The organism is Streptomyces sp. RK62 (genome assembly GCF_018070255.1).
Taxonomy (GTDB): Bacteria; Actinomycetota; Actinomycetes; order Streptomycetales; family Streptomycetaceae; genus Streptomyces; species Streptomyces nigra.
This window is the reverse complement of record NZ_JAGPYD010000007.1, coordinates 112,307-169,658: the sequence shown is the minus strand read 5'-3', so window position 1 is coordinate 169,658 and position 57,352 is coordinate 112,307. Positions and strand designations below refer to the sequence as shown.

50 protein-coding genes and 2 tRNA genes (1 of these 52 only partly in view) are annotated in these 57,352 nt (G+C 71.9%); 24 read left to right on the top strand and 28 right to left on the bottom strand.

What is annotated here, in order from left to right; genetic code table 11:
- The 3 genes from KBY32_RS15350 to KBY32_RS15340 form a co-directional block, all read left to right on the top strand.
- Nucleotides 1-569: the 3' portion of a hypothetical protein gene (locus KBY32_RS15350; protein ID WP_210980441.1), read on the top strand. The gene continues 52 nt to the left of window position 1, outside the view; 569 of the gene's 621 nt are visible here — the last part of the coding sequence; its start codon lies beyond the left edge, outside the window; it ends in the stop codon at nt 567-569.
- Nucleotides 570-772: 203 nt separating this feature from the next.
- Nucleotides 773-1,045, top strand: a complete 273-nt coding sequence (locus tag KBY32_RS15345) for a hypothetical protein (RefSeq protein ID WP_308293738.1) — start codon at nt 773-775, stop codon at nt 1,043-1,045.
- 151 nt (nt 1,046-1,196) lie between these two features.
- Nucleotides 1,197-2,270 carry a hypothetical protein gene (locus tag KBY32_RS15340; RefSeq protein WP_308293737.1) on the top strand — a complete coding sequence of 358 codons (1,074 nt, stop codon included), beginning with the start codon at nt 1,197-1,199 and terminating at the stop codon, nt 2,268-2,270.
- A gap of 8 nt (nt 2,271-2,278) precedes the next feature.
- On the opposite strand, the gene KBY32_RS15335 is transcribed toward KBY32_RS15340, so the two are convergent.
- The 3 genes from KBY32_RS15335 to KBY32_RS15325 all read right to left on the bottom strand — a co-directional run bounded on the left by KBY32_RS15335 (nt 2,279) and on the right by KBY32_RS15325 (nt 5,851).
- Nucleotides 2,279-3,145 (bottom strand): hypothetical protein, encoded by an 867-nt coding sequence (locus KBY32_RS15335; RefSeq protein ID WP_210980439.1) that lies wholly within the window; start codon nt 3,143-3,145, stop codon nt 2,279-2,281.
- 192 nt (nt 3,146-3,337) lie between these two features.
- Entirely contained in the window at nt 3,338-4,423 is a 1,086-nt protein-coding gene (locus KBY32_RS15330; RefSeq protein ID WP_055621013.1) for a metallophosphoesterase, read from the bottom strand.
- A gap of 315 nt (nt 4,424-4,738) precedes the next feature.
- Complete coding sequence (locus KBY32_RS15325; RefSeq protein WP_079033560.1) at nt 4,739-5,851, bottom strand: LacI family DNA-binding transcriptional regulator; 1,113 nt, start codon at nt 5,849-5,851, stop codon at nt 4,739-4,741.
- Between the two features lie 427 nt (nt 5,852-6,278).
- Here KBY32_RS15325 and hisC point away from each other — a divergent pair, with 427 nt between their 5' ends.
- From hisC to KBY32_RS15300, 5 genes are all read left to right on the top strand, one after another.
- Nucleotides 6,279-7,358, top strand: a complete 1,080-nt coding sequence (hisC, locus tag KBY32_RS15320; RefSeq protein ID WP_055621011.1) for a histidinol-phosphate transaminase — start codon at nt 6,279-6,281, stop codon at nt 7,356-7,358.
- A gap of 150 nt (nt 7,359-7,508) precedes the next feature.
- On the top strand, nt 7,509-9,017 hold the full coding sequence (locus tag KBY32_RS15315; RefSeq protein WP_055621010.1) for a cytochrome ubiquinol oxidase subunit I: 1,509 nt from the start codon (nt 7,509-7,511) through the stop codon (nt 9,015-9,017).
- Between the two features lie 20 nt (nt 9,018-9,037).
- Nucleotides 9,038-10,042 carry a cytochrome d ubiquinol oxidase subunit II gene (gene cydB / locus KBY32_RS15310; RefSeq protein ID WP_108707747.1) on the top strand — a complete coding sequence of 335 codons (1,005 nt, stop codon included), beginning with the start codon at nt 9,038-9,040 and terminating at the stop codon, nt 10,040-10,042.
- A 12-nt stretch (nt 10,043-10,054) separates the two neighbouring features.
- Entirely contained in the window at nt 10,055-13,549 is a 3,495-nt protein-coding gene (gene cydD / locus KBY32_RS15305; protein ID WP_210980438.1) for a thiol reductant ABC exporter subunit CydD, read from the top strand.
- 101 nt (nt 13,550-13,650) lie between these two features.
- Complete coding sequence (locus KBY32_RS15300) at nt 13,651-14,718, top strand: M23 family metallopeptidase (protein WP_210980437.1); 1,068 nt, start codon at nt 13,651-13,653, stop codon at nt 14,716-14,718.
- Between the two features lie 22 nt (nt 14,719-14,740).
- On the opposite strand, the gene KBY32_RS15295 is transcribed toward KBY32_RS15300, so the two are convergent.
- From KBY32_RS15295 to KBY32_RS15275, 5 genes are all read right to left on the bottom strand, one after another.
- On the bottom strand, nt 14,741-15,649 hold the full coding sequence (locus tag KBY32_RS15295; RefSeq protein WP_374224945.1) for an HAD family hydrolase: 909 nt from the start codon (nt 15,647-15,649) through the stop codon (nt 14,741-14,743).
- A gap of 100 nt (nt 15,650-15,749) precedes the next feature.
- On the bottom strand, nt 15,750-16,652 hold the full coding sequence (locus KBY32_RS15290) for an LLM class flavin-dependent oxidoreductase (protein WP_055621005.1): 903 nt from the start codon (nt 16,650-16,652) through the stop codon (nt 15,750-15,752).
- A gap of 41 nt (nt 16,653-16,693) precedes the next feature.
- A complete protein-coding gene (locus KBY32_RS15285; protein WP_210980435.1) occupies nt 16,694-17,140 on the bottom strand; it encodes a hypothetical protein in 447 nt (148 codons plus the stop codon).
- A 116-nt stretch (nt 17,141-17,256) separates the two neighbouring features.
- On the bottom strand, nt 17,257-17,805 hold the full coding sequence (locus KBY32_RS15280) for an RNA 2'-phosphotransferase (protein ID WP_210980434.1): 549 nt from the start codon (nt 17,803-17,805) through the stop codon (nt 17,257-17,259).
- Between the two features lie 180 nt (nt 17,806-17,985).
- Entirely contained in the window at nt 17,986-19,743 is a 1,758-nt protein-coding gene (locus tag KBY32_RS15275; RefSeq protein ID WP_210980433.1) for an SDR family oxidoreductase, read from the bottom strand.
- A gap of 267 nt (nt 19,744-20,010) precedes the next feature.
- Here KBY32_RS15275 and KBY32_RS15270 point away from each other — a divergent pair, with 267 nt between their 5' ends.
- The 5 genes from KBY32_RS15270 (at nt 20,011) to KBY32_RS15250 (ending at nt 23,898) form a co-directional block, all read left to right on the top strand.
- Complete coding sequence (locus tag KBY32_RS15270) at nt 20,011-20,988, top strand: ABC transporter ATP-binding protein (protein ID WP_055621001.1); 978 nt, start codon at nt 20,011-20,013, stop codon at nt 20,986-20,988.
- Nucleotides 20,978-21,913, top strand: a complete 936-nt coding sequence (locus tag KBY32_RS15265) for an ABC transporter permease subunit (protein WP_108707738.1) — start codon at nt 20,978-20,980, stop codon at nt 21,911-21,913. The genes KBY32_RS15270 and KBY32_RS15265 overlap by 11 nt, the downstream gene beginning before the upstream one ends.
- On the top strand, nt 21,910-22,821 hold the full coding sequence (locus KBY32_RS15260; protein WP_210980432.1) for an ABC transporter ATP-binding protein: 912 nt from the start codon (nt 21,910-21,912) through the stop codon (nt 22,819-22,821). Before KBY32_RS15265 ends, KBY32_RS15260 begins: the two co-directional genes overlap by 4 nt.
- A 9-nt stretch (nt 22,822-22,830) precedes the next feature.
- Nucleotides 22,831-23,550: an ABC transporter permease subunit gene (locus KBY32_RS15255; RefSeq protein ID WP_115504375.1), complete on the top strand. Its 720-nt coding sequence runs from the start codon at nt 22,831-22,833 to the stop codon at nt 23,548-23,550.
- A gap of 263 nt (nt 23,551-23,813) precedes the next feature.
- Nucleotides 23,814-23,898: transfer RNA gene (locus tag KBY32_RS15250), tRNA-Ser, on the top strand.
- A 243-nt stretch (nt 23,899-24,141) separates the two neighbouring features.
- On the opposite strand, the gene KBY32_RS15245 is transcribed toward KBY32_RS15250, so the two are convergent.
- The 9 genes from KBY32_RS15245 to KBY32_RS15205 form a co-directional block, all read right to left on the bottom strand.
- Nucleotides 24,142-24,933: an HAD family hydrolase gene (locus tag KBY32_RS15245; RefSeq protein WP_210980574.1), complete on the bottom strand. Its 792-nt coding sequence runs from the start codon at nt 24,931-24,933 to the stop codon at nt 24,142-24,144.
- Nucleotides 24,934-24,998: 65 nt separating this feature from the next.
- The gene (gene serS / locus KBY32_RS15240) at nt 24,999-26,276 is read right to left on the bottom strand and encodes a serine--tRNA ligase (RefSeq protein WP_210980431.1); all 1,278 of its coding nucleotides are present in this window, start codon (nt 26,274-26,276) and stop codon (nt 24,999-25,001) included.
- A 610-nt stretch (nt 26,277-26,886) separates the two neighbouring features.
- Nucleotides 26,887-27,819: a prephenate dehydratase gene (pheA, locus tag KBY32_RS15235; protein WP_055620996.1), complete on the bottom strand. Its 933-nt coding sequence runs from the start codon at nt 27,817-27,819 to the stop codon at nt 26,887-26,889.
- A 96-nt stretch (nt 27,820-27,915) separates the two neighbouring features.
- Nucleotides 27,916-29,238, bottom strand: coding sequence for an iron uptake transporter deferrochelatase/peroxidase subunit (gene efeB, locus KBY32_RS15230; RefSeq protein WP_210980430.1), 1,323 nt, complete (start codon nt 29,236-29,238; stop codon nt 27,916-27,918).
- Nucleotides 29,239-29,246: 8 nt separating this feature from the next.
- Entirely contained in the window at nt 29,247-31,205 is a 1,959-nt protein-coding gene (locus KBY32_RS15225) for a copper resistance CopC/CopD family protein (protein WP_210980429.1), read from the bottom strand.
- 13 nt (nt 31,206-31,218) lie between these two features.
- A complete protein-coding gene (locus KBY32_RS15220) occupies nt 31,219-31,668 on the bottom strand; it encodes a copper chaperone PCu(A)C (RefSeq protein ID WP_210980428.1) in 450 nt (149 codons plus the stop codon).
- The gene (locus KBY32_RS15215) at nt 31,665-32,321 is read right to left on the bottom strand and encodes an SCO family protein (protein WP_055620992.1); all 657 of its coding nucleotides are present in this window, start codon (nt 32,319-32,321) and stop codon (nt 31,665-31,667) included. Before KBY32_RS15215 ends, KBY32_RS15220 begins: the two co-directional genes overlap by 4 nt.
- A gap of 90 nt (nt 32,322-32,411) precedes the next feature.
- Complete coding sequence (locus KBY32_RS15210) at nt 32,412-33,146, bottom strand: YcnI family protein (protein WP_055620991.1); 735 nt, start codon at nt 33,144-33,146, stop codon at nt 32,412-32,414.
- Between the two features lie 212 nt (nt 33,147-33,358).
- Nucleotides 33,359-34,189, bottom strand: coding sequence for a hypothetical protein (locus tag KBY32_RS15205; RefSeq protein ID WP_210980427.1), 831 nt, complete (start codon nt 34,187-34,189; stop codon nt 33,359-33,361).
- Nucleotides 34,190-34,411: 222 nt separating this feature from the next.
- On the opposite strand from KBY32_RS15205, the gene KBY32_RS15200 reads away from it, so the two are divergent.
- The gene (locus KBY32_RS15200) at nt 34,412-34,861 is read left to right on the top strand and encodes an ATP-binding protein (RefSeq protein ID WP_108707729.1); all 450 of its coding nucleotides are present in this window, start codon (nt 34,412-34,414) and stop codon (nt 34,859-34,861) included.
- Between the two features lie 139 nt (nt 34,862-35,000).
- Here KBY32_RS15200 and KBY32_RS15195 read toward each other — a convergent pair whose 3' ends face one another.
- From KBY32_RS15195 to KBY32_RS15180, 4 genes are all read right to left on the bottom strand, one after another.
- A complete protein-coding gene (locus KBY32_RS15195; protein WP_210980426.1) occupies nt 35,001-36,233 on the bottom strand; it encodes an MFS transporter in 1,233 nt (410 codons plus the stop codon).
- A gap of 54 nt (nt 36,234-36,287) precedes the next feature.
- A complete protein-coding gene (locus KBY32_RS15190; RefSeq protein WP_210980425.1) occupies nt 36,288-37,634 on the bottom strand; it encodes a PLP-dependent aminotransferase family protein in 1,347 nt (448 codons plus the stop codon).
- 80 nt (nt 37,635-37,714) lie between these two features.
- Nucleotides 37,715-39,175, bottom strand: a complete 1,461-nt coding sequence (locus KBY32_RS15185) for an aminopeptidase P family protein (RefSeq protein WP_055620986.1) — start codon at nt 39,173-39,175, stop codon at nt 37,715-37,717.
- A 140-nt stretch (nt 39,176-39,315) separates the two neighbouring features.
- A complete protein-coding gene (locus tag KBY32_RS15180; RefSeq protein ID WP_210980424.1) occupies nt 39,316-40,827 on the bottom strand; it encodes a PP2C family protein-serine/threonine phosphatase in 1,512 nt (503 codons plus the stop codon).
- 502 nt (nt 40,828-41,329) lie between these two features.
- Here KBY32_RS15180 and KBY32_RS15175 point away from each other — a divergent pair.
- Nucleotides 41,330-41,989, top strand: coding sequence for a bifunctional DNA primase/polymerase (locus KBY32_RS15175; RefSeq protein ID WP_108707723.1), 660 nt, complete (start codon nt 41,330-41,332; stop codon nt 41,987-41,989).
- A 55-nt stretch (nt 41,990-42,044) separates the two neighbouring features.
- Complete coding sequence (locus tag KBY32_RS15170; protein WP_247689493.1) at nt 42,045-42,701, top strand: hypothetical protein; 657 nt, start codon at nt 42,045-42,047, stop codon at nt 42,699-42,701.
- Between the two features lie 243 nt (nt 42,702-42,944).
- Here KBY32_RS15170 and KBY32_RS15165 read toward each other — a convergent pair whose 3' ends face one another.
- The 3 genes from KBY32_RS15165 to KBY32_RS15155 all read right to left on the bottom strand — a co-directional run bounded on the left by KBY32_RS15165 (nt 42,945) and on the right by KBY32_RS15155 (nt 45,734).
- On the bottom strand, nt 42,945-43,910 hold the full coding sequence (locus KBY32_RS15165; protein WP_055620983.1) for a DUF5926 family protein: 966 nt from the start codon (nt 43,908-43,910) through the stop codon (nt 42,945-42,947).
- Nucleotides 43,911-44,115: 205 nt separating this feature from the next.
- Complete coding sequence (locus KBY32_RS15160; RefSeq protein ID WP_055620982.1) at nt 44,116-44,754, bottom strand: ATP-binding protein; 639 nt, start codon at nt 44,752-44,754, stop codon at nt 44,116-44,118.
- A 152-nt stretch (nt 44,755-44,906) separates the two neighbouring features.
- A complete protein-coding gene (locus tag KBY32_RS15155) occupies nt 44,907-45,734 on the bottom strand; it encodes a glycerophosphodiester phosphodiesterase (RefSeq protein ID WP_210980423.1) in 828 nt (275 codons plus the stop codon).
- A 270-nt stretch (nt 45,735-46,004) separates the two neighbouring features.
- Between KBY32_RS15155 and KBY32_RS15150 the strand changes: the two genes are divergently transcribed.
- From KBY32_RS15150 to KBY32_RS15140, 3 genes are all read left to right on the top strand, one after another.
- On the top strand, nt 46,005-47,447 hold the full coding sequence (locus KBY32_RS15150; protein ID WP_210980422.1) for a S1C family serine protease: 1,443 nt from the start codon (nt 46,005-46,007) through the stop codon (nt 47,445-47,447).
- An 81-nt stretch (nt 47,448-47,528) separates the two neighbouring features.
- A tRNA-Ser gene (locus KBY32_RS15145) sits at nt 47,529-47,615 on the top strand.
- A 73-nt stretch (nt 47,616-47,688) separates the two neighbouring features.
- The gene (locus tag KBY32_RS15140) at nt 47,689-48,297 is read left to right on the top strand and encodes a YdeI family protein (protein ID WP_210980572.1); all 609 of its coding nucleotides are present in this window, start codon (nt 47,689-47,691) and stop codon (nt 48,295-48,297) included.
- A 181-nt stretch (nt 48,298-48,478) separates the two neighbouring features.
- Here the strand turns inward: KBY32_RS15140 and KBY32_RS15135 are convergent, their stop codons facing one another.
- The 4 genes from KBY32_RS15135 to KBY32_RS15120 all read right to left on the bottom strand — a co-directional run bounded on the left by KBY32_RS15135 (nt 48,479) and on the right by KBY32_RS15120 (nt 51,205).
- Complete coding sequence (locus KBY32_RS15135; RefSeq protein ID WP_210980421.1) at nt 48,479-48,826, bottom strand: MerR family transcriptional regulator; 348 nt, start codon at nt 48,824-48,826, stop codon at nt 48,479-48,481.
- Between the two features lie 19 nt (nt 48,827-48,845).
- Nucleotides 48,846-49,784, bottom strand: coding sequence for an aldo/keto reductase (locus KBY32_RS15130; RefSeq protein WP_374224944.1), 939 nt, complete (start codon nt 49,782-49,784; stop codon nt 48,846-48,848).
- 67 nt (nt 49,785-49,851) lie between these two features.
- Entirely contained in the window at nt 49,852-50,283 is a 432-nt protein-coding gene (locus tag KBY32_RS15125; protein ID WP_210980419.1) for a hypothetical protein, read from the bottom strand.
- Nucleotides 50,284-50,338: 55 nt separating this feature from the next.
- Nucleotides 50,339-51,205 (bottom strand): bifunctional DNA primase/polymerase, encoded by an 867-nt coding sequence (locus KBY32_RS15120; RefSeq protein ID WP_115504358.1) that lies wholly within the window; start codon nt 51,203-51,205, stop codon nt 50,339-50,341.
- 376 nt (nt 51,206-51,581) lie between these two features.
- Here KBY32_RS15120 and KBY32_RS15115 point away from each other — a divergent pair, with 376 nt between their 5' ends.
- From KBY32_RS15115 to KBY32_RS15095, 5 genes are all read left to right on the top strand, one after another.
- Nucleotides 51,582-51,908 (top strand): hypothetical protein, encoded by a 327-nt coding sequence (locus tag KBY32_RS15115; RefSeq protein ID WP_055620976.1) that lies wholly within the window; start codon nt 51,582-51,584, stop codon nt 51,906-51,908.
- A gap of 326 nt (nt 51,909-52,234) precedes the next feature.
- Nucleotides 52,235-53,500, top strand: a complete 1,266-nt coding sequence (locus tag KBY32_RS15110; protein ID WP_210980571.1) for an OB-fold domain-containing protein — start codon at nt 52,235-52,237, stop codon at nt 53,498-53,500.
- Nucleotides 53,497-54,663, top strand: a complete 1,167-nt coding sequence (locus KBY32_RS15105; protein WP_210980418.1) for a lipid-transfer protein — start codon at nt 53,497-53,499, stop codon at nt 54,661-54,663. Before KBY32_RS15110 ends, KBY32_RS15105 begins: the two co-directional genes overlap by 4 nt.
- A 267-nt stretch (nt 54,664-54,930) precedes the next feature.
- Nucleotides 54,931-55,491, top strand: coding sequence for a SigE family RNA polymerase sigma factor (locus KBY32_RS15100; protein ID WP_115504356.1), 561 nt, complete (start codon nt 54,931-54,933; stop codon nt 55,489-55,491).
- A gap of 188 nt (nt 55,492-55,679) precedes the next feature.
- On the top strand, nt 55,680-57,323 hold the full coding sequence (locus tag KBY32_RS15095) for a long-chain fatty acid--CoA ligase (RefSeq protein ID WP_210980570.1): 1,644 nt from the start codon (nt 55,680-55,682) through the stop codon (nt 57,321-57,323).
- Nucleotides 57,324-57,352: the final 29 nt, after the last annotated feature.

Genomic DNA, 57,352 nt, shown 5'->3' with positions numbered 1-57,352 from the left:
ACACAGCAGAAGACACTGTCATCAACACCGCCCCTCCGCGGGAGCCGGAGGAGCAGGTCACCGAAATTCCTGCAGAAGCGGTCGACGACGAGCCCACGTACACGGGCAAGCCGACACCTGGCGATGCGCCTAACGGCCCCGACTGCGGTGCACCACAGTCCGTCTACAGGGCGAAGACCCGCGACGGGGAGTACCACAAGGGCGTGGGGCCCACGAATGCGAACCACAACGGCACGTCCAGAACGGCCAGGTCGACCTTCACCTCGGAAGTCACAGGCGAGGTGGGGGTCGCTATCCAAGGCGAGCTCGAAACGTCAGTCAACAGGCTGCTTGCCACGATCAAGGCCAAGTTCAATGTCACCGTAACGGCGAAACTCACGGCCAAGCTCGGGAACTCCATCGCGGTGGACACTCCGCCGCACAGGACCACGCACGCCAAGTACGGCGTCTACCGGCTCAAGCACACCGGGGTCAGCTACGTGATTCACTCGAATTGCACGACCACCCCAGAGAAGAAGGTTGTCAGTTACTCCCCCTATCGCGTGGGCTGGAATCTGTGGGAAAGCTGACGAAGTGCCTCGCCATCGGCGGAATCGGAGCGGTTGTCGCATTGGCGGGCTGTACCAGTGAGCCAGAGCGAGCCGTGCCCTCTCCTCACAGCTCGCCGCCCCGGGCCACGGCCTCCCCGACCAGTTCGTCGGCATCAGACCGTGCTGAACACATTCCGGGGGAGACCGTGACCGAGGCTCCGGTCCTTCCGGACGGAGAGGTCGTGGCTCAGGCCGTGAACGTCACCGGCAACCGCGAGATGGAGATCCGCGGCGGAATCACGGCAGGGCCCCTGTCGATCCTCGTGAACTGCCAGGGCCGGGGCACGCTGACCGTCTCCGTGGAACCCGTCGGGTTGAGCTTTCCCCTTGAGTGCGTCGAGGGAGAAGTCAGCAGCACCTTCAACCAGTTGTCACTGAAGCGCGCTCGCGATCACGGCACCGTGAGCGTGTCTGCTCCCTCCGGGGTTCGCTGGGCACTCACTGCCGGACGGTGACGAAGGGGGCCGGCGACCATGCGTTGTCGGCCCTCACTTCGGGGCACGAGGGCTCGGTGCTCAGTAACGACCAGGACACGGCGCCGCCCGAGTCGATCAAGATCCGTAGGGTGATGGGTCTATGGCCGGGATCGATGTTGCCAACGGGGTAGTGGGCGCTGTCATAGGCATGCTGTTCGCGGTGCTGTTCCAGCAGCCGTTGCAGGACGCCTGGTACCGGTTGCGGAAGCGTTCGACACGGGCCCTCCGCAGCCTCGGACGGCGGGAGGAGACGGGGCCCGCCTGGCGTACCTTCTCGCTCGGGCCGCTGCAGACGTCCGCTCTGATCGTCGAGGGGGACGGGGAGTCTCCGATCCCTCCCGAGACCGTCTACGTGCATGTGCGTGACGATGAGATCGAGCTGCCTCCGGACATGCGGCCCTGGCGGAGCGAGATCGCCGCGGAGAGCGAGCAGTTGCGGGCCGAGGGGCGGACTCCGCTGTGGAACGGGCCTCGGTACGCGGTCGAGGCCTTCGACATCTCACGCACCGCTCTCGACGAGCGACCCGAGGTCCATCTGCGGCTGCGGCCGACCGACTACTACACCTTCCTGGCCGCTCAGCAGCTCGACCGCCGGCTTCCGGACGGTACGACGCCTCGGTCCCGCTATCTGGATCCGGACCGGCCCCTGGAGGCGCCGGCCTTCCTCCAGTGCAGCTTCGCCGTCAACATAGCCGTGGTCACCGCCGACGACATGCTCGTGGTCAGCCAGCGCAGTGACCGGGTCCGGATGGCCCCGGGCGTCTGGAACTCCTCCGTCAACGAGGGCCTGTCCCGGCACATCGACTCGTCGGGACGGAGCGCGCCGGACCTGCATGCCGTGGCCCGCCGGGGGATGCGCGAGGAGCTGTCCCTGGAGCCCCACGAATACTCCCTCGACCTGCTGGCCTTCGTCCTGGACATCGGCAAGCGCCACTGGAGCGGTCACTTCTACGCCAAGCTGAAGGACCTGAGCAGCGCGGACCTGCAGGCACGCATGAGCCGGGGCGTGGCGGACCGCTGGGAGCACCAGACCATCGACTACGTGCCCTTCCGGCCCGCGGCGGTCGTCAAGTACATGCTGCGGGACGACCGCGTCCACCGCTGGGCGCCGCTGGCGCCGGCACTCTTCCACCTCTCGCTGGTCCATGCCTACAGCCGCACGCTCGTCGAACGAGTCGAGGCGCAGCTCACCCGGCGCCTGTAGGCCGCGGGTCACTCCGGCTGGTGCTCCGGGCCTCCGAAGTCCGGGCTGGTGTAGTCCGGGCTCGAGAAGCGCGGGCGGTGGCCCCCGGCGGGGCCCTCGTCCGGGCTGCTGAATCCGGGGCGGCCGTAGCCGAGGTTCGGCATCCGGCCCGCCGGAGCGGACGGGGACGTGGGGTGCAGGGCGGCCGCCGTGCCGGCGTCGGCGAGCGCGTCCCGCAGGAACGGCAGGATGCCCCGTTCCAGCAGGGCTTCCCGCCAGGCCTCCCTGGCCAGGACCACTTCCTCGCTCAGTGCGCCGTACGGCGTGCCGTCGAGGGTGGGCCGGTTGCGCAGGGCGGTCAGCAGGAGGCCCACGGCGGCGACCAGGATGGCCGCCGCCGCGATGGCTCCGAAGACCCATCCGGTGGTGAGCATCGTCTGGGCGAAGGCCGGCTCGGGGTTGAACATCTTCAGGATGTAGCCGACGAGCAGGAATATCGCCGCGGCGGTGCCGGCGAGGACGGGTGCCAGGACCGCGAGGACGGCCACGACGCCGGGCCCCGCGGTCTCGGCGACCTCTCCCACGGTGGTGGCGAGTCCCATCGCGCCCCCGCCCGGCTCGGTGGAGCCGGATTCACGGGACGACGGGGTGGACGGCGCCGGCTGGCGCAGTTCCTCGCGGACCTTCACGTAGTGCTGGTACTCGATCGCCGCGGCGGCCGTGATGAGGGCGGTGGCGCTCAGCGCCATGGTGCGCAGTTGTTCCGAGTTGAGCCGCTGTCCGACCGCGGCCAGTTCCGGGCGGTGTGGGGCGGAGCGCAGCGCCTCGTCGAGGATCCGCTCGTAGTCCTGGCGGTCCTCGCTGAGCAGGTGCTGCGGAACGCTGTTCATGTGCATCCCCCGATGCTCCGTAGGGCTTGGGGCTCGCATGCCAACGAGCCGTCGGGCAGAAACGGAGGGGAGCCTGCTACGGATAAGCCGATGGTAGAGCGGTGACGGCACACGGTGACAGGGGGTTTGCCAAAATTGGGCCCCCGTCCGCGCCTCCGCGCGCCCCCCGTGACCGGGGGACGCGGCATCGGTGGACGGTCAGACCTGCAGCGGAAGTTGCTGGACCAACAGCTTTCCGGCCATGGTCACACCGCCGTCCATCGCGATCGCGAGGCCGTCCGCGTAGACGTGCGGGCCCTCGACCAGCGGACCCGAGTCGTCCTCGCCCTCCTCGGAGCCGACCTCGCCGAGCAGATACGGGATCGGGCTGTGGCCGTGAACGATGCGGGTGCCGCCGTACGTATCGAGCAGGGAGCGCACGGCCTGTGCGCCGCCCTCGTCGCGGAAGGAGAACCGCTTGGTGAACTTGCGGAACAGGTCCCAGACCTCGTCGGCGTCGTTGCGGGTCAGCGTCTCGCGGACGGTGTCGTTGACCTCCTCGATGGACCGGCCGTAGTCGAGGTAGGCGGTGGTGTCGGAGTGCACTAGCAGATGTCCGTCCACCTCCTCGACGGCGTCGAGCCGGGACATCCACTGCAGGTGGTGGTCCTGGAGGCGGTCCATGTCGGTCTTCTGCCCGCCGTTGAGCAGCCAGGCCGCCTGGAAGGTGGCGGTGCCCGCGCCCGAGTTGACGGGGGTGTCGCCGAACCGCTTGGCGCCGAGGAGCAGCAGTTCGTGGTTCCCCATGAGGGCCTTGCAGTAGCCGCCGGAGGCGGCGGCCTCCGCGGACAGCCGCATCACGAGGTCGATGACGCCGATGCCGTCGGGGCCGCGGTCGGTGAAGTCGCCGAGGAACCACAGCCGCGCGGTGCCCGCGCACCAGCTGCCGGCCGCGTCGATGAGGCCCTTCTCCCGCAGGGCGGCCGTCAGCTCGTCCAGATAGCCGTGCACGTCGCCGACGACGAACAGCGGTCCGGGGCCGGCGGTGGTCTGCCGGTCCGGGACGGCGGCGGGCTCGACCTGCACCTGGACCGTGTCACCGCGCTGGATGACCGGGAGGTCGCGCTCGGTGGGCGTGTATCCCTCGGGGTAGGTCTCCGGGTACGTCTCGGCGGGCGGTGGCACCACGTCGGGGTGCGCGCTGTGGGCGTACGGACCGGTCTCGTGGACGTAAGCGGGCACCCGGAAGTCGCGCAACGTCGCCGTCCGCTCCACCTCGGGTCCCTGACCGGCCCCCTGAGTCATCAGACCCCTCCACCATCGCGCCGCAGCTGCACCGCTTCGGACTGCCTGGTCGCAGCGGCCCGCGGTGTCGTGGGCCCATCATAGGAATGCCGATCGCGCCATGTGATGACCCAGGGGTGGTGAATCGGAGCAGGACTCCCGTCCGACGCGGCTTTCGCCCCGATCGGGCCGGAAATCGCCCACTCGACGACCGGCCCCGGACGCACCCCCGGACCTGTGTGCGACGTGCCCCGGGGCGCGTTTCCAGCGGTCCCGGAAGTCCCGGCAGTCCCAGCGGTCCTAGCGGTCCTAGCGGTCCTAGCGGACCGGTAGGACCTAGCGGTCCTCGGGAGACCTCGGCGGGCTGACCGTCGTGCGCGGCGGGCGTCGCTGGGACGAGGTGCGCACGATCAGCTCCGTCGGTATCACCTGCTCGACCGGCTGCTCCGAGTCGACGCCCTCGATGGCGTCGATGAGGAGCTGCACGACCGCCGTGCCGATGCGGCGCGGCTTGAGCGAGAGCGTGGTGATGGGCGGCTCGGTGTTCGCGTACACCGTGGATTCGCTGCAGCACACCAGAAGCAGGTCGTCCGGTACGCGCAGGCCGTAGCGACGGGCGGCGGCGAGCAGATCGGTGCCGTTCGGGTCGAAGAGGCCGTAGACCGCGTCGGGCCGGTCCGGGCGGGCGAGCAGCCGGTCGGCGGCGACGGCGCCCGCGCACGGGTCGTGCGCCGGGTAGGCCTCGTACACCGGGTCCTGGCCGACCCGCTCGCACCAGCGCAGATACGCGGTGGTCGACAGGTGCGTGTACGTGTCCGTCGTGGTGCCCGTGAGCAGGCCGATACGGCGGGCGCCGGCGTCGGCCAGGTGGTCGAGGATGCCGAGGACGGCGGCCTCGTGGTCGTTGTCGACCCAGGCGGTGACCGGCAGCGAGCCGGCCGGGCGGCCGTCGGAGACGACCGGCAGCCCCTGCCGGACCAGCTCGCTGACGACGGGGTCCTGGTCGGAGGGGTCGATGACGACGGTGCCGTCCAGGGCGACGTTCGACCACACGTCGTGGCGCGAGGTCGCGGGGAGGATCACGAGGGCGTAGCCGCGGGCGAGCGCGGCCGAGGTCGCGGCCCGGGCCATCTCCGCGAAGTACGCGAACTCCGTGAAGGTGAAAGGTTCATCCCCGTACGTGGTCACGGTCAGGCCGATGAGGCCCGACTTGCCGGTACGGAGGGTGCGGGCGGCGGCCGACGGGCGGTAGCCCAGCCGGTCGGCGACCTCGCGGACATGGCGTCGGGTGGCGTCGGGGAGCCGGCCCTTGCCGTTGAGGGCGTCGGAGACGGTCGTGATGGAGACCCCGGCGGCGGCGGCCACGTCTCTGATACCCGCCCGGCTGGACCGGCCGCCTCGACGAGAGGTTTCCGCGCGGCTCACCTGGTGCTTCCCTGCTGCTGTCATGGCGAGCCGATAGTAGGGCTCATGGGGTGGGGTAGTGCGGACGCATATGCACGCGTTGACAGGCACGTTTCTGCATGGTCATCCGACGCCAATTCCCTTGGAAGTCAAGGAAGTTGAACGATCCAATAGTAGGACGTGACGTGTCGGCGGGTGTGGGCCTGCCCCGTGCCCGATGTTTCGAAGAGGTCTCAACTCACCTGCACGAGGGATGCGCGCCACGGCGCGAGCTACCGGCGCATAGATATATGTGCGGCGCGCCCCTGCTTTCGTACGCCTTCGTGCGGCGATGCCCTGGATGGAGGTGTGACGCAGTGGTCGGACAGCCGGTCCGCCTCCCCTGTACGCATCGGAGCCGAATCCTCATAAGGTGAGGAGTATTGGAGCCGGCGGTGGTGATGGGCCGCCGGTGGTCGCGAGGAGGACTGCGGTGAGCGAGACGAGCCCCAAGCTGCGCGCCGAGCTGGAGGGGATCCCCACCTACAAGCCGGGCAAACCCGCCGCGGCCGGTGGGCCGGTGGCCTACAAGCTGTCCTCGAACGAGAACCCGTATCCGCCGCTGCCCGGTGTGATGGAGACCGTGGCCGCCTGTGCCGCGTCGTTCAACCGCTACCCGGACATGATGTGCACCGGGCTCATGGACGAGCTGTCCGAGCGCTTCGCCGTCCCGGTGACGCACCTGGCCACCGGCACCGGCTCGGTCGGTGTGGCCCAGCAGCTCATCCAGGCCACCTCCGGTCCGGGCGACGAGGTCATCTACGCCTGGCGGTCCTTCGAGGCGTACCCGATCATCACGCAGATCAGCGGCGCCACGTCGGTCCAGGTGCCGCTGACGCCGGGCGATGTGCACGACCTGGACGCGATGGCCGACGCGATCACCGAGCGGACCCGGCTGATCTTCGTGTGCAACCCGAACAACCCGACCGGCACGGTCGTGAGGCGGGCCGAGCTCGAGCGGTTCCTCGACCGGGTGCCCAAGGACGTCCTGGTGGTGCTGGACGAGGCGTACCGCGAGTTCATCCGCGACCCCGAGGTGCCGGACGGCGTGGAGCTCTACCGCGACCGCCCGAACGTCTGCGTCCTGCGGACCTTCTCCAAGGCGTACGGCCTCGCCGGTCTGCGGGTGGGCTTCGCCATCGCCCATGAGCCGGTCGCGGCGGCGCTGCGCAAGACGGCCGTCCCGTTCGGCGTCAGCCAGATCGCGCAGGAGGCGGCCATCGCCTCGCTGCGCGCGGAGGACGAACTGATCGGCCGCGTGGGCTCGTTGGTGTGCGAGCGCAACCGTGTCGTCGAGGGTCTGCGCGGGCAGGGCTGGACGGTGCCGGAGACCCAGGCCAACTTCGTCTGGCTGCGGCTGGGGGAGCGCACGGTCGCGTTCGCGCAGGCGTGCGAGCAGGCGGGTGTGGTGGTCCGGCCGTTCCCGGGCGAGGGCGTGCGGGTGACGGTCGGCGAGGCCGAGGCGAACGACATCTTCCTGAAGGTGGCGGAAGGCTTCCCCAAGGAGAAGTAGCAGGTCGAGGGGCCTGGCCGGGCATCGCATCCCGGTCAGGCCCCTGGGTTGACCGCGGGTAACAGGACCCCCCTACGGAAGGGAACACGCGTGCTGCATAATGGCTTGTGAATGTGAACGCTTTCACAAGCGTAGGTAAGGAGCGGCGACGTGGACCTGGCTCTGGCGCCGGAGACGCTGGCGCGATGGCAGTTCGGCATCACCACCGTCTACCACTTTCTGTTCGTCCCTCTGACGATCTCGCTGGCCGCTCTCACGGCCGGACTGCAGACCGCGTGGGTGCGCACGGAGAAGGAGAAGTACCTCAGGGCGACGAAGTTCTGGGGCAAGCTCTTCCTGATCAACATCGCGATGGGCGTCGTCACGGGCATCGTGCAGGAGTTCCAGTTCGGCATGAACTGGTCCGACTACTCCCGCTTCGTCGGTGACGTCTTCGGCGCTCCCCTCGCCTTCGAGGCCCTGATCGCCTTCTTCTTCGAGTCCACCTTCATCGGGCTGTGGATCTTCGGCTGGGACAAGCTGCCGAAGAAGATCCACCTGGCCTGTATATGGATGGTCTCGATCGGCACGATCCTGTCGGCGTACTTCATCCTGGCCGCCAACTCCTGGATGCAGCACCCCGTCGGCTACCGGATCAACGAGGCGAAGGGGCGGGCCGAGCTCACCGACTTCTGGCTCGTGCTGACCCAGAACACCGCGCTCGCCCAGGCCTTCCACACCCTGTCGGCGGCCTTCCTCACCGGTGGCGCGTTCATGGTCGGCATCGCCGCCTTCCATCTGCTGCGCAAGAAGCACATCCGCGAGATGAAGACCTCGCTGCGGCTCGGCCTGGTCACCGTCGCGATCGGCGGCCTGCTGACCGCCGTCAGCGGCGATGTGCTCGGCAAGATCATGTACGAGCAGCAGCCGATGAAGATGGCCGCGGCCGAGGCCCTGTGGGACGGCGAGCAGCCGGCGCCCTTCTCTGTTTTCGCCGTCGGCGACGTCGACAAGGGCCACAACAAGGTCGCCGTGGAGATCCCCGGCCTGCTGTCCTTCCTGGCCAAGGACGACTTCTCCTCGTACGTCCCGGGCATCAACGACATCAACAAGGCCGAGCAGGAGAAATACGGGCCCGGTGACTACCGGCCCAACATCCCGGTCGCCTACTGGGGCTTCCGCTGGATGATCGGCTTCGGCATGGCGTCCTTCACGATCGGGCTGGCGGGCCTCTGGCTGACCCGGAAGAAGTTCCTGCTGCCGCAGCATCTGCGGGTCGGCGACGACGAGGTGCCGCATCTGGTCCTCCTGCCCCACAAGGCGCTCGGCCCGAAGCTGACCAGGTGGTACTGGCGCATCGCGATCTGGACCCTGGCCTTCCCGCTGATCGCCAACTCCTGGGGCTGGATCTTCACCGAGATGGGCCGCCAGCCCTGGGTCGTCTACGGCGTCCTGCGCACCCGTGACGCGGTCTCCCCCGGTGTCTCCCAGGGCGAGGTCCTCACCTCGATGATCGTCTTCACCGCGCTCTACGCCGTCCTCGCGGTCGTCGAGGTCAAGCTCCTCGTCAAGTACATCAAGGCCGGTCCGCCCGAGCTGACGGAGGCCGACCTGAACCCGCCCACGAAGATCGGCGGCGACTCCCGGGACGCCGACAAGCCGATGGCCTTCTCGTACTAGGCCGAGGGAGCTGCACAGTCATGGAACTGCACGACGTCTGGTTCGTCCTGATCGCCGTCCTGTGGATCGGCTACTTCTTCCTGGAGGGCTTCGACTTCGGAGTCGGCGTCCTCACCAAGCTGCTCGCCCGCGACCGGCCCGAGCGGCGGGTGCTGATCAACACGATCGGCCCCGTCTGGGACGGCAACGAGGTCTGGCTGCTCTCGGCGGGCGGCGCCACCTTCGCCGCCTTCCCCGAGTGGTACGCCACGCTCTTCTCCGGCTTCTATCTGCCGCTGCTGCTGATCCTGGTCTGCCTGATCGTCCGGGGTGTCGCCTTCGAGTACCGGGCCAAGCGGCCCGAGGAGACATGGCAGCACCGGTGGGAGCAGGCCATCTTCTGGTGCTCCCTGCTCCCGGCGTTCCTGTGGGGTGTGGCGTTCGGCAACATCGTGCGGGGCGTGAAGCTGGACCAGAGCCATGAGTACGTCGGTGGCGTCCTGGATCTGCTCAACCCGTACGCCCTGCTCGGCGGTCTGGTGACGCTGACCCTCTTCACCTTCCACGGTGCCGTGTTCACGGCTCTCAAGACCGTGGGGGAGATCCGGGAGCGGGCGCGGGCCCTGGCCCTGCGCGTCGGACTCGTGACCGCGGCGCTGGCCCTGGTCTTCCTGCTCTGGACGCAGGTCGAGAACGGGGACGGGCAGAGCCTGGTCGCGCTCGTCGTGGCCGTCGCCTCCCTGGTCGCCGCGCTCGTGGCCAACCAGGCGGGACGCGAAGGATGGTCGTTCGCCCTCTCCGGCGTCACCATCGTGGCCGCCGTGGCGATGCTCTTCCTGACGCTCTTCCCGAACGTCATGCCGTCCTCGCTGAACGACGAGTGGAGCCTCACGGTCACCAACGCCTCGTCGAGCCCCTACACCCTGAAGATCATGACCTGGTGCGCGGTCATCGCCACACCGGTCGTCATGCTCTACCAGGGCTGGACCTACTGGGTCTTCCGCAAGCGGATCGGTACGCAGCACATCGCCGAACCCGTGCACTGAGGTGTGTTTCACGTGAAACCAATCGACCCCCGTCTCCTGCGGTACGCACGCGCCACCCGGCTGTTCCTGATCGCGGTCGTCGCGCTGGGTGCCGTGGGAGCGGGTCTGGTGATCGCCCAGGCGATGCTCATCGCCGAGACCGTGGTGGGCGCCTTCCAGCAGGGCCTGTCGGCCGCCGAACTGCGTACTCCCCTGGTGCTGCTGGTGGCGGTGGCCGCCGGCCGTGCGCTGGTCGCCTGGCTCACCGAGCTGGCCGCCCATCGGGCGAGCGCGGCGGTGAAGGCGGAACTGCGCGGGCGGCTGCTGGAGCGGGCGACGGAGCTGGGACCCGGCTGGCTGGACGGCCGGCGGACCGGCTCGCTGGTCGCCCTCGCCACCCGGGGGGTCGACGCCCTCGACGACTACTTCTCCCGCTACCTCCCCCAGCTGGGACTGGCGGTCGTCGTCCCGGTGGCGGTGCTGGCGCGGATCGTGACCGAGGACTGGGTGTCGGCGGCGATCATCGTCGGCACCCTGCCTCTCATCCCCGTCTTCATGATGCTGATCGGCTGGGCCACCCAGTCCCGGATGGACCGTCAGTGGCGGCTGCTGTCCCGGCTGTCCGGCCACTTCCTGGACGTCGTCGCCGGTCTGCCCACCCTGAAGGTGTTCGGCCGCGCCAAGGCACAGGCCGAGTCGATCCGCCGGATCACCGGCGAGTACCGCCGCGCCACGATGCGCACGCTGCGGATCGCCTTCATCTCCTCCTTCGCCCTGGAACTGCTGTCGACGCTCTCGGTGGCCCTGGTCGCCGTGTCCATCGGCATGCGGCTCGTGCACGGCGAGATGAGCCTGTACGACGGACTGGTCGTCCTGGTGCTGGCGCCCGAGGCCTATCTGCCGCTGCGCCAGGTCGGCACGCAGTACCACGCGGCGGCCGAGGGACTGTCCGCCGCCGAGGAGATCTTCGAGGTGCTGGAGACCCCCGCACCGGCCACGGGCGGTGCGGCGGTCCCGCCGGGCGCGGTGACCTTCGACGGCGTCTCCGTCCGCTACCCCGGCCGCTCCACCGACGCCGTGTCGGACGCGTCCTTCACGGTCGAGCCCGGTGAGACGGTCGCCCTGGTCGGCCCGAGCGGTGCCGGCAAGTCGACGCTGCTCAACGTCCTGCTGGGCTTCGTACGGCCCACCGAGGGCCGCGTCCTGGTCGGGGGAGCCGATCTGGCGGAATTCGACCCGGCGCAGTGGCACGCACGTGTCGCCTGGGTGCCGCAGCGCCCGCATCTGTTCGCCGGGACCGTCGCCGAGAACGTAAGGCTGGCCCGACCCGACGCGGACGACGACGCCGTACGCCGGGCGCTGCGGGACGCCGGGGCGCTGGAGTTCGTCGACGCGCTCCCCCAGGGCACCGCGACCGTGCTCGGCGAGGACGGGGCGGGGCTGTCCGCCGGGCAGCGGCAACGCCTCGCGCTGGCCCGGGCGTTCCTCGCCGACCGGCCCGTGCTGCTCCTCGACGAGCCCACGGCCGCCCTGGACGGCGCCACGGAGGCCGAGGTCGTGGAGGCCGTACGAAGGCTGGCCGTGGGCCGGACCGTCCTGCTCGTGGTGCACCGCCCGGCACTGCTCGACGTGGCCGACCGGGTCGTACGGCTGGCGGCACCCGAGGCACCGCTCAGGTCGGAAGCCACACCGCACCGGGCCGCCGTCGGCCGTCCGGTCGAGCATGCCCACCCCGTGGAAGCCGCCGACAGTGAGGTGCTGCGGGACATGGCCGTCGGGCGGGGCGTCCTCGGCCGGGTGCGGGCGATGTCCGGGGCCCGGCGCGGGCGGCTGGGTCTCGCGCTGCTGCTGGGCAGCCTGGCGCTCGGCAGTGCCGTCGGGCTCATGGCCACCTCCGGCTGGCTGATCTCACGCGCCTCGCAGCAGCCGCCCGTGCTGTATCTGATGGTGGCGGTGACGGCGACGCGCGCCTTCGGTATCGGACGGGCCGTGTTCCGGTACGCGGAGCGGCTGGTGTCGCACGACGCGGTGCTGCGGATGCTCGCCGACACCCGGATCGCCGTGTACCGGCGGCTGGAGCGGCTGGCGCCCGCCGGGCTGCGGCGCACCCGGCGCGGCGATCTGCTGACCCGGCTGGTGGCGGACGTGGACGCGCTGCAGGACTACTGGCTGCGCTGGCTGCTGCCCGCGGGCGCCGCCGCGATCGTCTCCGCCGGAGCGGTCGGCTTCACGGCGTGGCTGCTGCCCGAGGCCGGTGCCGTGCTCGCGGCCGGGCTGCTCGCGGCCGGCGTGGGCGTCCCGCTCGTCACCGGCGCCGTGGCCCGCCGCGCCGAACACCGGCTCGCCCCGGCCCGGGGCGTGCTCGCCACCCGGGTCACGGACCTGCTCACCGGCACCGCCGAACTGACCGTCGCCGGGGCCCTGCCCGGCCGTACCGCCGAGGCCCGCCGGGCGGACGGCGTGCTCACCCGGATCGCCGCACGGGCCGCCACCGCGACCGCCCTCGGCGACGGGCTCACCGCGCTGGTCTCCGGGCTCACCGTCGCCGCCACCGCGCTCGTGGGCGCCCAGGCGGTCGCCGGCGGACGGCTGAGCGGTGTGTCGATGGCCGTCGTCGTCCTCACCCCGCTGGCCGCGTTCGAGGCCGTGCTCGGGCTGCCGCTCGCCGTGCAGTACCGGCAGCGGGTGGGCCGCAGCGTCGAACGGGTCGTCGAGGTGCTGGACGCGCCCGAGCCCGTACGGGAGCCGTCGGCTCCGCGGCAGGCGCCCGACGCGCCCTTCCCGGTGGTGCTCAGCGGTCTGACCGCGCGTCACGAGGGCCAGGAGCGGGACGCGCTCGCCGCCTTCGACCTGATCCTGGAACAGGGCCGCCGGATCGCCGTCGTCGGCCCGTCGGGGTCCGGCAAGACGACGCTGGCACAGGTGCTGCTCCGCTTCCTGGACGCGGACGCCGGTGCGTACACGCTGGCCGGTGTGGACGCGGCCGCACTGGACGGGGACGACGTACGGCGGCTCGTCGGGCTGTGCGCCCAGGACGCGCACCTCTTCGACAGCTCCGTGCGGGAGAACCTCCTGCTGGCCCGCAAGGACGCCACCGAGGCCGAACTGCGGGACGCCCTGGAACGGGCCCGGCTGCTCGACTGGGCGGACGGGCTGCCCGACGGACTGGACACGCTCGTCGGGGAGCACGGGGCACGGCTGTCGGGCGGCCAGCGGCAGCGCCTCGCGCTGGCCCGCGCACTGCTCGCCGACTTCCCCGTCCTCGTCCTCGACGAGCCCGCCGAGCACCTCGACCTGCCGACCGCCGACGCGCTGACCGCCGACCTGCTCGCCGCCACCGAGGGCCGTACGACCGTGCTGATCACCCATCGGCTGGCCGGGCTCGAGGCCGTCGACGAGGTCGTCGTCCTGGACGCGGGACGCGTGGTGCAGCGCGGCCCGTACGCCGAACTGGCGGCCGTCGAGGGACCGCTGCGGGCGATGGTCGAGCGGGAGGCGGCCGCCGATCTGCTCGTGGGAGCGGTGTGACCCGGCGTCAACGCCCGTACTGCCCCGTCCGCAGCAACGGGTCCCCCGGCCGGCGGACCTGAACAGGACCGCCCACGCGTGACGGGTCCAGGATCGCTGACATGCGTTCACCTCACCGTCGCCCCCGGGTCCTTCCGGTGCTGCTGTGCGCGCTCGCCCTGCTGATGTCCCGGCCCACCGTCTCCGTCGCCGACGACACTCCGAGTGGGGACGGCCCCGGCGCGCTGGGGCTGAGCGCGCAGGTGGTGCGGCTGTACGAGGACGCGGCCCAGGCGACGAGCCGGTACGAGCGCGGACGGCAGGAGGCCGAGGCGCACCGCGCGCAGGCGCTGCGGATCGAGAAGCTGCTCGACCGTGAGCGGCGCGAGCTCGGGGTGCTGCGCGAGGACCTGGGCCGGATCGCCCGGGCCCAGTACCGCACCAGCGGCGGGATGCCGCTGACCGCGCAGATCGTCCTCGCGTCGAGCCCCGAGGAGCTGATGCGCGGTCAGCATGTGTTCTCGCAGACCAATCTGGCCGTCAACAACGCCATCGAGAAGAGCCGGCGGGCCGAGGACCGGCTGGTGAAGGACGAGGCGAAGGCCGTCGCCGCGTGGGAGGGCCTCCAGAAGCGCAACACCGAGCTCGCCGAGCTGAAGAAGACGGTGGAGCGCACCCTGGACGAGGCGCGGTGGCAGTTGCAGGGCGAGGCGGACGCCGCGGTGGCGGCCGGGTCCTGCCCCGGTGCCGTACGGCTCGACCAGAAGCGGAAGAAGCTCTCCACCGCCTGGGTCGCCCCGGTCGAGACCTACGCCCTGTCGGCGTCCTTCGGCAGTGGCGGGCAGCGGTGGGCTCACCGGCACACCGGGCAGGACTTCGCCGTGCCGATCGGCACGCCGGTGCGGTCGGTCGCGGACGGCCGGGTGGTCAAGGTGTCGTGCGGCGGGGCCTTCGGGATGGAGGTCGTCGTCCTCCACACCGACGGCTACTACACGCAGTACGCGCACCTGGCGTCCGTCGCGGTCGACCAGGGCGAGCGCGTCGACGCCGGCCAGTGGATCGGCCAGTCGGGCACCACCGGCAACTCGACCGGACCGCATCTGCACTTCGAGGTGCGGATCACCCCGGAGCTGGGGTCGTCGGTGGACCCGGTGCCCTGGCTGGAGGAGCGCGACGTACACCTCGGGTGACGTGCACCCCGGGTGACGGCCGTCAGTAGTGCTCCGCCAGCAGCTGCTCGATGACGACGGCGACGCCGTCCTCGTTGTTGGCGACCGTCTGCCCCGAGGCGGCGGCGATCACGTCCGGGTGCGCGTTGCCCATCGCGTAGGAGCGACCCGCCCACGTCAGCATCTCGACGTCGTTCGGCATGTCCCCGAAGGCGACGACCTCCTCGTGCGAGATGCCGCGCTCGGCGCAGCACAGGGCGAGGGTGCTGGCCTTGGAGACCTCGGGTCCGCTGATCTCCAGCAGGGCGCTGGGGCTGGAGCGGGTGACACCGGCCCGGTCCGCGATGGCGACCCGGGCGAGAGTCAGGAAGGCGTCGGGGTCGAGCGTGGGGTGGTAGGCGAGGATCTTCAGCACCGGCTCGGCGGCACCGGGGCCGTCCGCCGCGAGCAGGTCCTCGGCCGGGGCCAGCTCGTCCGGGACCTCCATGTGCAGCTTGGGGTAGTCCGGCTCCTGGTGGAAGCCGTAGGTCTGCTCGATCGCGTACACCGTGCCGGGCGCCGCGTCCCGCAGCAGCCGTACGGCGTCCAGCGCGTTCTCCCGGGCCAGCTCGCGGACCTTCACGAACCGGTGGGCGCCGGGCCCGCCGTGCAGATCGACCACGGCGGCGCCGTTGCCGCAGATCGCCAGGCCGTGACCGTGGACGTGGTCGCTGACGACGTCCATCCAGCGAGCGGGGCGGCCGGTCACGAAGAACACCTCGACGCCCGCCTTCTCGGCGGCGGCCAGCGCGGCGACGGTGCGCGGGGAGACCGACTTGTCGTCCCGCAGCAGGGTGCCGTCCAGATCGGTGGCGATGAGCCGGGGGCGGACGACCGGCCCGCCGTCCTGCCCGAGCGAGGCCGAGAGCGCGGGGGACGCCGGGTTCTGGGGCTGTCGAGTCGCTGAGGTCACGCGTTCATTCTCCCGCATATGCCAGCTCGCCCGTGCAGGAGTCCGCACATCTGATGCGGCACCTGAGGAGATACCGCCCCCGCAGGCACCAGCGGCAGCCTCACCGGAGCTGCGCCCCGGCCTCCATGGCGATCTGCTCGAAGACCTTCACATCGGCCGCGAAGTCCGAGTCCGGGATCGGCCAGTGCACCACGATCTCCGTGAATCCCAGCTCCTGATGGCGGCCCGCGAAGTCCACGAAGGCGTCCAGCGACTCCAGCGGACGTGCGCGGTCCGGGGTGAACCCGGTCAGCAGCACCTTGTCGAGCGAGCCCGGCTCCCGGCCGGCCTCCGCGCAGGCGTCACCCAGCTTCTCGATCTGCCCGCGAATGGCTTGAACCGACTGTTCGGAAGTGCCGTTCTCGTACAGCTTCGGGTCGCCCGTGGTGACCCACGCCTGCCCGTACCGCGCCGCCAGCCGCAGCCCGCGCGGCCCCGTCGCCGCCACCGCGAAGGGCAGCCGGGGGCGCTGCACACACCCCGGGATGTTCCGGGCCTCGTGGGCCGAGTAGAACTCGCCCCGGTACGACACCGAGTCCTCGGTGAGCAGCCGGTCCAGCAGCCCCACGAACTCGGTGAACCGGTCGGCGCGCTCGCGCGGGGTCCAGGGGTCCTGCCCCAGCGCGGTGGCGTCGAAGCCGGTGCCGCCGGCGCCGATCCCCAGGGTGATCCGCCCGCCCGAGATGTCGTCGAGAGAGATCAGCTCCTTGGCGAGGGTCACCGGGTGCCGGAAGTTCGGCGAGGTCACCAGCGTGCCCAGACGGAGCCGGTCGGTGACGGCCGCGGCGGCGGTCAGCGTGGGCACGGCACCGAACCACGGGCCGTCCCGGAAGCTGCGCCAGGACAGATGGTCGTAGGTGTAGGCCGCGTGGAAGCCGAGCTGCTCCGCACGCTGCCATGCCTCGCGGCCTCCCTCGGACCAGCGGCGGTACGGGAGGATCACGGTGCTCAGGCGCAGACTCATGGGTCGAGCGTATGCGGCCGGTCGGGTTTCACGTGAAACGGTCACCGCACGCGTGTGCTCAGCCACGGAGTGAGGCTGAGCGGCGGCATGAACTCCTTGTGGGTCCGGTCGCCCGGCAGCGGAACGATCAGGAAGTGGCCGGGCGGGAAGCGCCGCACCCGGACATGGGCGAGGCCGTCGTAGAGGGCGCGGACGAAGGCGGGCACGTCGTCGCGGTCGACGTCCGGGCAGTCGACGCCCTCGACGGAGATGAGCGCGTCGTCGTCCGGATAGAGCCGCACGCTCACCCGGGGCGAGCCGCCCAGCTCGACATAGGCCTCGTGCGGCAGCGAGCCGTCCGGGTCCGTGGTCACCCCGACTCCGGCGGCGCTGCGGCGGGAGGTCTGGTCGGCACCGATGTCATGGGTCACCTCGATGGCACGGCCGTACTCGGAGGCGAGGGCGCGCAGCGCGGTCACGGCGGACTCGGTGGTGGGGAAGTGGTCCATACCACCGATCATGCAGGAGGAGCAGGCCGCCGGAGCGGAATCGAGGGCCTTTCGTTTGGATCAGGCCGGATCAGGGACCCCGCGAGCCCGGCCTGATCCAAACGAAAGGCCCTCGGTCAGTGCGCCTCGGGGAACCGTAGATACTCCGGCGGAACGGCCTTCGTCAGCCAGACCCCGTTCGCGCTGGCATGGAAGACATGCCCGTCGCGGTGCATGGCGCCGGTGTCCACGGAGAGCACGACGGGGCGGCCGCGCCGGGCGCCGACCCGGGTGGCGGTCTCACGGTCGGGCGACAGATGCACGTCGTGCCGGTTCATCGGCCTCAGCCCCTCGGCGCGGATCGCGCCCAGATGGGCGGCCACGGTCCCGTGGTAGAGGTACGGCGGCGGGGTGGCGGGGGCGAGCCCCAGGTCGACCTCGACGCTGTGCCCCTGGCTGGCGCGGATCCGGGTGCCGTCCACGGCGAAGCGCTTCTTGTCGTTGGCCGCCACCACATGGTCCAACTCGTCCCGGGTGAAGGAGAAGCCGTGCGCCCGCGCGGCGGCGATCAGCGTGTCGATCTCCACCCAGCCGCCCTCGTCCAGCACGAGACCGATCCGCTCCGGCTGATGGCGCAGATGCTTCGAAAGATACTTGGACACCTTCACGGTGCGTCTCTCGTCCATGCCTCCCAGCCTGCCGGGAGCGAGAGGAATCACGCGAACGATTTCGCGAAGCAGGTTTGGTCCACAGCCAAGTGCCCTTATCCACAGGGGAATTGGCAATCCTGTGGAGAAACGGCGCCCAGAAGCAACCGAGTCGGCAGGCGAAACCGGCCACCCGCCTACAACCGCGGCCCCACCCGCCTACAGCCGCGGCTCCACCCGCGCGAGCCTGCGCAGCGCCCTCGGGGCGAACCGCGCCAGCAGATACGTCCCGCGCGCCTCCGGTGTCACCGGGACCACCGCGTCACCGCGCACCACCGCCCGCAGGATCGCGTCGGCGACCTTCTCCGCCGGGTAGTTCCGCCGCCCGTACCAGCGCGCCGACCGCTTCCGCAGCCGCTCCTGCTCCTCGGCGTCGACCCCGGCGAAGCGCGCGGTCGAGGTGATCGGGGTGTTGATGAACCCCGGGCAGATCGCCGTCACGCCGATGTCCTGTCCCGCCAGCTCCGCGCGCAGGCACTCGCTCAGCATCAGCACGGCCGCCTTGGAGGTGCTGTAGGCGGGCAGTGCCTTGGACGGCTGGTAGGCGGCGGCCGACGCGACATTGACGATGTGCCCGCCCTGCCCCCGCTCGGCCATCTGCCTCCCGAACAGCCGGCAGCCGTGGATCACGCCCCACAGATTGACGTCCAGGACCTCCTTCCAGTCCTCTGGGGTCGTGTCGAAGAAGGAGCCCGCCAGCCCGATCCCGGCGTTGTTCACCAGGACGTCCACCACGCCGTACTCGGCGGTGACCTTCGCGGCCAGCTTCTCCATGGCCGGACCGTCGGAGACGTCGGCCGTCTCCGCCCAGGACTCGGGCGCCCCCATCAGCCGGGCCACCTCGGCGGTCGTCGCGGCCGACGCGGCGTCCCGGTCCACGGCCACCACCCGCGCCCCGGCCGCCGCGAACGCGTACGCCGTCACCCGCCCGATGCCGCTGCCCGCGCCCGTGACCAGCACGAGCTGCCCGCCGAAGCGGTCCGTGTGCTTCCCGGTCGCCGGCGCCCGCTTCGGCCGTCCGTCCTCCACCGACGTCACGAACTCCTTGATCCACGCGGCTAGCCGGTCCGGCCGGGTGCGCGGTATCCAGTGCCGGGCGTCCAGGGTGCGCCGGGTCAGCCGCGGCACCCAGTGCTCCAGTCCGTCGTACAGCCGCTCCGACAGGAAGGCGTCCCCGAGCGGCGTGATGAGCTGCACGGGCGTGTGCGCGTAGGCGTCCTCGCGCGGGCGGCGCAGCCGCGCCCGGACGTTGTCCCGGTACAGCCACGCCCCGTGGGCGGCGTCCGACGGCAGCGACGCGGTGGGGTAGCCGTCGCCGGAGGCCTTCTCCAGGCGCTCCAGGATGCGCGGCCAGCGCCGGCCGAGGGGGCCGCGCCAGGCCAGCTCGGGCAGCGCGGGGGTGTGCAGCGCGTACACGTACCAGGACTTGGCGCCCTGCCCGAGCAGCTGCGCGAGCCGGCGCGGGGTGGGACGACGCAGCCGCCCGTTGATCCAGTGCCCGAAGTGGTCGAGGGACGGCCCCGACATCGAGGTGAAGGAGGCGATCCGGCCCTCGGCGCGCCCGACCGTGGCGAACTCCCAGCCCTGCACCGAGCCCCAGTCGTGCCCGACGAGATGCACCGGCCGGTCCGGGCTGACGGCGTCCACCACGGCCAGGAAGTCGTCCGTCAGCTTCTCCAGCGTGAACCCGCCGCGCAGCGGCCGGGGCGCCGTGGACCGGCCGTGCCCCCGGACGTCGTACAAGACGACGTGGAAGTGCCCGGCCAGCCGCTCGGCGACCTCGGACCACACCTCCTTGCTGTCCGGGTAGCCGTGCACGAGGACGACCGTCGGCCGTGCCGTATCGCCGAGTTCGACGACACACAGCTCCACCCCGCCGGTCGCCACCCGGCGCTCACGCGCACCCTGAAGGGTCACTTCTCCTCCGCCCCGCACCCGGTTCCCGCACCCTCCGGTCGCCGTACGTGCCCGTAACGTGACACCCGCGAATCTGACACCTGTTGGAGATCGCGTCAACAGGGTCACCGGCGCCTGTGGAAAAGCCGCACGATGGGGAAAATCAGGGCCAGGCCCCTTCGACCTCAGGGTGATCCCCAGGGCCGAGTAGTCCTGGAGTCTGACCCCGAAACAGCTCTGCGGGGTGACGCCCGGCGTGGCACGGGTCACTACCTTCGTGGTGTGACTGTGATCGCGACCGAAAGCCTGAGCAAGCGGTTCCCCCGGGTGACCGCGCTTGACCGGCTGACCATGGACATCGGGCCCGGGGTGACCGGACTCGTCGGGGCCAATGGAGCCGGCAAGTCCACCATGATCAAGATCCTGCTGGGTCTGTCCCCCGCGACCGAGGGCCGTGCCGAAGTGCTCGGACTCGACGTCGCCACCAAGGGTGCCGCCATCCGTGAGCGCGTCGGGTACATGCCCGAGCACGACTGCCTGCCGCCCGACGTCTCGGCCACCGAGTTCGTCGTACACATGGCCCGGATGTCCGGCCTGCCGCCGACCGCCGCGCGCGAGCGCACCGCGGACACGCTGCGCCACGTCGGCCTGTACGAGGAGCGCTACCGCCCCATCGGCGGCTACTCGACGGGCATGAAGCAGCGCGTCAAGCTCGCGCAGGCCCTTGTGCACGACCCGCAGCTGGTCTTCCTCGACGAGCCGACCAACGGCCTCGACCCGGTCGGCCGCGACGAGATGCTCGGCCTGATCCGCCGGATCCACACCGACTTCGGCATCTCGGTCCTGGTCACGTCCCATCTGCTGGGCGAGCTCGAACGCACCTGCGACCACGTCGTCGTCATCGACGGCGGCAAGCTCCTGCGCTCCAGCTCCACCACCGACTTCACCCAGACCACCACCACCCTCGCCGTCGAGGTCACCGACAGCGACGAGCACCCCGATGGCACCCGCGCGGTGCGCGACGCGCTCCACGCGCGCGGGGTCGACGTCCTCGACGGCAGCGCCGGCCTCCCCGGCGCCGGGCACATCCTGCTGCTCACCGCCGAGGGCGACGAGACGTACGACCTGGTGCGGGACGTCGTCGCCGACCTCGGCCTCGGCCTGGTCCGCATGGAGCAGCGCCGGCACCACATCTCGGAGGTCTTCCAGGACGGCGAGCAGACCGCCGACGCACAGCGGAAGGAGGCGGTCGGCCATGGCGGTTGAGCAGCCCACACGGACCCCGGCCCCGCAGCCGGGCGACCAGACCCGGATCCACAACATCGGCTACCGCAGCTACGACGGCCCACGCCTCGGCCGTTCGTACGCCACCCGCTCGCTGTACTCGCAGTCCCTGCGCGGCGCCTACGGCCTCGGCCGCTCGGTGAAGTCCAAGGTGCTGCCGATGCTGCTGTTCGTGGTGATGTGCGTGCCCGCGGCCATCATGGTGGCCGTCGCGGTCGCCACCAAGGCCAAGGACCTGCCCGTCGACTACACGCGCTACGCGATCATCATGCAGGCCGTCATCAGCCTGTACGTCGCTTCGCAGGCACCCCAGTCGGTCTCCCGGGACCTGCGCTTCAAGACCGTGCCGCTGTATTTCTCGCGGCCCATCGAGACCGCCGACTACGTCCGGGCGAAGTTCGCCGCCCTGGCCTCCGCGCTGTTCATCCTCACCGCGGCCCCCCTGCTGGTGCTGTACGTGGGCGCGCTGCTGGCCAAGCTGGACTTCGCCGACCAGACCAAGGGATTCGCACAAGGACTCGTCTCGGTGGCACTGCTCTCCCTGCTGTTCGCCGGCATCGGCCTGGTCATCGCCTCGGTCACGCCGCGCCGCGGCTTCGGCATCGCGGCCGTGATCGCCGTCATGACGATCTCCTACGGCGCGGTCTCCACGCTCCAGGCCATCGCCCACGCGCAGAGCCTCGGCGACGACGGCGGCAGCAGCGGTGCCATCGCCTGGATCGGGCTGTTCTCGCCCGTCAGCCTCATCGACGGCCTGCAGTCCGCGTTCCTCGGCGCCACCTCCACGTTCCCGGGCGGGAACGGACCCGGCACCGGCGAGGGCGTCGTCTACGCCGTCGCCGTCCTCGGCCTGATCGCCGCCGCCTACGGCCTCCTGCTGCGCCGCTACAAGAAGGTGGGACTGTGACCTCGCTCCAGATCGACCACGTCTCCCGCTGGTTCGGCAACGTGGTCGCCGTCAACGACATCACCATGACGATCGGCCCCGGCGTCACCGGCCTCCTCGGCCCGAACGGCGCCGGCAAGTCCACCCTCATCAACATGATGGGCGGCTTCCTCGCCCCCTCCACCGGCACCGTCACCCTCGACGGACAGCCGGTCTGGCGCAACGAGGCCATCTACCAGCACATCGGCATCGTCCCCGAACGCGAGGCGATGTACGACTTCCTCACCGGCCGCGAGTTCGTCGTCGCCAACGCCGAACTGCACGGACTGGGCGCCAAGGCCGCCCAGAAGGCGCTCGCCACGGTCGAGATGGAGTACGCGCAGGACCGCAAGATCCAGACGTACTCCAAGGGCATGCGCCAGCGCGTGAAGATGGCGAGCGCCCTCGTCCACGACCCCTCGCTGCTGCTGCTCGACGAGCCGTTCAACGGCATGGACCCCCGGCAGCGGATGCAGCTGATGGACCTGCTGCGCCGCATGGGCGACGAGGGCCGCACCGTGCTGTTCTCGTCCCACATCCTCGAAGAGGTCGAGCAGCTGGCCTGGCACATCGAGGTGGTCGTGGCCGGACGGCACGCGGCCAGCGGCGACTTCCGCAAGATCCGCCGGCTCATGACCGACCGGCCGCACCGCTACCTGGTGCGCTCCAGCGACGACCGCACCCTCGCGGCCGCGCTGATCGCCGACCCGTCGACGTCCGGCATCGAGGTCGACCTGACCGAGGGCGCGCTGCACATCCAGGCCGTCGACTTCGGCCGGTTCACCGCGCTGCTGCCCCGGGTCGCCCGCGACCACGGCATCCGCCTGCTCACGGTCTCGCCGTCCGACGAGTCCCTCGAGTCCGTCTTCTCGTATCTGGTCGCGGCGTAGGAGGCCACAATGTACGACCCCACAGTCGCCCGGCTCACATACCGAGCCCTGCTCGGCCGGCGCCGGGCCCTCATCCTGGGCGCGCTGCCGCTCCTGCTCATCGTGATCGCCGTGGCCGTCCGCGGTCTCGCGGGAGCGGACGACCAGACGGCGTCCGACCTGCTCGGCGGGCTCGCCCTGGCCACGATGGTGCCGATCATCGGCGTCATCGCCGGCACCGGCGCCATCGGCCCGGAGATCGACGACGGCTCGGTGGTGTACCTGCTGTCCAAGCCGGTGAAGCGGCCCACGATCATCTTCACCAAGCTGATCGTGGCGATCGCCGTGACGATGGTGTTCTCGGCGCTGCCGACGTTCGTCGCGGGCTTCATCCTCAACGGCAACGGCCAGCAGATCGCCGTCGCGTACACGGTGGCCGCACTCGTCGCCTCCATCGCCTACGCCGCGCTGTTCCTGCTCCTCGGCACGGTCTCCCGGCACGCCGTGGTCTTCGGCCTGGTCTACGCGCTGGTCTGGGAGGCTCTGTTCGGCTCCCTGGTGCCGGGCGCGCGCACTCTGAGCGTCCAGCAGTGGTCGCTGGCGGTGGCGGAGAAGGTCGCCGGCGGCGAGATGGTCACCTCGGACGTCGGCCTGACGACGGCCACGGTGCTGCTGGTGCTGGTGACCGTGCTGGCCACCTGGTACGCGGGCCAGAAGCTGCGGTCGCTGACGCTCGCCGGCGAGGAGTGAACGCGGCTCCCGGATTATTCGGTGGCGCCCAAGTCGGCGTCCCGGCACCATGGTTGTGCCGAGGACGCCGGCCTGGTCCGGCGCCACCGTCTGGGAGAGGAGCTGAGCGATGTCCCTGCACGACAGTCCGTTCGGCTCCCGTCAGGGCGGACCGCGGCGGGTTCCGGTGTAGTTACCCCACCGTCGAGCCCGCTTCCGCACGGGAGCCGCCCGGGGCGGCCGCTTCGAGCACGCGATGTCGCTCTCGCGTGGGCCGCCCACCCGGAGGATTGGCCGAGAGGTAAGGCACCGGCTTGCTGAGCCGTGGTCGGGGGAGACCCCGCGCACGTTCGATCCGTGCATCCTCCGCGAGACGTTTGTCACTGGGACTGGGCCACGTACGCCGTGGGGTCGCGGTCGAGGGTTGGCCGCGGGCCGGCTGTGGCTGGTCGCGCAGTTCCCCGCGCCCCTTGGGGTTGGAGCGGTTGCCCGAGTTGGCGGTGCGGGGTGAGTCTCGCGGTCGTGGGGCGGGTGCGGGTCGGCTTCGGCTGGTCGCGCAGTTCCCCGGGCCCCTTGGGGCGGAGCAATTGCCGTGGCCCCTGGGCGGGGCGGTCAGCCGAGCAGGCGCTCCAGGACGATCGCGATGCCGTCGTCCTCGTTGGACGACGTCACCTCGTCCGCCACCGCCTTGAGTTCGTCGTGGGCGTTGGCCATGGCCACGCCGTGCGCGGCCCACGCGAACATCGGGATGTCGTTCGGCATGTCGCCGAAGGCGATGGTGTCCGCGGCCTTCACGCCCAGCCGGCGGGCCGCCAGGGACAGCCCGGTCGCCTTGGACAGCCCCAGGGGCAGCAGCTCGACGATGCCCTCACCGGCCATCGCCACCGTGACGAAGCCGCCCGCGGCCCGGCGGGACGCCTCGGCCAGCTCATCGTCCGACAGCTCCGGATGCTGTATGTAGATCTTGTTCAGCGGGGCGCCCCACAGATCCGACGCGTCCGTGAACGGCGTCGAGGGCAGCGCGCCCGTCAGCGCGTAACCCGGGCCGACCAGCACATCCCCGTCCAGACCGTCGCGGCTCGCCGCCAGATACAGCGGGCCGACCTCGGCCTCGATCTTGGCCAGCGCCACCCCCGCCAGCTGCCGGTCCAGCGTCACGGACGTCAGCAGACGGTTCTCACCGGCGTGGTAGACCTGCGCGCCCTGACCGCACACCGCGAGGCCCTGATAGCCCAGATCCTGAAGGATGTGCCGCGTCCACGGGACCCCGCGGCCGGTGACGACGAGGTGCGCGGCGCCCGCCTCGGTCGCCGCCGCGAGGGCGTCACGGGTGCGCCGCGAGACCGACTCGTCGGAGCGCAGCAGCGTCCCGTCCAGATCGGTCGCGATCAGCTTGTACGGCAGGCCGCCGCGGCCGGCCGGAAGACCGGCCGCGGAGCCCTCGGTGTCGTCGGCGCAGGCGGTGCCGCTCACTTGGCCACCGGCTCCAGGACCTCGCGGCCGCCCAGGTACGGGCGCAGGATCTCGGGGACCCGGACGGAGCCGTCGGCCTGCTGGTGGTTCTCCAGCAGGGCCACGATGGTGCGCGGGACGGCGCACAGGGTGCCGTTGAGCGTGGCCAGCGGCTTGACCTGCTTGCCGTCACGGACGCGGATCGACAGCCGGCGGGACTGGAACTCGCCGCAGTCCGACGTGGACGTCAGCTCGCGGTACTTGCCCTGCGTCGGGATCCACGCCTCGCAGTCGAACTTGCGGGCGGCCGAGGAGCCCAGGTCGCCCGAGGCGACGTCGATGACGCGGAACGGCAGCTCCAGCGACGTCAGCCACTGCTTCTCCCACTCCAGCAGGCGCTGGTGCTCGGCCTGGCTGTCCGCCGGGTCGACGAAGGAGAACATCTCGACCTTGTCGAACTGGTGCACACGGAAGATGCCCCGGGTGTCCTTGCCGTGCGAGCCGGCCTCGCGGCGGAAGCAGGGCGAGAAGCCCGCGTAGCGCAGCGGCAGCTGGTCGGCGTCGAGGATCTCGTCGCGGTGGTACGAGGCGATGGCCACCTCGGAGGTGCCGACCAGGTAGAGGTTGTCCTTCTCCAGGTAGTAGACGCCGTCGGCGTCCTGTCCCAGATAGCCGGTGCCGGCCATCGACTCGGGGCGCACCAGCGCGGGCGTCAGCATCGGCGTGAAGCCGGCCGCGGTGGCCTGGGCGATCGCCGCGTTCACCAGGGCGAACTCTAGGAGGGCGCCGACGCCGGTGAGGAAGTAGAAGCGGGATCCGGAGACCTTGGCGCCGCGCTCGACGTCGATCGCGCCGAGCAGGTTGCCGAGCTCCAGGTGGTCCTTCGGCTCGAAGCCCTCGGCGGCGAAGTCACGGATCTCACCGTGGGTCTCCAGCGTGACGAAGTCCTCCTCGCCGCCGATCGGGACGTCGGGGTGGACGAGGTTGCCGAGCTTGGCCAGCAGCTCCTGGGTCTCGGCGGCGGCGGCGTCGCGCTCGGCGTCGGCGGCCTTGACGTCGGCGGCCAGCTGGCTCGCCTTCTTCAGCAGCTCCGCCTTCTCGTCCCCGGAGGCCTTGGGGATGAGCTTGCCGAGCTGCTTCTGCTCGGCGCGGAGTTCGTCGAAGCGGACGCCGGACGACCTGCGCCGCTCATCGGCGGACAGGAGGGAGTCGACGAGCGCGACGTCCTCTCCACGGGCGCGCTGCGAGGCGCGCACTCGGTCGGGGTCCTCACGGAGCAGGCGAAGGTCAATCACGTGCCCCAGGCTACCGGGGCCTGGCGCGCGCCCACGACTCACTATTCCGATACGAGGCTTACGTTGCGTTATGGGGGAATTGCGAGCCGTGTCAATAAAGCGTGTCCCGCCCCCTGGAAGAAGCAGCTGCGGGGCGGCTCGTTGACCTGATTCCCTTGGGGGGAACGGGACTTGGGGTCGTGTTGTCCACAGGGATCCCCAGTCTCCGAAAAGTTATCCACAGGCTGTGTGGAAGAACTGTGGATGTCGGAATCGATCACTCCGCAACGCGTCGATCTCCTCGTGGATTCCCGGGACAAACCCGCCTCACCCTCACCTTTGGAGGGACATTGCGCGGGCTTGGGAGGGAAAGGGGTCGCCCCAAAGGATTGCGCAAGGGAAAAGAGTGGACGAAGGGTGATGTGCACGAAGAGGGCTGCGAAGAGGTCCTGAGGACCGATTTGTCGACAGACTGACCCTTGTCTGTCGACTTGTCCCCAGGTCGAGAAGCGGACCTGTGGAAAACTCCTGTGGATAACGACTATCAGCAGGTAGGACCGGCGCGGCGCACACCCGACGTCCCACAGAACAAGCGCGGCTCAGTACCGGCGCGGCTCACAACCGGCGCGGTTCAGAACCGCCCGTCCTGGCAGCGCGCCACCCAGTCCGCCGCCGAGACGAACTCCTCGTCCGACGTCCCCAGCCGCGGCGCGTCCACCTCCGAGGGCTTCAGGTCCGCCCGCGGATACGACCCCAGGAACCGCACCTGGAGACAGATCCGCTTCAGACCCATCAGCGCCTCGGCGACCCGGCGGTCGGAGATATGCCCCTCGGCGTCGATGCAGAAGCAGTAGTTGCCGATGCCCGCGCCGGTCGGACGGGACTGGAGCAGCATCAGGTTGATCCCCCGGGTGGCGAACTCGCCGAGCAGATCGCGCAGCCCACCGGGATGGTCGTCCCGCTGCCACAGCACCACCGACGTCTTGTCCGCCCCGGTCGGCGCGGCGGGCCTGGCCGGCCGGCCGACCAGCACGAACCGCGTCTGCGCGTTCTCCGCGTCGTGGATCCCGGTCTCCAGCGCCACCAGGCCGTACCGCGCGGCGGCGAACTCACCGGCGAAGGCGGCGTCGTACTGGCCCTCCTGGACCAGCCGCGCGGCGTCCGCGTTGGACGCGGCGGACTCCCAGTGGGCGTCCGGGAGATTGTTCTTCAGCCAGTTGCGCACCTGGGGCTGGGCCGCCGGATGGGCGGAGACCGTCTTGATGTCCGACAGCGCGGTCCCGGGCCGGACCAGCAGCGCGAAGGTGATCGACAGCAGCACCTCGCGGTAGATCATGAGGGGCGCGCCCGCGACCAGCTCGTCGAGCGTGGTCGTGATGCCGCCCTCCACGGAGTTCTCGATCGGTACGAACGCGGCTTCCGCCTCGCCGGCGCGCACGGCGTCGAGCGCGGACTGCACGGACACGTACGGGATCAGCTCCCGGGTCGCGGCCTCGGGAAGCGTGCGCAGGGCGACCTCGGTGAAGGTGCCCTCGGGGCCCAGATAGGCATAGCTCGCTGGCATGACCTCACCCTAATGGGCCTGGCGGAACCGGGCGGGCGCATACGGCCCCGTCCACCCGGGAGAGCGACCGCCCCGACCGGTGCGTGCGGCCCGAGCTCAGCCCTCCAGCAGCCGCTGCCCCACGTACTCCCCCTCGGCCGCCCCGCCCGGCACCGCGAACAGCCCGCTCGCCTCGTGCCGGATGTACCGCGACAGCGCGTCGCCCCGGTCGAGCTTGCGCTGGAGGGGGACGAAGCCGCGCAGCGGGTCGGCCTGCCAGCAGATGAAGAGCAGCCCGGCGTCCGGCACCCCATCCGGGCCGATGCCGTCGTGGTACGAGAACGGCCGCCGCAGGATCGCCGCCCCGCCGTTCTGGTCGGGCCGGGTGATCCGCGCGTGCGCGTCGAGCGGGACGACCAGGTTCCCCGCCCGGTCCGTCTTCTCCAGGTCCATCTCGGTCGTCTCGGTGCCACCGGTCAGTGGCGCCCCGTCGGCCTTGCGACGCCCGATGACCTGCTCCTGCGCCGTGACCGAGAGCTGCTCCCAGTCGTCGAGGAGCATCCGGATCCGGCGTACGACGGCGTAGGAGCCGTTCGCCATCCACGCCGGGTCCTGCGCGCCGGACTCCGGCACGAAGATCCGCCGGTCGAAGTCGGCGTCCGTCGGCTTCGGGTTCCGGGTGCCGTCCACCTGGCCCATCAGATTGCGTGCCGTCATGGGTTGGGCGGTGGCGCCGGGGGACCGGTTGAAGCCGTTCATCTGCCAGCGCACCTTGGCCGCCCGGCCCACGTCCTTCTGGATCGCCCGCAGCGCGTGGAACGCGACCAGCGCGTCGTCGGCGCCGATCTGCACCCACAGATCGCCGTTGCTGCGCGCCTTGTCCAGCCGGTCGGAGGAGAACTCCGGCAGCGGGTCCAGGGCGACCGGCCGCTGCTTCTCCAGGCCGGTCCGGGCGAAGAAGCTGTACCCGAAGCCAAAGGTGATTGTCAGGGAGGACGGTCCGGCGTCCAGCGCGACCCCGGTGTCCTCCTGCTGGGCGGCCTCGCCCGCCATCAGCCGCCGGGCCGTCTCCGACCAGCGGCGCAGCAGCGCCGCCGCCTCCTTGCGCCCGGCCCCCGCCGCCAGGTCGAAGGCGACGACGTGGCCGCGCGCCTGGAGGCGCTGCACGATGCCGGGCTGATGTTTCCCGTGAAACATCACCTCGCCGGCGCCCAGCGAACTGAGCGGCGTCGCCTCGGCCGGCCGGGCCGCGTATCCGGCCGCCCCACCGGCCGCACCCAGCGCCAGACCGGTCGCACCGGCGGTCCCGAGCAGTCGGCGCCGCGAGATCCCGCCCGCGACCGGGCCACCGGCAGAGTCCGCGCCGGAAGCGGCGGGAGCGGCGGCGTCGGCGGCATCGGCGGCCCGCGGACGGGCCTGGGGGATGGACTGGTCGGTCATGGTGCGGTTCAGCCGATCTGCGCGTTCTTGGAGACGGTCGCCTGGTCGATGTCGGAGGTGCGCACGGTCACGGCGATCTTCCAGTCACCGGCCATGGGAATCTGCACCCCGCTCGCCGACCAGTGTCCGGTGGAGATGTGGTCGGGGACGACGGGCAGCGGCCCGATGTCCTGCGCCTCCAGGGTGAACGCGACCTTCACCTCGGGGATGTCGAAGGCACGTCCGTTGGGCCGCAGGACGTAGACGTGCATCTCGTTGGCGCCCGAGCGCGCCGGGTCGAGATCGATCCGCACGACGCCCTTGCCGTCCTCGCCCCCGGTGTCGAAGGACATGTCCAGGGTCAGCGCCCCGGCGGCGTTCGCCTCGGTGGTCGCGGACGAGGAGGCCGCGGCGGCCTGCTCCTCCGTACGGCCCGGCTCGGTCGACGTCAGCATGGTCGTGACGGCGAGCAGGACGACGGCGACACCGGCCTCGGCGAGCACCGAGCGGCGCAGCCCGAAGCGGTTGGGGTCGGCGTCCCGCTCCCGCTTGCGCCGGGCGGTGTCCACGGCGGCCCGCTGCCGGGCGAGCTGCGCGGCCCGCTCGGAGCCGGCGCCCGCGCCGACGTCGGCGGCACCGGATTCCGTCGTCGCGGCGGAGGTGACGGCGCCGCTGGTGACGCGCTCCTTCTCGACGTCAGCGTCCGCGTCCGCCTCGTTCTCACCCTCCTCGGCCGCCTCCGCCGAGACAGCAGCGCCCGACTCCGCCAGCCGTGCCGTCCACCGCCGCGAGATCCACGCGATGCCGACCAGCAGCACCACGAGCCCGATCTTGACGAGCAGCAGCTGCCCGTACCGGGTGCCGGTGAACGCCGACCACGAACCGAGCTGCCGCCACGACTGGTAGATCCCGGTCACGACGAGCGCCAGCACGCTGCCGAACGCCAGCCGCGAGAACCGTCGTATGGCCGCGCCGTCGACGGGCGTCTCCACGGGTGCCCGGTACAGGGCCACCAGCAGCGCGGTCAGCCCGCCCAGCCAGCCCGCGACCGCCAGCAGGTGCAGGACGTCGACCGGCATGGCCAGCCCGGCCTGGAGCCCGGTCGAGGCGTGCTCGGACATCGCCCAGCTCGCCGCGAGCCCCGCCGCGACGACACTCCCGCCGATCGCCAGCCCGAAGGTGAGGTCCCGCTTCTCCTCGTCGTCCCGTTTGTCGTACGCCCCGAACAGCACCGCGATGAACAGCGCGGCGGCGGCGAGCAGCAGCAGCCGGGAGACCAGGGCCGCGCCCGTCTTGGTCTGGAGGACCTGCCCGAGGAGGTCCAGGTCGAAGATGTCGCCGACCTTCCCGCTGCCGGTGTAGGAGCCCCGTACGAGCAGCAGCCCGAGGGTCGCCGCCGTCAGCGCGAGCCAGCCGGACACGACGAGCCGCTGCATCGACCGCACGGCCGTCCCGCCCCGCCAGCAGCCGAGCACGAACGCGGCGCCGCCGACCAGGACGATGAACCCGGCGTAGGACACATACCGGCCGAAGCCGTAGAGCACGCCGACGACCCCGCCGCCCGCGGCCTGGTCGTCGACGGAGACGGACGTCTTGGAGGGCGCGCCGATGGAGAAGGTGTAGGCCCCGGCGACGGGATGGCTGTCCTCGGACACCACCTGGTAGGTGACGGTGTACGTGCCGTCGGGGAGTCCGCTGTGCAGCTTCACGGAGTAGGTGGTCCCGCCGGTGCCGACGGGGTCGCCGCGGTCGACGCGCTTGCCCTTGGGGTCGAGGACCCGCAGGGAGTCGTCGGCGAGGGCGACCTTCTCGGAGAAGGTCAGCGAGACCTGCTGCGGGGCCTTGTCCACCACCGCCCCCTGCCGGGGGTCGCTGCCGGTGAGCGCGGCGTGCGCGGAGACCGGTCCGGCGCCGGCGAGCAGCAGACCGGTGGCGGCCAGGAGCAGCAGCACCAGCGTCCGGACCCGGGGGGCGATGGTTGACGTCAAGGCGATCTCTCCCTCAGTGCCCGGTCTTCGGGTTGTACGTCGCGGACTTCACCGGAATCTCGACCGTGACGGTGCCCGACTCCGCGAAGTGGAGCTTCACGGTCACCTTCTCGCCCTGCAACGGCTTCCGCTTCAGCTTTTCGAACATCAGATGGTTGGCGCCGCTGCGGAACACGAGGCTTCCGTGGGCGGGGACCGTCAGATCCTCCGCCTTCCGCATCGCCGAGCCGACCGTCTCATGGGCGGTCACCTCGCCGACGTCACTGGTCACGGAGGTCAGCTCGTCCTCCGTACCGCCCTTGTTGGTGACCGTCAGAAAGCCGGCCGCCATGGAGTCGGACACCGGCTGCGGGATGTAGGCGCCGCTGACGGACAGATCGGCGGGGGAGTCCTCCTCGGACCCGCAGCCCGCGAGGAGCAGGGCCCCGGCCAGGATGGCGACGGACGCGGCGCGACGGCTCACGGCCGGGCCCCCTTGATGAGCGCCGGGAGGTCCTTGGTGTAGTCGTCGACGGAGGCGTCCTCGGTGTAGAGGACGTACCCGGCGTCGGTCTTCGGGGAGAACGCGACGACCTGGGTGCCGTGCGTGGAGACGACCTTGCCGTTCTTGTCCTTGTGCGGCGCCTCGATGGTGATGCCGAGGGTGCGGGCGCCGGCCTGGACGGTGTCGAAGTCCCCGGTGAGGCCCACGACCTGGGGATCGATGCCCTTGAGCCACTTGCCGAGCGCGGCGGCGGTGTCGCGCTCCGGGTCGGTCGTGACGAAGACGATCCGCAGCTCGTCCTGCTGGGCCTCGGGCAGCTGCTTCTTGGCCACGGCGATGTTGCTCATCGTGGTCGGGCAGACATCGGGGCAGTTGGTGTAGCCGAAGTAGACCAGCGTCGGCTTGCCGGCCGTCTCCTTGCGCAGGTCGTACTTCTCGCCGTGGGTGTCGGTGAGGACCAGGTCCGGCTTCTCGAACGGCTTGTCGAGGACGATGGCGGCCTTGTCGGAGCCGGTCTCCTCGGAGACCACGGTCACCGGTGAGGCGCCGTCGTCCTCGCCGCCGCCGCAGGCGGTCAGGGTCAGGGTGGCGGCGGCGAGCAGGGCAGCCGCCGCGAAGGTCTTCTTACGCATGTGCAGTCTCCCGGGGGACGCCCCCGGGACCCGGCCGGCGTGTGTGCCGGCCGGGAACCCGGGGACGACCCGAGGTTGGGTCGGGATGGGTCAGGCGGTGGTGCGCCGGCGGCCGGCGAGCACGCCGTAGGCCACGCCCAGCGCGCCGACGACGATGCCGACCACGCCCAGGACGCGGGCGGTGGTGTCGCTGCTGTCGGCGGGCTCGGCGGCGGACGTCTTCGCGGAGGCGGCCTCGGCGTCGCCGGAGCCCTTGTCGGCGGAGGCCGAGCCGTGGTGGCCGCCCTCCTCGGCGGCGGACAGCTGGAGCACCGGCGCCGGGTTCTCGGGCTCCTCCTGGCCCTCCTGCGGCACCTCGATCCAGCGGACGACCTCCTTGTTGGAGTACGTCTGGACCGCCTTGAAGACGAGCTGGTCGGTGTCCTCGGGGAGGGTGCCGACGGACAGCGGGAACTTCTGGAAGAAGCCCGGCTCGACGCCCTTGCCGTCCGCGGTCCAGGTGACCTTGCTGACGGCCTCGGTGATCTTCCGGCCGTGCAGCTCCAGCGGCTTCTTGAGGGTGGACTTGGTGACCTCGGCCTTCCAGCCGGGCACCGGCTGCGGCATCACGGACGCGAGGGGGTGATCGGTCGGGAAGGTGACCTCGAGCTTGGTGGTCGAGGCGTTGTCGCGCTCGTTGGGCACCTTGAAGTCGACGACCGCGTAACCGCCCTTGGCGGCCTCGCCCTCCGGCTGCACGCTGACATGGGCGAACGCGGGCGCGGACAGGGCGAGCACGGCGGTGCCGGCGAGGGTGCCGGCGGCGGCGAGACGAGAGGCCTTCATTCGGAGCACTCCACTGTGGGTGAGTTACGGGATTTCCGGTGGTGAAGAGGAGTACGCGTGCGCGAAGGTGCCTGATCACACGGGATCGGCGGGAAACCGGTCACCGGGGACAGGCGTGCCGGACCGCCCCGTGACGGGGACGGGCGCACGCGCGCGTGCCGCACGACGGCGGCCCCTTCACACCCCGTAGGTGGAGTGGTGGTCGCGTCGTGTCAGGCGGCGAGGCGGAACGCGTCGGCGGCAGGCGGGCCGCGCCTGATCACGGAGTGCTGGAGTACGACGGTGCGCGGGGCGGGCACGGCCCGTCCCCCGGCGCGCGGCGGACGCGGACCGGCCTCGGGGACACCCGGCAGCCCGGCCCGCAGGGCGCGCACCAGCGCGAGGGCCCCGCGCAGGGACCGTACGAGTGCGCCCTCGGCGACGGTGTGCGCCGACAGCGCGGACATCTCGGCGATCCGCAGCAGTGCCAGATCACCGCGCCGCAGCAGCCACCCTCCGGCGAGGGCCGCGAGGAGGTGGGCGAGCAGCATCGGCAGGGACGGCAGCAGCGACACGTTCGTCGCGTCCGCCGCCGGGGCCATGGCGTCCAGGTGCGCGGCGTGCGCCCCCGAACCCGGGCCGATCCTGGCCTCGGTGAGGATCCGTTCGGCCTGGGTGGGACTGATCGCCGCGGCGGCGGTTCCGCAGACGAGCCGCGCGGCCTGCTGCACGAGCGCCGTGTCGGACGCCGGCCCGGAGCCGGCGGCCGCCGAGGCCGTCCCGGCCCCGTGCTGTCCGAGCCCGAACAGCGTGTGCAGGACCGTCTGTCCGCCGGCGAGCAGCGCGGCCGTGCCGGGCAGCGAGCGCACCCGGCCGGTGAGCGGCACCGTGACGAGGACGACCCCGACGAACCCCGCACCCAGCGTCCACAGCGGCACCGTGGCGCACGAGCCGAGCGCGTGCCCGGTCCCGGCCAGCACGACGCAGACCGCGGCGAACACCGCGGCCCGCAGTACCCGGAGGTCGCTTCCGGCGCGCGCTGTGCGCGGGTGGGGGGCAGACATGGCGGCCTCATCATCCCACTGGCCCCGTGCCCTCCATACGGCAGGTCCACAAGATGACGAACCACCGGAAGGTCACGTTCTGGTGTGGCCCGCCACTACATACACCGATTCATGCATAGGCGCATCGACCATATGGGCGGCGTCACGTCACGGATGTGCTTACGGGCGGTCACACGCGGCAATACGTAACGGTATGTCGAGCCGCGGCCAGGAGGCTGGAGCATGAGCATCTGGTGGTCACTCCATCTGCGGCGCGATGCCGCGAGCGTGCCGCTCGCCCGGCGCCTGCTCATGGGCACCATGGAGACCGCGGGCGTCGACCCCGACGTCTCCTACGACCTCTCCGTCGCCCTCAGCGAGGCCTGCGCCAACGCCGTCGAGCACGGCGGCACCGCAGCCCCCGACGGCTCCCCCCAGGCGTACCGCGTCACGGCGTACCTCGACGGCGAGCGCTGCCACATCGAGGTCGCCGACTCGGGCCCCGGCTTCACCCCACCGCGCCGCACCACGCGCCAGGTCGCCTCGGACGCCGAGCACGGCCGCGGCCTGTGCCTCATCGAAGAGCTCGCGGACCACGTCCAGTTCGGCAGCCCCCAGGGCCGCAGCGGCGCGGTGGTCAGCTTCGAGAAGATCCTCAAGTGGCGGAACGACGCACCGCTGGTGGCGGTGTAGCGCCGGCGGTGCGTGCTCGAAGCCGACCGGACGGCGAACGGCTGGGCGACGGGACGGTCCGTGACAGCCGCGCGGCACTGGGCAGCGGCGCCGCCGCCCCGCTGCGGGGCACGGCCTGACGTGGTGGCGATCGGTTCGCCTAGCACCCCGCCCCCACCCGCTCCCCCGCCCTCCCCATCTCCCGCCGCCCCAGAGCGTGCCGCGCCGCCGGCCCGATCGCGTACGACGCCGCCAGCATCACCGCGCCGAGCGTCAGCCAGCCCGGTGTGCCCCAGTCCACGAGCAGCGACGTCAGCAGGAGGGGGCCGAGGGTGCGGGCGACGGTGACGCCGGTGCCGAACAGGCCCTGGTACTCGCCGGTGCGGTCCCGCGGGGCCAGGTCGAAGGACAGCTGCCAGGACCCGGCCGACTGCCCCATCTCCGCGGCCACCTGCAGCACCGCGCCCAGCACCAGCACCCCCGCCGCCGCCCACGGCGGGGCTCCCGCGCTCAGGGCGAACGCCGCGCACGCCGCGAGCATCACCCAGGACGCCCGGCGGATCGCGCGCGTCGCCGTGGCCGGTCCCGTGACCCCGCGCGCGACCCGCACCTGGAACGCCATGACCGCACCGGTGTTGAGCACGAACAGCGCGGAGACCATCCACGCCGGGGCGTCGGTCCGGCGCGTGATCCACAGCGGCAGGACGAGGCTGAGCAGCGGAAGCCGCAGCAGCAGCACGGTGTTGAGCAGCGCGAGCACCGCGTACGGCCGGTCCCGCAGCACCCCGAGACCGGCGGGCCGCCGCCCGGACCCGGCCCGTACGGCCGGCAGGCGCGACAGCAGCCCGGCGCACAGCAGGAAGCTCAGCCCGTCCAGCGTGAACACCGCCAGGTACGCCGTCCGCGTCCCGGCGTGCAGCGCGAGCCCGCCGAGCCCGGCACCCACCGCCAGACCGGCGTTGAGCGTCGACTGCAGATGCGCCAGCAGCCCCGTGCGTTCCCCGGCGGACACCAGCCCCGCGAGCAGCGCCTGCCGGGCCGCCGCGAGCCCGGACTGCGCGGCGGCGTACCCGCACGCGACCAGGACGAACGGCACGAACCCGCGCACCACCGTGAAGGACGCCACCGCGAGACCGGTCGCGAGGGCCAGCAGCACCGCCGTCCCACGCGGACCGCGCCGGTCGGCGAGCCGCCCGAGCGGCACCCCGGCCAGCGAGCCGACCGCCCAGCCGACGGTCAGCCCGAGGCCGACGCGGGCGGGGCCGAGCCCGACGATCTGGGTGAAGTACAGCGCTGACGTCGTGTAGTAGGCGCCGTCGCCGACCGAGTTGCTCAACTGCGCCAGGGCCAGGGTGCGTCGGGGACCGGCGGGCGGGAGAAGTCGGGAGGTCATGGGACGACCGTAGAGAGCCGGTGGGCCTGTTCCGAGGCCCAATCCGGGGGCCTTTCAGTGGCCCAATCCAGCCTCGTCCAGGGCCCGCGCCAGCACCTCCAGCGCCTCGCGGCAGGCCCCTTCCCGGGGTGTGCCGTATCCGACGACCAGCCCCTGCGGCCTGTCCCCGCCCGGCGTGTGCCAGTGGTCCGCCAGCCGTCCCACCGCGAGGCCGTACGCCTCCGCCCGCGCCAGCACCCGCTCCTCGTCGTCGACCTCCACGAGCGCGTGCAGCCCGGCCGCGATCCCCCGCACCCGGTGCGCCCCCAGCCGGTCCAGGAGCAGGTCCCGGCGCCGCCGGTAGCGCAGCCGGCAGGACCGGACGTGCCGGTCGTAGGCGTGGCTGTCGATCAGCTCGGCGAGCGCCAGCTGGCCGAGGACCTCGGTGTGGTGGTCGCTGTGCAGCTTGGCGTCGGCCACCGCGTCCACGAGGTGCGGCGGCAGCACCATCCAGCCGAGCCGCAGTGCCGGCCCGAGCGTCTTCGAGGCGGTGCCCAGATACGCCACCTGCCCCGGCGCCATGCCCTGGAGCGCGCCGACCGGCTGCCGGTCGTAGCGGAACTCCCCGTCGTAGTCGTCCTCCACGATCAGCCCGCCCCGCGCACGGGCCCACTCGGTGAGCGCGCGCCGCCGCTCCGGGTGGAGGGTCACCCCGGTCGGGTACTGGTGCGCGGGCGTCACGACCACGGCCGCACAGTCACCGGGAGGGAGGCACGCCCCCCGCCCGTCGACCTCCAGCGGCACGACGGCACCCCCGTGACGCCGTACGACGTCCCGGTGGAAGGGCAGCCCGGGGTCCTCCATGGCGACCGGGCCGCCGTCGAGCACCCGGGTGAGCAGCGCCAGCCCCTGGACGTACCCGGAGGTGATCACGATGTGCTCCGGGGGAGCGGCCACACCCCGGGCCCGGCCCAGATAGCCCGACAGCGCGGTCCGCAGTTCGATCCGCCCGCGCGGATCGCCGTAGTCGTAGGCCGGGGAGGGCGCCCGCGCGATCGCCGCGCGCAGCGCCCGCAGCCAGGCCGCCGCCGGGAACGCCCCGACGTCCGGGCTGCCGGGCCGCAGATCGAACCGCGGCGCCCGCTCGGGCTCGCCGGTGCCGGGCGGGCCCGCCTCGACGGGCGGCAGCGCGGCGACCCGGGTGCCCGAGCCCTGGCGGGCGGTCAGATACCCCTCGGCGACGAGCTGGTCGTAGGCGGCCTTCACGGTGTTCCGCGAGACGCCGAGCTCCTCGGCGAGCTGCCGGGTCGCGGGCAGCCGTTCCCCGGGCGCGAGCCGCCCGTCCCGTACGGCGTCCCGCAGGGCGCGCTCCAGCCCCGCCCGGCGTCCACCACCCGCGGCGACCGCGAGATGCAGATCCACCCCCACCCCCCAGCAGAAGCGACGACGGCCGGGCGCCCCGCAGGGCACCCGGCCGTCCTCCGTCCGTTAGCCGCCGAACCTCAGCCCTTCAGCGCGGCCATCCAGCTCTCGACCTCGTCCGAGCGGCGCGGCAGCCCGGCGCTCAGGTTCCGGTTGCCGTCGGCGGTGACGAGGATGTCGTCCTCGATCCGCACGCCGATCCCGCGGTACTCCTCCGGCACGGTCAGGTCGTCGGCCTGGAAGTACAGGCCCGGCTCGACGGTCAGCACCATGCCCGGCTCCAGCGTGCCGTCGACGTACGACTCCACGCGCGCGGCGGCGCAGTCGTGCACGTCCATGCCGAGCATGTGGCCGGTGCCGTGCAGCGTCCACCGGCGCTGCAGCCCGAGCTCCAGCACCCGCTCGACCGGGCCCTCGACGAGGCCCCACTCGACGAGGCGCTCGGTGAGCACCCGCTGCGCGGCGTCGTGGAAGTCGCGGTACTTCGCGCCCGGCTTCACGGCCGCGATCCCGGCCTCCTGGGCGTCGTACACGGCGTCGTAGATCTTCTTCTGGATCTCCGTGTACCGGCCGTCGATCGGCAGCGTCCGGGTGACGTCGGCGGTGTAGTACGTGTGCGTCTCGACGCCCGCGTCCAGCAGCAGCAGGTCGCCGGAGCGGACCGGCCCGTCGTTGCGCACCCAGTGCAGCGTGCAGGCGTGCGACCCGGCGGCGCAGATGGAGCCGTAGCCGACGTCGTTGCCCTCGACGCGCGCGCGGAGGAAGAACGTGCCCTCGATGTAGCGCTCGGACGTCGCCTCGGCCTTGTCGAGGACCTTCACGACGTCCTCGAAGCCGCGCACGGTCGAGTCGACGGCCTTCTGCAGCTCGCCGATCTCGAAGTCGTCCTTGACCAGCCGCGCCTCGGAGAGGAAGACCCGCAGCTCCTCGTCCCGCTCGGCGGTGACCTTGTCGGTCAGCGCGGCCTCGATCCCGGCGTCGTACCCGCGCACGACCCGCACCGGCCCGGTCGCCTCGCGCAGCTTGTCGGCCAGCTCGCGCACGTCGGACGCGGGGATGCCGTACAGCTTCTGCGCCTCGGTGAGGGAGTGCCGGCGGCCGACCCACAGCTCGCCCTGGCCGGAGAGCCAGAACTCGCCGTTCTCACGGTCGGAGCGCGGCAGCAGGTAGATCGTGGCCTCGTGGCCGCCGGAGACGGGCTCCAGGACGAGCACGCCGTCCTCGGTCTGGTTGCCGGTGAGGTACGCGTACTCGACGGAGGCCCGGAAGGGGTACTCGGTGTCGTTGGAGCGCGTCTTCAGGTTGCCCGCCGGGATCACCAGGCGCTCGCCCGGGAAGCGCGCGGACAGCGCGGCACGGCGGGCGGCGGTCTCGGCGGCCTGCGGGATCGGCCGCAGGTCGTGCAGCTCGGTGTCGGCCCAGCCGGACTTCATGTTCTCGGCGAGCTCGTCGGACACGCCCGGGTACAGGCCGTTCTTGCGCTGCTTGATCGGCTCTTCGGTCTCTTCCGGGGTCTCCGGGAGCTCGTCGGCCACGGTCATCCTCCTCGATACGGCATTCGACCCCGTCCATCGTACGGTCGCGCCGGGCCGCTCCGGGGGGCGCGGATCGAGCCGTCCGCCGCTGCTATGGCGCAGGCCACGCGGCTGTTATGGGGCGGTCACCGAGGGCCCACCGGCCGCTACGCGAAGCGAGCGGCCAGCAGGACGACGTCCTCGTCGCTGTCGTATCGGTCCAGCCCGTCCGGCAGCACGGCCCGCAGCACATGGTCGACGACCGCCTCCGGGTCCTGCCGCAGGGCCCGGGGCACCCCGGCGGCCGCCGCGTGCAGCCGCGCGAAGGCCCGGTCGGTGGGATCGCCGGTACGGTGCAGCAGGCCGTCGGTGTAGAGCAGCACCGTCTCCCCGGCCTCCGCGGTCAGCTCGACGCTTGGCGCCTCCCAGCAGGCCAGCATCCCGAGCGGCGCGGACACGGACGTCTCCACGAACTCCGTGCGCCGCTCCCCGATCAGCAACGGCGGGCTGTGGCCGGCGCCGGCCAGCGTGATCTTGCGCAGGGCGGGCTCGCAGTAGGCGAACAGGGCGGTCGCGGACCGGGCGGGCTCGGTGAGCCGCAGCAGCAGCTCCAGGTCCGACAGGACCGCCACCGGGTCCTCGCCCTCCATCACGGCGTACGCCCGCAGGCTGGCCCGGAGCCGGCCCATCGCGGCGACGGCGCTCGGCCCGGACCCGGTCACCGAGCCGACCGCGAGGCCCAGCGCGGCGTCCGGCAGCGGCAGCGCGTCGTACCAGTCGCCGCCGCCGCGCGGCCCGGTGAAGTGCCGGACCGCGAGCTGGACGCCGCCCATCCGCGGCAGCCGCGCGGGCAGCAGCTCGTCGGTCATCGTCCGCATGGCCGTGCGGGTGCGCTCGACCTCGACGAGCCGGGCCAGGTGCTCGGTCGCGTACCGGGTGTACAGACCGATCAGATGGCGCTGCCGCTCGGCCGGTTCGGCGGGCTCGTCGTACAGCCAGACGGCGGCGCCGAGGCGCCCGGCGTCCTCGGTGGACAGCGCCAGGGCGTAGCTGGCGGCGTAGCCGAGGCGCGCGGCGACCTCGCGGTGGCGCGGGTCGAGCCCGTCCTCACCGAGCAGGTCGGGCTCGGTGATCTCGCCGTCACCGCCGGGCAGCCCGTCGAGGATCCGTCCGTACGACATGGCGCTGCGCGGCACGGTCTCGATGTGCCCGAGGTCGGCGCGGGCGAGGCCGAGGCCGATCGTGGTGTCGGGGCCCTGTCCGTCGCCCGGTTCCAGGACGACGAGACCGCGCCGGGCGCCCACGAGGGCGGCTCCGGCGCGCAGCAGTTCCTGAAGGGCTTCGTCGAGCGTGTCCGTGCGGACCAGGCGCTCGGTGAGTTCGTGCAGGGTCGTCAGGTCCGACACCCAGCCGGCGAGACGGTCCTGGAGGACCGCGCCGGGTGCGTGCGGTGAGGCGACCGCTGGGGCGTCCGGGGTTGCGGGCGTGGGCGCGACAGTGTGTGCGGGTGAGGGAACCGTTGAATCGATTCCGGCCACTTTCGAAGGGTGAGGGGCGTTCATGGCGTCCGGCTTTCCGACCGGTGCGTACTGCTCAAAAGCATCGCAAACCCCCATGTCATTCTGCGCCGCCAGCAGTGTCTCCACATGTACACGCACTCGTGAGGGGATGTCCAGCATTGTCCTGCGGGGATTCCTGGTGTCCGTGGGAAGCGGGGGCATTCCGCGTACACCTCTTGCGTCAAGGCAAAGTTGGCTTAAAACTGCCTCAGGGAACGGGGTATTGCGGTCGACTGGTTTCGCTCCACGGAGCGTCACAGCGGTCGTTATGGGTACGTACTCGGTGAAGACCAGGGGTGGTTGACGACCACCCGGAACCTGGTGACGGAGCCGAGCGTCCTAGCCACCGACGATCGTGCCCCATCCTCCCGTGGCGGAGGCGAAGAGAAACACGCGCGACGCAAAACGCCAGACTTCGCCACCCCACGCCATGCCCATGCTTCTGGTAGACGCAGTATGGACGAGGCCGCCACGGACGCAGTCCCCGTTCGGCCCATAGGGGTGCCCCTTGCTCGCGGCAGGGGTGTGATGCGCCAACAGGTACGCACAGTGAAGTGATCGACACATGTTGTGATGTGGTCCTCGGTGTTGCCAGCGGTGCAACGGAAAGGAACGAGCGCTCATGCGCGAGATCCTCGGAAAGCGACGCAGGCTCCTGCGCGGTGACGGGAAGCCCGAGCTGATCGGCGCGGCCCTGACCTTCGCGACGCAATGGCGATGGCCCGTGCTGCCGGGCGTGACGACACCCCCGCAGGGGCGGGCCCGCTGCGGCTGTCCCGACCCGGAGTGCACGGTCCCCGGCGCCCACCCCTTCGACCCCGGCCTCCTCGCGGCCACCACCGACGAGCGCATGGTGCGCTGGTGGTGGGCGAACCGGCCGACGGCGCCGATCATCCTCGCCACGGGCGGCACGGCACCCTGCGCGGTCAGCCTGCCCGCCCTGCCGGCCGCCCACGCGCTGTCCGCCCTCGACCGGGCGGGCATGCGTCTCGGCCCGGTCGTCGCCTCGCCGGCCCGCTGGTCGATCCTGGTGAAGCCGTACTCGATGGAACAGCTCGGCGAACTGCTGTACGCCAAGGACTTCGTCCCCGGCTCGCTGCGCTTCCACGGCGAGGGCGGCTATCTCGCCCTGCCCCCCTCCGAGACGGGACAGGGGCCGATCACCTGGCAGCGCGCCCCGCTGCCCGGCTCCGCCTCCCCGTGGGTGCCCGACGTCGAGGCCGTCGTCGACGCGGTGGTCTGGGCCCTCACTCGTACGGGTGTGAGCGCGCCCGAGTTGTAGGGCTGTCCGGCGCGCGCGGACCGCGCAGGGGCACCGGATCGTTAGATTCCGCCTTATGCCGCGTCATTCCAGGGGAAAAAGGGCACCGTCGTCACATCGCCGCGGGCCCCGCCAGCGAAGAGTCCGTCTGATCGCCCTCGCGTCCGTCGCGGCGGCCGCGATCGCCCTGCCACTGGCCTGGGCGGCCGCCGGGCAGGTCGTCGAGGCCCGGTCCGCGGCCGACGCCCCCGCGAAGGACGCGCCGGGGCGCTCCTCGCGCGATGGCGGCGCCCACATGTCCCCCCGTGCCGACGCCAAGGCGCCCACGGTCGCGCCGTCCGGCCCGGCCGCCCTGCTCGGGCTCGGCCTCGCCACGGCCGTGCGCTGCGGTCCCGAACTCACCTCGCCCGAGGGGGTCGAGGCGCAGACCTGTGTCCTCACCCAGGGCGAGGAGACCTGGGCGCGCACCTACTACCGCAACGCGACCGGCGGCGCCCTGGAGTCCGTGCTGAGTCTGATGGGGCCCGAGGGGCGCACGATCCGGATGCGCTGCGCGGTGGGCGCCGGGGACGAGCCGGGGACCTGTGAGACGCCCCGGCAGCGCACCCGCGCGGGCTCCGAGGTCTACACGGCGGTCACCGAGTTCGCGGAACGGGCCGGGCACGGGGCGCTGTTGCTGCGTTCCGCCAGCAACTCCGCGCCCGGGTCGGCGGGATCGGCCACGCGCCGTTGACATCCGGCGGCGTTCCGTAAAGGGCCGCGCACATGGAAAGACCCGGTTGCTGGCGACGGGGGATGCACCAGCAACCGGGCTACTGGAACGGTAACAAGAAGTCGGCGGTTCGCAAATTCGATCCGGGCTTTCCAGTCACGGATTCCCTTGCTCCGCACGGGAGTTGTGATCGGATTCACCTTCCGCGGGCGGGCGCGTCCGGCTGAACCGCCGTTCAGCCGGAGCCGTCCCGCCCCCGTCGCGTCAGCTGAGGGTGACCTGCCGGTTGGTGAGCCCGCCGCGCGCCCGGCGCTCGTCCGGCGTCAGCGGGGCGTCCGTGGCCAGAGCCGCGGCGAGCCGCTCGGCGAACTCGGCCGCCGGCTTCTCCACGTCCTCCGCGCCGACCCCGCTCGGCAGGTCCCACACGGGCACGGTCAGGCCGTGCGCCCGGAAGGACCCTACGAGACGCGTGCCCTCGCCCAGGCCGGACGTGCCCGCCGCGTGCAGCCGCGCGAGAGCGTCCAGAAGCTGCTCCTCGGGGTGCGGCATGACCCAGCGCAGGTGGTTCTTCTCCGGGGTCTCGCACCAGTACGCGGAGTCCACGCCGGTCAGCTTGACCGTCGGGATGGCCGCGGCGTTGGCGCGCTCCAGGGAGGCGGTCACCTCGGCGGTGGCGTTCTCCGCGTCGGGCACCCAGAACTCGAAGCCCGAGTGCACAACTGGCTCGAACGTGCCTTCGGGGTCGAGCAGGTCCTGCAGCCGCGGGCCGTCGGCGGGGGCGCGGCGGCCCTGGACCGGGGTGCCCGGCTGGGCGGCGAGGGCCTGCTGGAGGGTGTCGGCGAGGTCGCGGCTGATGTCACCGGACGCCGTGTCGTTCTGCAGGCCGAGGAGGACCGAGCCGTCGTCGCGGCGCAGCGCCGGCCAGGCCATCGGGAGCACGGTGGCCAGGGTGACGGAGGGGACGCCCTCGGGGAGGCCGCCCTTCAGGGTCAGCTCGGCGGTGGCGGCGGGCACCAGCTCGCGCAGGGCGACCCAGTCGCACTCGCCCGGCAGCCCTTCGAACGGGCGCTGCACCAGCTCGGTCACCGCCTGCGCGGCGGCCCGGCCGTGACAGGCCTTGTAGCGCCGGCCGCTTCCGCAGGGGCAGGGCTCGCGTGCGCCGACGACCGGGATCTCTCCGTCGGCGATCTGCGGGCGCTTGGCCTTGGTCTGGGGTCGCTTCTTGGCCATCGTGGGTGTCTCCCGGTTACGGCTCGTCTGGTACGGGCGCGAGCCTAGCCGTTTCCGCCAGGGGCGACGGGAGCCTGTGGACAAGGCGTGTGCGTGTGCCGGGAGCGGCGCCGGTCCCGGCCGCGGTTTGTCCAGGTCGCGGTTTGTCCAGGCCGCGGTCGGTCCCGGCCGGGGTCAGTCCAGTCGTGGTCAGTCCGGGCCGGGGTCAGTCCAGGTCGTCGAAGGCGTCCGTGAAGTCCAGACCGGGGATGGCGCTCACTGCCGGGGCCGTGACGCGCGTAGCGAAGTCGTCGCGCCGGTGCCCCGGGCGCGCGGCGCGTACGTCGTCGTGGACGACCACCCAGACCGTCACCTCGCCGTGGACGTCGTCGCGGACGCCCCAGTCGTCGGACAGGGCGCTGATGATGTTGAGCCCGCGGCCGCCGTGCGCGGTGACCGAGGGCGTCGCCGGAGCGGGGCGGGTGGGACCGCCGCCGTCCGTCACCTCCACGGTGAGTCTGCCGCCGCCGTCCACCCGCCAGGCCGCGCGGACGTCGCCGTCCCCCGCGAGGGAGTCGCCGAGCGGCCGGCCGTGCTTGCACGCGTTGCTCAAGAGCTCGGACAAGATCAGTACGGCGTCGTCGATGACCGATTCGGGGACACCGCCGCTGCGCAGCTGCGCCCGCATCCGGTGTCTCGCCTTCCCCACGCCCGCAGGACCATGGGGTACGGCCATGCTCGACGACGTGGGCACCTCCTGTGCCACCACCAACGCCACCCCCGAGACCTCCTTCGCCCCACGCCACGGAGTGGATGCCCTCCTGGCCTGTACCGGAAACCGGCCAAACAAGGTCCGGTGACGCATTCGCAACGACCGAACACGCAGCGAACGCGCCGGAGCACTCCCTGTCACCGGGATGGCTGGAATCCGTCGGTGTGGCTGAGAGTGGAGGATGGGGCCGCCGGGACCGCAGGGTCAAGAGGTCGTACGGAGATTGTGTGAAGGACGCCGGGCGGTCAGCGTCCGAGCTGGTCCAGCACCGCGCGCGGGCGGTTGGTGATGATGCCGTCGACGCCCAGCTCGACGCAGAGGTCCACGTCCTGGGGCTCGTTCACGGTCCACACGTGCACCTGGTGCCCGGCCGCCTTCAGGCGCCGTACGTACGCCGGGTGGCTGCGCACGATCCGGATCGACGGGCCGGCGATGTGCACGCCCGCGGGCAGCCGGCCGTCACGCAGCCTGGGCGAGACGAACTGCATGAGATAGACCGTGGGCAGCGTCGGCGACGCGGCGCGCACCCGGTGCAGCGAGCGTGCCGAGAAGCTCATGATGCGTACCGGCGACTCGGCCGGGTCGGCGGGCGCGTCCAGCCCGAACCGTTTCAGCAGATGCAGCAGCCGCTCCTCCACCTGGCCGGCCCAGCGGGTGGGGTGCTTGGTCTCGATGGCGAGCTCGACCCGGCGCCCCGCGTCGGCGACGAGCTCCAGGAGCCGTGCCAGGGTGAGGACGGAGGTGTCCTCCGGGTCCTCGGGGCGGACCTCCCAGTCCGGCTCCTCCGTGCGGTTCTTCCAGTGGTCGCGGTTCCTGCGGGAGCCGAAGTCCAGGGCGGCCAGCTCCGCGAGCTCCAGGGCGGAGACCGCGCCGCGGCCGTTGGAGGTGCGGTTGACGCGGCGGTCGTGGACGCACACGAGATGGCCGTCGGCGGTGAGGCGGACGTCGCACTCGAGGGCGTCGGCGCCGTCCTCGATCGCCTTCCGGTACGCGGCCAGGGTGTGTTCCGGGGCGTCCTCGGAGGCTCCGCGGTGGGCGACGACCTGGATCTGATGCTGCCGTGCGTGGGTCACCGCGTCATGGTGCCACCGCGCGGGGGTACACGTGCGACCGCGGTGGTCGCCCGAAGGCTGGGATTGCGCCCGCTTAGTGAGAAATGACCTATATAAAGGGTGGCCGTGGATCCACAGGCACCGCTTATGGTGCTCTGACGGCCGTTGGGAAAAGCTGACCGCATACAAATAGACCTGCACAGCAGAGCGCACCGACCGCCGAGGATCAAGCGTGAACGGGCGTGACCGAGTGCGACCGAAGACACCTGCCGTGGATCGAGGAGAGAAGCTGTGAGCACCGAGAACGAGGGCGCCGCGGTACCCCCGGCCCCGTCCGCACCCCCCGTACCGGTGGACGCTCCCGCTGCTCCGGCCTCCCAGGAGCAGCGCGCCTCCGAGAGCGGCACCGCGCCGCTCCCGCCGGTGCCGGGCACGAGCCCGTACGCCGCCGACGGCTTCCATGCGCCCGGCTCGCCCGCCGCCCCCTCTGGGTCGGCCCCGGACGCCTCCTGGCCGCCCCCGCCGCCCGCGGGCGGGTCCCCGTACGGCGACGCGGCCGGCGGCGGCATGGGCGCCGGCGGCTGGGGCAGCAGCTACCAGCAGCCCGCGCCCAGCCCGGGCCGCGGGCGCGGCGGCATGCTCGCCGCGGTCCTCATCGCGGCGCTGGTCGCGGGCGGACTGGGCGGCGGCCTCGGCTACACCCTCGCCAAGAACGACGACAACACCTCCTCCACGACCGTCTCCGCGCCCGACAGCGGCGGCTCGGTCAAGCGCGACCCGGGCACGGTCGCGGGCGTGGCCGCCAAGGCGCTGCCCAGCACCGTGACGATCCAGGCGGAGAGCAGCAGCGGCGAGGGCGGCACCGGCACCGGGTTCGTCTTCGACACCGAGGGCCACATCGTCACCAACAACCACGTGGTGGCCGACGCGGTCGACGGCGGCAAGCTCACGGCGACCTTTCCGAGCGGCAAGAAGTACGACGCCGAGGTCGTCGGGCACGCCCAGGGCTACGACGTCGCGGTGATCAAGCTCAAGAGCGCCCCGTCCGACCTCAAGCCGCTCACGCTGGGCGACTCGGACAAGGTGGCCGTCGGCGACTCCACCATCGCCATCGGCGCGCCCTTCGGTCTGTCCGACACGGTCACCACCGGCATCATCAGCGCCAAGAACCGCCCGGTGGCCTCCAGCGACGGCACCGGCAGCAACGCCTCCTACATGAGCGCCCTGCAGACCGACGCGTCGATCAACCCGGGCAACTCCGGCGGCCCGCTGCTGGACGCGCAGGGCAACGTCATCGGCATCAACTCCGCGATCCAGTCCACCGCCAACGGCATGGGCGGCACCGCCCAGTCCGGCTCCATCGGCCTCGGCTTCGCCATCCCGATCAACCAGGCCAAGTACGTCGCCCAGCAGCTGATCAAGACCGGCAAGCCCGTCTACGCCAAGATCGGCGCCTCCGTCTCCCTGGAGGACACCAGCGACGGCGCCAAGATCACCGACCAGGGCGCCGGCGGCTCGGACGCGGTCGAGCCGGGCGGCCCCGCGGCCAAGGCGGGCCTCAAGCCCGGGGACGTCATCACCAAGCTCGACGACACGGTGATCGACTCCGGCCCCACCCTGATCGGCGAGATCTGGACCCACCAGCCCGGCGACAAGGTGACGATCACCTACGAACGCGACGGCCGCACCCGCACGGTGGACCTGACCCTGGGCGCCCGCACGGGCGACAGCTGATCCCCGGCCCGGGCCCCACGCACCCCGCGCACCGCACCGGGCCGGTACGCTGTACCCGCTCCGCCCCGCCGGGCGGAGCGGGGTGGGTTGCCCGAGCGGCCTAAGGGAACGGTCTTGAAAACCGTCGTGGCGGCGACGTCACCGTGGGTTCAAATCCCACACCCACCGCATGTGAACGGCCCCCGACCGGCATACCGGTCGGGGGCCGTCGCGTATGTCTTCGCGTGTGCCCGAACCCTTCATGGCGGTGGGGCGGTTGTGGTTCGCTACGGGGGTGGCTCGGGACTTGGAGACTGTCGCGTTCGAATCCGCCGAGGCGTTCCAGGCGTGGCTCGGTGAGAATCACGCCGTCTCGCCCGGTATCTGGCTCAAGCTGCGCAAGAAAGCGCCCGGAGTCGTCGCGTTGGACTACGCCCAGGCGCTCGACGTGGCCCTCTGCTACGGCTGGATCGATGGGCAGAAGGCCGCGCTGGACGACGAGTGGTGGCTGCAGCGGTTCGGGCCGCGCACGGCGCGCAGCAGGTGGTCCAAGATCAATCGGGACAAGGTCGCCGCCCTGATCGAACAGGGACGGATGCGGCCGCCGGGGCAGGCGGAGATCGACCGGGCCAAGGCGGACGGGCGGTGGGACGCGGCCTACGACAGTCCGCGGACCGCCACCGTGCCCGACGACCTCGCCGCGGCCCTGGCCTCCGAGCCGGCCGCGGCGGAGTTCTTCGAGACCCTGAATCGCACGAACCGCTTCGCCATCATCTATCGCGTCCAGGACGCCAAGCGGCCCGAGACCCGGGCCCGCCGCATCGAGAAGTACGTGACGATGCTGGCGAAGGGCGAGAAGCCGCACCCGTAGGCCCGGGAAGAGGTCCGCTTCAGTCCCCCTGGCACTCCGAGCAGGTGAAGAGACTCGAGCGCGTCCGCCAGCGTGTTCCCGAGGTCGTACGAGCCGCGCAGGAGTGTCGCGCGGGACGCGTGCCAGTCACGTGCCGGCCGCATCGAGTGCAGTTCCACTTCGATACCCATCTGGCTACGGCTCAGCTGTAGTAGGCGATCTTGTCGTCCAGGACGGTGATCGCCCGGCGCAGGGACTCCACGCGTTGTTCCAGGGCGGCGCGGCGGTCGCGGAGGAAGGCGACGCGGTGGTGCGGGGGGTGGTCGGCGCGGAGCATCGCGACGAACTCGCGCAGGTCCGCGATGCCGAGGCCCGCGTCGCGGAAGCAGGTGACCAGGCCGATCCAGAACAGGTCGTCTTCGGTGTACTCCCGGTGCCCGCCGGCCGAGCGCCGGATCGGGCCGATCAGTCCCTCGCGCTCGTAGTAGCGCAGGGTGTCGAGGGAGACGCCGGTGCGTTCGGCGGCCGTTGCCGGGCTGACTGTGGTCATCAGGGCTGGCTCCAGGGAATCATCGGGCTTCCTCGAAGCGGGTCATGTGGGTGTCGGTGAGGGGTACTTCGCGGGCGGCCAGGGCCTCCTCGATCTGTTCCACGCGGCTGGCGCCGACTATGGGGTCGATGTTCTGGTGCATCAGCCATGCCAGGACCACCTGGTTCCGTGTCGCCGACAGGTCGGCGGCCACCTCGTCCAGGACGGCCAGCACCCGCGTCGTGCCGGGGTGATCGTAGGCCGCCGGGAGCGGCTTGTCCGGGCGTACGTACGAACCCCAGATCAGGGCGCTGTACGCCCACACCGCCAGCCCCTCCGATCGCGCGAGGTCCAGGTCATCGGCGGTGAGGAGGCGGTGGCCGGCCTCCGGGAGCGGGGTGAGGGGGCGGGGCTGGAGGAGGGAGTGGCGTAGTTGGAGGGCTGTGTACGGCTCCAGGTGCCGCTCCCTGGCCAGGGAGCGGGCGCGTTCGACGCGCCAGGCGGCGTGGTTCGCCGCGCCGATCCGCAGGGCCACGCCCTTGGCGACCAGCTCGCCGAAGGCGCCGACCGTCTCCTCCAGCGGGACCGTGCGGTCCTCGGCGTGCGCCCACAGCAGGTCGACGTGGTCGACGCCCAGGCGCCCGAGACTCTCCTCCACACCGCTGCGGACGGCCCGCGCGGACAGTCCTTCGGCGCTCTGCGGCCAGGAGTGCGGGACGAGCGGGTTCTGCCGGACCTTCGTCGCGATCCGCACCGCGTCGCGCGCGCCGGGGCGGGCCCGGAGCCACGCGCCGATCACGCGCTCGCTCGCGCCGCCGACGCCGCTGGGGTCGTTCCAGAAGGAGTAGCAGTTCGCCGTGTCGAGCCAGACCCCGCCACCGGCGACGAAGGAGTCGAGGATCGCGAAGGCCCGGTCGGGGTCGACGCGGGTGCCGAAGTCCATGGTGCCCAGGACTATTTGGGAGTTCTCGGTCGTCATGGCGGTCATGCTGGTGTCTGGAGCGCGCTCCAGGTCAAGAGGCCCCCGCAACCGACGAGAACAGGTGCTACAGCTCGTCGTCCTCTGCCAGGGACTCCCAGTCGATCCTCCGCAGCGACTCCTCGGCGTCGTCGCCGGACGGCACGCCGACCGTCTGCTGGAACCAGACGACCGTGAGCGCCGAGCGGTGCAGGACCGGGTCGAGGCCGGGGTCGAGGGCCGACGAGCGGAACGAGCCGACGCAGGCCACGGGCGGCAGGGTCTCGACCGGGCCGAAGGGGCCTGCGTGCGAGTCGTCCCGCTCCGGCGTGGGCGGGATCAGGTGCACCGGGGTGCCCGGGTGGGTGCGTTCGGCGGTGGTCAGGAGACCGCGGATCGTCATCTCGTTGACCGGCTTGCAGGGGTAGCCCTCCAGCATGCCGCCGTACGTCGAGGTCAGCCGCAGCTCGGCGAGATCGAGGGAGCGGCCGGACGTGAGGGTGACGCGGGTCAGGGGCATGGGCGGACTGTAGGGCGGGGGTGCGGCGGGAGTCGCCCCGTTTTCGCCGCCGGGGTCACGGGTGGTGGCCGGTCAGGCGCGCCGCCGAGGCGATCGTGGCGCGGGCCTCCCGTTCGGTCAGCCCGGTGTCGAGGGCCGCCTCGACGAGGGGTTCGACCAGGCCGGGCCCGATGCCGTCCTCGTACGCCCGGCAGGCCGCCCAGAACAGGCGGGTGTTGCGCTGGCCCTCGTGGGCCGCCATGACGAACTGCACGAGCCCCTGCCCGTGCCCGCCGGCCGACGGGGGCGTGGGGTGGTGCGGGCGCGGCGCGGGTAGCAGCAGGCGCAGCAGCGCGCGCGGGCAGGGCGCCGGGCCGATGTGGGAGGTGCCGGGGGCGGTGCGGTAGACGCCGTGCTCGGTGCGGGAGCCGGGGCCGACCAGGTAGCCGCCGGCACCGCGGATGTCGATGCCGGGCGCGAGCCGGCCCGCCGAGTTGGGGACGACGACGTCCGGCGGCCCGGTCAGCCACAGATGCCGGCCGCCGCTCGGGGTGAGGACGACGACGGTCGGCGGGATGGTGAACAGGTGCCGCAGCGCCAGTTCGCGCAGGGCGGCCGAGGAGTCCGCGTCGGACTTGGTGTCCAGGTCGACGCCGATCAGATGGTGCGGCGGCAGTCCGCAGGCGATGCCGTAGCCGGTGGCCCACGGGGCGGCGGCGAACAGTTCGCGGATGCGGGCGGGGTCGGTGGTGGCGTCGTAGACCCCGTGGCCGGGGCGGCCGCATTCGCCGTGGCAGGGGGTGGGCGCGGGGTCGTCGCGGTGCGGGGAACGCAGGGCCGGGAGCTTCGTCCGGGACAGGGGGATGACGGCCAGTCCGCGTTCGGCGGCTGACAGGGCGTGTGCGAGGGCCAGCGTCGTGGCCTGCCGGTCGGTGGTGGCCATGCCTCTATGTTCGTACGCGTGTTCGAAAAAGGGAAGGGGGAGTGGGGTGTTCGGTGGGTGACACGCCGACGGGGCGGGTGGGGTCGGGGTGGCTGATGGAACCTTTCGTCCCTTGCGGGGCTTGGGGGCGGTCTGTCCTCTGGAGTCCCGACTGGGCGCTAAGTGTGGTGAAAGGGGTTTATCGACTTGTCATCACGCTTGAGGGCGAATAGGGCCGTCCGGGGTGGTTCGCCGGGGTTCCGGTGGGCAACTCTGATCTCGCGACGTCGTGCAGGACTCCGGGGCGGTCGGCCAACTGCCCGGAGAAAAGCAGTACTTCACGCACCACCAACGCGTCCGGCGGGGAGCTCGGGCGCACCTGTTCTGGAGGAACAACATGGCAAGCATCCGTACCGCCCGCGTCGTCGCCGCCGTCTCCGCACTTCCGCTCGCCGCAGCCCTGTTCGCCGGGGTGGCCAGCGCGGACAACGGCGCATTCGCGGACGACGGATCCAGTGCGGCCGTCTCGACCGCCGTCCAGGGCCTCCTCGGCAGCGGGGTCGGCGGCGACAACTTCGGGACCTCGTCGACCACCCAGCAGCAGGCGACCGGTGCCGGGGCCGAGAACGAGAGCAACACCGCCCAGGTCAACGGCTCCGCGGCCACCGCGCTCAATCAGGGCGACGGCAACACGGCCGTCACCTTCACCCCGCTCTGGTGGTGAGCTGAGAGGGCCGGTGCCCCGGTGCTCAGGCATCGGCCCTCTCTGTCCGTGGGTGTGCTGGTGGGGTTTCACATGGCTGCGCGGCGGTGCTCCGGTACCGCCGCGCAGGCGTGTCCGGCCACCTGTCCGCCACCCGCCCGTCCACCTGTCCGCCGCCCGCCCGTCCACCTGTCCGGCCGCCTTCGGCCCATCGGGCGCCCTTGACAGCGCCCCATATCTGACGGACAGTCAGAAACCTTCGGGAGCCTCGCGAGAAGGACCAGGAGGCGGCGGTGGGCGGCGACTTGGCAGCGCGGCTGAAGGCGTACGAGGGACGGCCTGCCGCCATGGCACGCGCCGGCAAGGACCCCGTGAACGCCCCGATGATCCGGCACTGGTGCGAGGCCCTGGGGGACACCAACCCGGCGTACACCGGCCCCCACGCCATCGCCCCGCCCACCATGCTCCAGGTGTGGACCATGGGCGGCCTCTCCGGCCACGGCGGCCGCACGCACGCCTACGACGAACTGCTCGCGCTGCTCGACGAGGCCGGCTGCACCTCGGTCGTCGCCACCGACTGCGAGCAGGAGTACGCGCGCCCCCTGCGCCCCGGCGACGAGATCACCTACGACTCGGTCATCGAGTCGGTGTCGGAGCGCAAGACGACCCGGCTCGGCACCGGGCACTTCGTGACGACCCGCACGGACGTCCGCGCCGGCGGCGCCCTCGCCGGCACCCACCGCTTCCGCATCCTCAAGTACGCGCCCGCCCGGTCCGGGGCCGGTACGGCACGGGGCACGCGCCCCCGGCCCGTCGTCAACCGCGACAACGCCGGGTTCTGGGAGGGCGTACGGCGGCACACCCTGCTCATCCAGCGCTGCACGGGCTGCGGCACGCCGCGCCACCCCTGGCTGCCCGGCTGCAACGCCTGCGGCGGGGCCGACTGGGACACCGCCGAGGCGTCCGGCGAGGGCACGGTGTACTCGTACGTCGTCATGCACCACCCGCCCTTCCCTGCCTTCGACCCGCCCTACGCCGTCGCACTCGTCGAACTGGCCGAGGGGGTCCGGATGATCGGCAACGTGGTGGGCGTGCCGTACGACAAGGTGCGGATCGGGCAGCCGGTACGGCTCGAGTTCCGGCACTACGACGACGAGCTGGTGCTGCCGGTGTGGCGCGCCCAGGGAAGCGCCCCGGAGCCCCCGGAGCACCCTTACGTTGCCGACAACGCGCTGCCCCCGCTCGAGATCCCCGTCACCCGCACCCTGATCGTCGCCGGTGCCCTCGCCTCCCGCGACTACCAGGACGTCCACCACGACCCCGAGCTGGCCCGCCGCCGGGGCTCGCCCGACATCTTCATGAACATCCTGACGACCAACGGCCTCGTCGGCCGCTATGTCACCGACCACTTCGGCCCCACCGCGACCCTGCGCAGCGTCGCCATCCGGCTGGGCGCGCCCAACCACCCCGGCGACACGATGGTGCTGACGGGCACGGTCGAGGCCGTCGACGACGGCGGCACGGCGACCGTCCGCGTGGTCGGCGCGAACCGGGCCGGCCGCCATGTGACCGGCACGGTGACGGTCACCGTCCCCGGCAAGGACCCGTCATGAGCGCGCGCGGCCGGGACCCGCTGTCCGGACGGGCGGCCGTCGCCGGGATCGGGGCCACCGAGTTCTCCAAGGACTCGGGGCGCAGCGAGCTGCGGCTCGCCGTGGAGGCCGTACGGGCCGCGCTCGACGACGCCGGTCTGACGCCGGGGGACGTCGACGGGCTGGTGACGTTCACGATGGACACCAGCCCGGAGATCACGGTGGCCCAGGCCTGCGGGATGGGCGACCTGTCCTTCTTCTCGCGCGTCCACTACGGCGGCGGCGCGGCCTGCGCGACCGTCCTGCAGGCCGCGCTCGCGGTCGCGGCGGGCGTCGCCGAGGTGGTCGTCTGCTACCGGGCGTTCAACGAGCGGTCGGGCCGGCGCTTCGGCGCGGGCGTCCAGCACCGCGAGCCGTCGGCGGAGGGCGCGGCCCTCGGCTGGGCGCTGCCCTTCGGGCTGCTCACCCCGGCGTCCTGGGTGGCGATGGCCGCCCAGCGCTATCTGCACCGGTACGGGCTGACGCCGGAGGCGTTCGGGCATGTGGCGGTCGTGGACCGCCGGTACGCGGCGACCAACCCGGCCGCCCACTTCTACGGCAGGCCCATCACCCTCGCCGACCACGCGGCCTCGCGCTGGATCGTGGAACCGCTGCGCCTGCTGGACTGCTGCCAGGAGACGGACGGCGGCCAGGCCCTGGTCGTCACGTCCGTGGAACGCGCCCGGGACCTGCCGCACCCGCCGGCCGTCGTCGCGGCGGCCGCCCAGGGGGCCGGGCGGGGGCAGGAGCAGATGACGAGCTTCTACCGGGACGACCTCACCGGCCTGCCCGAGACGGGCGTGGTGGCGCGCCGGCTCTGGCGGACGGCCGGGCTCGGCCCCGGGGACATCGACGTGGGCATCCTGTACGACCACTTCACGCCCTTCGTGCTGATGCAGCTGGAGGAGTTCGGCTTCTGCGGCCGGGGCGAGGCCGCGGACTTCGTGGCCGAGGAGCGCCTGCCCCTCAACACCCACGGGGGCCAGCTCGGCGAGGCGTATCTGCACGGGATGAACGGCATCGCGGAGGGCGTCCGGCAGGTGCGGGGCACGGCAGTGAACCAGGTGCCGGGGGCGTCGAGGGTGCTCGTGACGGCGGGCACGGGGGTGCCGACCTCGGGACTGGTCCTCACCGGCGACGGGTGACGGCGGGGTGTGGATCGGGACCGGCCCTCGCCTCCGACGGGTGACGGCGGGTCCGTGGACCGGGACCGGTCCTCGCCTCCGACGGGTGACGGCGGGCCGTGAATCGGGGACGGGGCGGGGCGGATCGGGGACATCCCGCAGTGGGAGGCGGGGTGGCCGTCCACCTTCAGGAGGTGGAGCAGGCCCCACCCCTACAACCTGAGGCGGACGGCGCTTCGGCACCTGCGGCCGATCCGCCGGAGCGGGGTCCGCTCATAGCGTGGAGCCATGACCCCACCCGTCTGCACCAGCGCCTCCGACGCCGCGACGCGGTCCCTGCCGAACGCGGCGTACCCCTCCTTCTCGTCGTACGTACGGGCCCGCCAGCCGGTGCTGCTGCGTACCGCCCGCTCGCTCACCGCGAACCCGAGCGACGCCGAGGACCTGCTGCAGACCGCGCTGGCCAAGACGTACGTGGCCTGGGAGCGGATCGAGGACCACCGGGCGCTCGACGGCTATGTGCGGCGGGCCCTGCTGAACACCCGCACCTCGCAGTGGCGCAAGCGCAAGGTCGACGAGTTCGCCTGCGAGGAGCTGCCCGAGCCGGAGCCCCTGCCGGGCCACGACGACGACCCGGCGGAGCGGCAGGCGCTGCGCGACGCCATGTGGCGCGCGATCATGCGGCTCCCGGCACGGCAGCGGGCGATGGTCGTCCTGAGGTACTACGAGGATCTCAGCGAGGTCCAGACGGCCGAGGTGCTCGGGGTCTCGGTCGGCACGGTGAAGTCGGCGGTGTCGCGGGCGCTCGGCAAGCTGCGCGAGGACCCGGAGCTGGCGCCGGTCCGGTGACCGTCATTGGGGCCCGGAACCGGTGGGAATCCTCCCCTCACCCGTAGCCGCAGAGCCCCGTGAACGCAACGTGACATGATCGATCACCCGGCCCTAGTGACATACCACGCGGTATGCGCGCAGAATCTCCGCATCCCTTACCGCCGCGTAGGCAATGTCGCCCCCGGGAGGACGCCGTGCTGAGCACCATGCAGGACGTACCGCTGCTGATCTCGAGGATTTTGGCCCACGGGTCGACGATCCACGGCACATCGCAGGTCATCACCTGGACCGGCGAGGCGGAACCGCACCGCCGGTCCTTCGCCGAGATCGGAGCCCGCGCCGGGCAGCTGGCGCACGCCCTGCGCGACGACCTCGGCGTACGCGCCGACGAACGGGTCGCGACCCTCATGTGGAACAACGCCGAGCACGTCGAGGCGTACTTCGCGATCCCCTCCATGGGCGCGGTCCTGCACACCCTGAACCTTCGCCTGCCGGCCGAGCAGCTGGCCTGGATCGTCAACCACGCGGCCGACCGGGTGGTCATCGCCAACGGTTCGCTCCTGCCCCTGCTCGCCCCGCTGCTCCCGCACCTCAAGACGGTCGAGCACGTCGTGGTGTCGGGCCCCGGCGACCGCTCGGCCCTCGCGGACGCCGGCGTCCAGGTCCACGAGTACGACGAACTGATCGCCGGCAAGCCCACGGCGTACGACTGGCCCGCGGTGGACGAGAACCAGGCCGCCGCCATGTGCTACACCTCCGGCACCACGGGCGACCCCAAGGGCGTCGTCTACTCGCACCGCTCGATCTACCTGCACTCCATGCAGGTCAACATGACCCAGTCGATGGGCCTGACCGACCAGGACACCTCGCTGGTCGTCGTCCCGCAGTTCCACGTCAACGCCTGGGGCCTGCCGCACGCCACCTTCATGACCGGCGTCAACATGCTGATGCCGGACCGCTTCCTGCAGCCCGCCCCGCTCGCCGCGATGATCGAGAGCGAGAAGCCGACCCACGCGGCGGCCGTCCCGACCATCTGGCAGGGCCTGCTCGCCGAACTGACCGCCCACCCGCGCGACGTCTCCTCCCTCACCCAGGTCACCATCGGCGGCTCGGCCTGTCCGCCCTCGCTGATGGAGGCGTTCGACAAGCTGGGCATGCGGGTCTGCCACGCCTGGGGCATGACGGAGACCTCGCCGCTCGGCACGGTCGCCCGTCCCCCGGCCCACGCCGTCGGCACCGACGAGGAGTTCGCGTACCGGCTCACGCAGGGCCGCTTCCCGGCGGGCGTCGAGGCCCGGCTCACCGGCCCCGGCGGCGAGCGCCTCCCGTGGGACGGCGAGTCGGCCGGCGAGCTGGAGGTCCGCGGGCCCTGGATCGCGGGCGCCTACTACAACGGCCCGGACGCCGAGCCGCTGCGCCCCGCCGACAAGTTCAGCGAGGACGGCTGGCTGAAGACCGGCGACGTCGGCGTCATCTCCCCCGACGGCTTCCTCACCCTCACCGACCGCGCCAAGGACGTCATCAAGTCCGGCGGCGAGTGGATCTCCTCGGTCGACCTGGAGAACGCGCTGATGTCCCACCCGGACGTCGCCGAGGCCGCCGTGGTCGCCGTCCCGGACGACAAGTGGGGCGAGCGCCCGCTGGCCACGGTCGTCCTGCGGGAGGGGGCCACCGCCGACTTCCGGACGTTGCGCGCCTTCCTCGCGGAGGAGGGGCGGATCGCCAAGTGGCAGCTGCCGGAGCGGTGGACGGTGATCGAGGCGGTGCCGAAGACGAGTGTGGGCAAGTTCGACAAGAAGGTGCTGCGCAGGCAGTACGCGGAGGGTGGGTTGGACGTCACCCAGCTCTGACGGGGGCGTTGTCTTGTAGGGGAACTGTC

Coding starts and splice junctions, on each gene's coding strand:
- KBY32_RS15335 (WP_210980439.1), bottom strand. CDS start 3,145: ATGCACATGAACAGCGTTCCGCAGCACCTGCTCAGCGAGGACCGCCAG.
- KBY32_RS15330 (WP_055621013.1), bottom strand. CDS start 4,423: ATGACTCAGGGGGCCGGTCAGGGACCCGAGGTGGAGCGGACGGCGACG.
- KBY32_RS15325 (WP_079033560.1), bottom strand. CDS start 5,851: ATGACAGCAGCAGGGAAGCACCAGGTGAGCCGCGCGGAAACCTCTCGT.
- cydB (WP_108707747.1), top strand. CDS start 9,038: ATGGAACTGCACGACGTCTGGTTCGTCCTGATCGCCGTCCTGTGGATC.
- KBY32_RS15300 (WP_210980437.1), top strand. CDS start 13,651: ATGCGTTCACCTCACCGTCGCCCCCGGGTCCTTCCGGTGCTGCTGTGC.
- KBY32_RS15290 (WP_055621005.1), bottom strand. CDS start 16,652: ATGAGTCTGCGCCTGAGCACCGTGATCCTCCCGTACCGCCGCTGGTCC.
- KBY32_RS15285 (WP_210980435.1), bottom strand. CDS start 17,140: ATGGACCACTTCCCCACCACCGAGTCCGCCGTGACCGCGCTGCGCGCC.
- KBY32_RS15280 (WP_210980434.1), bottom strand. CDS start 17,805: ATGGACGAGAGACGCACCGTGAAGGTGTCCAAGTATCTTTCGAAGCAT.
- KBY32_RS15265 (WP_108707738.1), top strand. CDS start 20,978: ATGGCGGTTGAGCAGCCCACACGGACCCCGGCCCCGCAGCCGGGCGAC.
- KBY32_RS15255 (WP_115504375.1), top strand. CDS start 22,831: ATGTACGACCCCACAGTCGCCCGGCTCACATACCGAGCCCTGCTCGGC.
- pheA (WP_055620996.1), bottom strand. CDS start 27,819: ATGCCAGCGAGCTATGCCTATCTGGGCCCCGAGGGCACCTTCACCGAG.
- efeB (WP_210980430.1), bottom strand. CDS start 29,238: ATGACCGACCAGTCCATCCCCCAGGCCCGTCCGCGGGCCGCCGATGCC.
- KBY32_RS15215 (WP_055620992.1), bottom strand. CDS start 32,321: ATGCGTAAGAAGACCTTCGCGGCGGCTGCCCTGCTCGCCGCCGCCACC.
- KBY32_RS15210 (WP_055620991.1), bottom strand. CDS start 33,146: ATGAAGGCCTCTCGTCTCGCCGCCGCCGGCACCCTCGCCGGCACCGCC.
- KBY32_RS15205 (WP_210980427.1), bottom strand. CDS start 34,189: ATGTCTGCCCCCCACCCGCGCACAGCGCGCGCCGGAAGCGACCTCCGG.
- KBY32_RS15200 (WP_108707729.1), top strand. CDS start 34,412: ATGAGCATCTGGTGGTCACTCCATCTGCGGCGCGATGCCGCGAGCGTG.
- KBY32_RS15195 (WP_210980426.1), bottom strand. CDS start 36,233: ATGACCTCCCGACTTCTCCCGCCCGCCGGTCCCCGACGCACCCTGGCC.
- KBY32_RS15185 (WP_055620986.1), bottom strand. CDS start 39,175: ATGACCGTGGCCGACGAGCTCCCGGAGACCCCGGAAGAGACCGAAGAG.
- KBY32_RS15180 (WP_210980424.1), bottom strand. CDS start 40,827: ATGCTGGACATCCCCTCACGAGTGCGTGTACATGTGGAGACACTGCTG.
- KBY32_RS15175 (WP_108707723.1), top strand. CDS start 41,330: ATGCGCGAGATCCTCGGAAAGCGACGCAGGCTCCTGCGCGGTGACGGG.
- KBY32_RS15170 (WP_247689493.1), top strand. CDS start 42,045: ATGCCGCGTCATTCCAGGGGAAAAAGGGCACCGTCGTCACATCGCCGC.
- KBY32_RS15165 (WP_055620983.1), bottom strand. CDS start 43,910: ATGGCCAAGAAGCGACCCCAGACCAAGGCCAAGCGCCCGCAGATCGCC.
- KBY32_RS15160 (WP_055620982.1), bottom strand. CDS start 44,754: ATGCGTCACCGGACCTTGTTTGGCCGGTTTCCGGTACAGGCCAGGAGG.
- KBY32_RS15140 (WP_210980572.1), top strand. CDS start 47,689: ATGGCGGTGGGGCGGTTGTGGTTCGCTACGGGGGTGGCTCGGGACTTG.
- KBY32_RS15135 (WP_210980421.1), bottom strand. CDS start 48,826: ATGACCACAGTCAGCCCGGCAACGGCCGCCGAACGCACCGGCGTCTCC.
- KBY32_RS15130 (WP_374224944.1), bottom strand. CDS start 49,784: ATGACGACCGAGAACTCCCAAATAGTCCTGGGCACCATGGACTTCGGC.
- KBY32_RS15125 (WP_210980419.1), bottom strand. CDS start 50,283: ATGCCCCTGACCCGCGTCACCCTCACGTCCGGCCGCTCCCTCGATCTC.
- KBY32_RS15120 (WP_115504358.1), bottom strand. CDS start 51,205: ATGGCCACCACCGACCGGCAGGCCACGACGCTGGCCCTCGCACACGCC.
- KBY32_RS15115 (WP_055620976.1), top strand. CDS start 51,582: ATGGCAAGCATCCGTACCGCCCGCGTCGTCGCCGCCGTCTCCGCACTT.
- KBY32_RS15110 (WP_210980571.1), top strand. CDS start 52,235: ATGGCACGCGCCGGCAAGGACCCCGTGAACGCCCCGATGATCCGGCAC.
- KBY32_RS15105 (WP_210980418.1), top strand. CDS start 53,497: ATGAGCGCGCGCGGCCGGGACCCGCTGTCCGGACGGGCGGCCGTCGCC.
- KBY32_RS15100 (WP_115504356.1), top strand. CDS start 54,931: ATGACCCCACCCGTCTGCACCAGCGCCTCCGACGCCGCGACGCGGTCC.
- KBY32_RS15095 (WP_210980570.1), top strand. CDS start 55,680: ATGCAGGACGTACCGCTGCTGATCTCGAGGATTTTGGCCCACGGGTCG.